Genomic DNA, 55,865 nt, shown 5'->3' with positions numbered 1-55,865 from the left:
CAAATAAACACCGTATCCATACGGCATAATAAAACCGCCCTCATGCTCTCCCTGTTTCTGGCGAAGCAGGGGATCTTTTTTCAGGCTATTGATGATATGAAAGGTATATTGTCGAACTTGTTCGAGTGGGTTCTTCAACGGCTCTATGCCGTTTTTGGTTTCATAATTAATATGGGTTTTATTAGCCGATTTTATTTTTGTGATATACCAGTCTTTCACTTCTATAAACAGCAGCCCTTTATCGGGGGCCAGAATCACAAAATCAGTATGATCGTCTTTGTCTCCCATTCGGGTATCATACCAGCAGGTACATTGTTCGCTGAGCCCACCCTCCAGAAGCCTTGCCAGTCTTTTTTCTCCTGCCGTAATTTTCTCGCTACAGCTGCTAACCGTGGGAATAATGATTGCCATATTACGCCTACCAATTCATGAAAATTATATAAATCCAATTAATTAATATTGTAACCAATATTAATCAAAGCATGATTTCATTCATGATAAGAACATTAACAGACAATATTGCAAACAGAAAGGGCGAAACCCGCATTTTGCCTTAATGAAATACGCCCCCTTTACTGTTTAAAAGGGAGCGACGATTTACTTTTTCAGTCCCGCAAACGCTGCCCGAATTTCCTCTTCCGGCAGCTGTATTCCAATAAACACCATCACGCTGTGCGGCGGTTCATCGCCCCACGGACGATCCCAGTCGGCGCTGTACAGGCGCTGCACGCCCTGGAACAGCAGGCGGTTCGGCTCGCCGTCGATCCACAGCATTCCTTTATAGCGCAGCAGATTGTCGGCAAACGACAGCAGCAGGTTCTCCATCACGCGCGAGACCTCGCTGATGTCCACCGGGTAGTCCAGCTCCACCACAATCGACGCTACGTCGTTTTGCTTGTCTGCCATAAAGTGGAAGCGCGGTTTCGCGGTGACGTTCTCCTCCAGCATAAAGCCGTTGGTGTTGAACAGCTGAGACAGGTCGATATCGCCGTGCGTCACGGTATAAATGGGTGCGCGCGAGTTGATGCGCGTCAGGCGCTCACGCAGTTTTTCGCTTTCACCCGCCACGTCGGTTTTGGTCAGCAGAATGCGGTCGGCGTAGCCAATCTGAGACTGGGCGATGGTGAACTGGTTCATCTGCTCGTCGGCATGGACCGCGTCGACCAGGGCGACGACGCCGTCCAGCAGGTAGCGCTGGCACAGAATGTCGTGGGAGAAAAAGGTCTGAATAATCGGGCCGGGGTCGGCCATGCCGGTGCACTCGATCACCAGACGGTCGAAGACGATGTCACCGCGATCGCGGCTGTCGAGCAGGTCCAGCAGGGCGTCTTCTAATTCACTGGAGCGGGTGCAGCAGATGCAGCCGTTGGTCAGGGTTTTGATCTGCGTGGCGCGGTCGCCAATCAGCTGATCGTCAACGGAGACTTCGCCAAATTCGTTTTCAATGACGGCGATTTTGAAGCCGTGCTGTTCATTCAGGATGTGGCGCAGCAGGGTGGTTTTACCGGCGCCGAGAAAACCGGTCAGCAGGGTAACGGCAATCGGGGTCATGGTTTCTCCTTTAGCAGCAGCGGACGCCGCCTTCTCCACTTCCGCCGTAGCGCGCTTCCTGACGCTCGCGGAAGAATTCAGTGTAGGTCATGTACGGCTTATCCGGATGGTTGGTCTTCATATGCTCAACGTAGTTGTCATAGTCCGGAATGCCAATCAGCATTTTCGCCGCCTGACCGAGGTATTTTTTTGCTTCGCCTAAGTTACCAAACATAACGTGTCCTGATAAGAAAAAGCCCGGTGGCGCTACGCTTACCGGGCCTACAGTAACGTTGTAGGGCGGGTCAGCGCAGCGCCACCCGCCATTTTATTAATGGTGTGAAGACGTCTTCACGCCGCCTTCCGGCACCGGCACGTACGGGGTTTCTTTGTCCGTACGGCCATCGGCATTACGCACTTTCATCCAGGTTTTAATGCCGTAGAAGATAATGCTGTACACCACCACCAGGAACAGAATGCTCAGACCCGCGTTGGTGTAGTTGTTCACCACGATATGGTTCATGTTGGCAATCTGCTGCGCGGTCAGATCCGCGCCGCCTGCGGCAATCTTCTCTTTGTACTGGTTAGCCATGAAGAAGAAGCCTTCCAGCTGCGGGTTGGTGCTGAACAGTTTCAGACCCAGCGCCCAGGTAGTGCAGAGCAGCAGCCACAGCGCAGGCACCACGGTTACCCAGATGTATTTGGTGCGTTTCATCTTCACCAGGACAACGGTGCCCAGCACCAGGGCCACAGCCGCCAGCATCTGGTTAGAGATGCCGAACAGCGGCCACAGGCTCTTCACGCCGCCCAGCGGGTCTACAACGCCCTGATACAGCAGGTAACCCCACAGACCTACGCAGCCCGCAGTACCCAGAACACCTGCTACCAGAGAGTCGGTTTTCTTCAGGAACGGCACGAAGTTACCCAGCAGATCCTGCAACATGAAGCGGCCTGCACGCGTACCGGCATCCAGCGCGGTGAGGATGAACAGCGCTTCAAACAGGATACCGAAGTGGTACCAGAAGCCCATGTCCGCCCACGGCAGCACTTTGTGGAACACGTGTGCGATACCCACCGCCAGCGTCGGTGCGCCACCTGCGCGGTTCAGCACGGATGGTTCGCCGATGTCTTTCGCGGTCTGCATAATCTGCTCAGGCGAAATCACGAAGCCCCAGGAGCTGACGGTCGCCGCCGCGTGTGCGCTGGCATCTTTCAGCTGCGCCATAATCAGCGCGGTATTTTCGCCGCCCATCTCATGCAGGTTTGGCATGGTGATGCCGAGACCCGCTGGTGGGGTGTTCATCGCGAAGTACAGCCCAGGCTCGATAATCGACGCCGCAACCAGCGCCATGATCGCCACGAAGGATTCCATCAGCATCGCGCCGTAACCGATGAAGCGCGCGTCGGTTTCGTTGGCCATCAGCTTCGGCGTGGTGCCGGAGGCGATCAGCGCGTGGAAGCCAGACACGGCACCGCAGGCAATGGTGATAAACAGGAACGGGAACAGGGCACCTTTCCACAGCGGACCGGTACCGTCAATGTACTGCGTCACCGCCGGCATTTTCAGTTCAGGGTTGATGATCACAATCCCGATTGCCAGCCCGACGATCACGCCGATTTTCAGGAAGGTCGCCAGGTAGTCACGCGGAGCCAGAATCAGCCACACCGGCAGCAGCGCTGAGATGAACGCGTAACCGATCAGCGCGAAGGTGATGGTGGTGTCTTTAAAGGTCAGCGCCGGGCCCCAGTACGGGTCGTGGGCAATCACACCGCCGAAGTAGATGGAGGCGACCAGCAGCACGATACCGATGACCGACACCTCGCCAACGCGGCCAGGGCGCAGGAAGCGCATGTAGATGCCCATGAACAGCGCAATCGGCACGGTAGAGCAGACGGTGAAGACGCCCCACGGACTTTCGGCCAGCGCTTTCACCACGATCAGGGCCAGCACTGCCAGGATGATGATCATGATCAGGAAGCAGCCGAAGAGGGCGATCGTGCCCGGCACGCGGCCCATCTCCTCTTTGATCATCTCGCCCAGCGACGAACCATTACGGCGCGAGGAGATAAACAGCACCATAAAGTCCTGCACCGCTCCCGCCAGCACTACGCCCGCGAGCAGCCAGAGCGTACCCGGCAGGTAGCCCATCTGTGCAGCCAGCACCGGACCGACCAGCGGACCCGCGCCTGCAATGGCGGCGAAGTGGTGACCAAACAGCACGTAACGGTTGGTTGGCACATAGTTCAGGCCGTCATTGTTAATGACCGCCGGGGTGGCGCGCGTCGGGTCGAGCTTCATGACCTTCTGCGCGATGTACAAGCTGTAGTAGCGATAAGCCACAAGATAGACGGAAACCGACGCGACCACGATCCACAGGGCGCTGACGTGCTCGCCCCGGCGTAATGCGACAACCGCCAGACAGAAAGCGCCGATGATCCCGAGGATGGCCCAGGGCACGTGCTTAAGTAGTTTTTTAGTATCCATAGTAAGACCTGGTTTTTTATGTAAAGAAAAAAGGGTCAGGGTTCGTTGTGAGGAGGTATTGATTAATGCTGGAGCGATCGTGCCAGATCCTCGCGCGTGTAAAGCACGGTAAATGGGTGAGTGGTTGAAAGCGATGCGTGAGCGGTCAAAAGCGAGGGTGAGTGGTTAATGCTCACCCCCGGCGGGAGAAAATATGTGATTGAGATCACTGAGAATAATCTAGCCCTGCGGGGTTTCGTCGTTCGCATCAGGGCATTGCGTGCAGCGGCAGGGCTGATATGCGGGCAGCAGCTGATAGCGTCCTTTGCCGTCGTGTTCGATAATCGGGGAAAGGGCCTGTAGATCGCGGTACACCGTACGTTCGGTAATGCCAAATTTTTGCATCAGATCGCGGCGATTAACGCTTCCGTTGCGGTGCAGAGCAATAATGATGTCAACCAGACGTTCAGCCGAGCGGCTTCGGGGTGAAGAGGCCATAAGACTTTCCAGCGTTAAGGGGGCGGCTGACGACGTCGTCAGCCGCCCCGGAAAATTTATCTTATGGATAGTTAACGGCGCACCTTTGCGGAAACCTTAGCGTTTTTTTGTGCAACGGGATCAAACCGCGGCTTCCATCTCCATCATCACCGGGTGGAAACGGCGTTTGAAGTAGATCAGGCCGTGCCCCTCGCTGCTGAGGATGATGTTCTTAATCTCCACCAGGTAGACCAGATGGGTGCCGATGGTTTGCACCTGGGTTATCTCACCTTCCAGGCTTGCCAGGGCGCCTTTCAGCACCGGCTGCGCCAGCGGTCCTTTCTGCCAGCAGGAGAGAGCAAAGCGCTCCTCCATGGCCATGCCGGTCATCCCGGCAAAGTGGCGGGCCATGATCTCCTGCTCGTGGTTCAGCACGTTGACGCACAGTTTGCCGTTGCCCTGGAAGACCGGGTTCATGGCGCTGTTGGCGTTGATGCAGACCATGACCGAGGGCGGGGTGTCCGTGACCGAACAGACGGCGGTGGCGGTAATGCCGCAGCGGCCCGCATCGCCCTCGGTGGTGACCACATTCACCGCCGCCGACAGGCTGGCCATCGCGTCGCGAAAACGCAGGCGTTCTTCAGATTGCATTGAAACCTCCCGCTGCGTTATTTCAGCAGCTTATCCAGCATGTTGATATCAGTGTTGTTGTGCAGGTGCGGTACGGTCCAGCCGTGCTGGTCGTACTCGGACATGCAGCGGTCAACCATCGCCATCATCTTGTCCATGTTGCCGGAGCTTTGCGCCTGACGCAGGCATTGCAGGCGGATCTCATCCTGGCTACCGGAGTAGTTGATTTCGTACAGCTCGTGACGTCCGCCAAACTCGCTACCGATGGCATCCCACATCAGTTTCAGAATCTTGATGCGTTCGACGTGATCCATCCCGTTGGAGCCGCGTACGTACTTCGCCAGATACTGGTCGATCTGCGGGTTGTTCAGGTCCCGCGCGCTGGACGGCAGGTAGATCAGCCCGGAGGTCACGTTGCGTTCGATGATGTTCTTGATTTTCGCGTAGGCCATTGGCGCCATCACGCGGTAGGTCTGTAACGCCGCGTGGTCAGGCAAGTACGCGCCGTTTACCCACGGCGTGGCTTCGGAGCACATGGAGTCGCTCAGCGCCCAGAACATGTTGCGCCACGCCACCACTTCGCCGAGATCCGCCTGCACGCCGCGGAACTCGAGGGTGCCGGTACACTCCAGCGATTTCTTCAGCAGAGCGGTGATGAAGTCGAGCTTCACCGCCAGACGCACGCAGGCCTGAAGCGGGTACATGCGGGCGAAGCCACCTTCCATCGTCCAGCGACGGCAGCGGTCGAAATCGCGGTAGATCAGCACGTTTTCCCACGGGATCAGCACATGATCCATCACCAGAATGGCGTCGTTCTCGTCAAAGCGGCTGGAGAGCGGGTAGTCGTACGGGGAGCCGGTCGCCCCTGCCACCATCTCGTAAGAGGCGCGGGAGATCAGCTTCACCCCTTCGGCATCCATCGGCGCGACGAACATTAGCGCGAAGTCCGGGTTTTCGCCCATCACCTGCGCAGAGCCAAAACCAATCATGTTGTAGTGGGTCAGCGCAGAGTTGGTGGCCACCACTTTCGCGCCGCTGACGATGATCCCGGCGTCGGTCTCTTTCTCCAGCTTGATGTAAACGTCTTTCACCTCGTCCGCCGGTTTATGGCGGTCGATAGGCGGGTTGACGATGGCGTGGTTAAAGTACAGGCCGGTTTCCTGAATACGGGTGTACCAGTTGCGGGCGTTCTGCTCGAACTGACCGTAGAAGGCAGGGTTCGCCCCCAGCGCGCAGCCGAACGCGGCTTTGTAGTCTGGCGTGCGGCCCATCCAGCCGTAGCTCAGGCGCGACCACTCGGCGATGGCGTCGCGCTGCTGGCGCAGATCGTCGGCGCTTTTCGCCACACGGAAGAATTTATGGGTGTAGCCGCCGCTGCCGGTGTCGGTGCCCCAGCAGAGGGTATCCTGCATGTCTGGCTTGTGCAGGGCATCGTACATCTGGGCGATGGACGCCGCCGCATTGCGAAATGCCGGGTGGGTAGTGACGTCCTTAACGCGCTCGCCGTAGATATAAATCTCACGGCCATCTTGCAGGCTTTTTAAATACTCTTCACCGGTTAACGGACGTTTGGCATCAGCGCGGAAATCTTCAGGCTTCATAGGGACCTCGTATCGGAAGATGGTTGTTAAATTTATGTTTTGTTTTTGTTGTTTAATTGAAGCGTGAGAGGGGCGGAACGTGAAGGGACGATTGGGACAACGGCAGGTACTTTTCGGGTGGGATGTTGTTTTGTGATCTGTGCGGCTTTTCGGCGGGTGGCGCTGCGCTTACCCGCCCTACGAACCGTGATGCGTTCAGGAAACCGGTACTTTCTGCGCCCGGTATGCGCTGGGTGAGCACCCCGTCAGTCGGTTAAAAAAACGGGCGAAATAGGCCGGATCTTTAAACCCCAGTTGCCAGGCAATTTCGCTCACTGTGCTGTCGGAAAACAGCAGCAAGCGCCTGGCTTCCCGCAGCTGGCGGTCGAAGATCAGCCGTTTCGGCGAGCGGTTGGCAAAGCGGCGGCAGATATCGGTCAGGCGGGATTCGGTAAGATGCAGTTCGCTGGCGTATTCCGGCACCGTCCAGTGCTCGTGGTAATGCGCATCTGTCAGCTGGTTAAAGCGCTGAAACAGCTTCAGCTCGCCGCGCATGCCGCCTGAAGCGTGGTCGTCGAGCTTCGCGTTGCGCAGCAGCAGGGTAAATACGGCCTGCGCCAGCAGGACCAGCGTATGCTCACGGCCCGGCAGCTGTTCCGTGGATTCCCGGGCAATGAGCTGCCAGTAATGCTTCAGCGCCGCCAGCTCGTCAGGCCTGTCGGCAAGCGACAGGCAGATCCCCGGCAGGCCGAACGCCTCCCGCGTGCCGGGGTAGAGCACTTCTAACAACGGCCAGATAAGATCCTCGCGCACCGTCAGCACGTGGCCGTCGCTGTCGGATTCAGTGATAAACGCGTGCGGCACCGACGGCGGCGTCAGAACGAACAGCGGCGCCTGCACCGAGTAGCGGTGGTCGTCGAGCTGCAGCTCAATCTGCCCGGTGTCGAGAAAATGCATCTGAAAATACTGGTCGTGGCGGTGCGCCTGCATGTCGCGGCCAAAAAAGGCCGCCATGCGGGCGAACGACTGGTAGTGCACATCGTCGGTGCCCAGACTTTCGTCGTACTCCTTGCTGATATCAATGTTGGCGATAGGGCTCTGGCACATGATCGTTCCTCTTTTGAACCCGCTGCGTCATCGGAATGCGCGTCAGCACCAGCGCGCCCACTACCAGCAGACCCGCCACGAACCACAGCCCCGAGCTGAAGCTGCCGGTCGCGTCGCGAAGAATACCAATCAGCAATGGGCTGACGGCAGACCCGACGTTGCCGATGGCGTTGATCACCGCCAGCGCCACCGCGCGGGATTGCAGGCTAATCACCTGGTCCGGCGTGGTCCAGAATATCGCCATGGCGGTAAACGATCCGGTTGAGGCCATGATGATGCCAAGCAGCTGGATCAGGCTGTGATCGGTCGCCGAGGCCAGCATCCATCCCGCCGCCGCAAACAGATACGGCAGGATGGTGTGCTTTTTTCGCTCTTTCAGCCTGTCGGAGCGGCGGCTCCACCAGATCATCCCGAGGATGGTGCAAAACTGCGGGATCGCCGCCAGCAGGCCAATCACGATATTGCTGCTGCCGGTGTTGAAGCTTTGCAGGATCTGCGGCGTCCAGATGTTGATCGCGCTCAGCGTATTCGTCAGGCAGAAGTAGGCCAGCGTGTAGAGCAGTACGGCGGGCGTCAGCACCTCGCGCAGCGTCGATCGCGGCGTGGCGACGTGCGCAATGGCCAGTTCCTGCTCGCGGGCGATCATCGTTTTGAGTGCCTGCTTTTCATCATCATCCAGCCAGGTGGCCTGATCCGGGGTGTCGTTAAGGTAGAACCAGGTCACCACGCCGAGCACCACCGACGGTAGCCCCTCCAGCAGGAACAGCCACTGCCAGCCCTTCAGGTTCCACAGCCCGTCCATCGCCAGAATGTAACCGGAGAGGATCGAGCCGAGCATCATGGTCACCGGCATGGCGATCATAAACAACGCGTTGGCGCGGGCGCGGTGATAGGCCGGGAACCACCAGGTGAGATAGACCAGGATCCCCGGCAGGAAACCGGCTTCGGCAATGCCCACCAGCATGCGCAGGACGTAGAGCGTTTCGGGGCTGGTGGCGAACATGGTGCAGGTAGAGGCGATGCCCCACACCACCATGATCCCGGCGATCCAGCGCCGCGCGCCGATTTTCGCCAGCATGATGTTGCTGGGGATCCCGCACAGCACGTAGGTGACGTAAAACAGGGTCGCGGCCAGGCCAAACATGGTCGACGTGAGGCCCAGATCTTTGCCCATCGTTAGCCCGGCAAAGCCGATGTTGATGCGATCGAGAAACGAAAAGACAAACAGGATAAAGAGAAACACGATCAAACGACGGAACAGCTTGTTGATAACGCGATGTTCTATAGCTTTCTTATCTTGCAGGGTAGAGGTCGTCATGCTGCGCTCCAGATCTTACGTTTAGTAGACGGATTTATTGTTATTAACTGACGTAACCGGTTGTTCGATAAAGCGTGCCGCCAGCGCTTCCGCGCCGCGGGCGAGCAGGGTGGTGTCGACGCCGACGGCGACAAACAGCGCGCCGAGTGCAAGGTAACGTTTCGCCAGCTGCTCGTTCGCCATCAGGATGCCGGGCGCTTTACCGGCGGCGCGTATCTGCGCGATCGCCTGCTCAATGGCGGCCTGCACCTCCGGGTGCTGCGGATTACCGGCAAAGCCCATGTCGGCACTCAGATCCGCCGGGCCGATAAACACGCCGTCGACGCCGTCCACGTCCAGGATCTGCGGCAGGTTTTTTAACGCTCTTAGGGTTTCGATTTGCACCAGCACGCACATGGCGTCGTTAGCCTGATGCAGATAGTCCGGGATACGGTTCCAGCGCGACGCCCGCGCCAGCGCGCTGCCGACGCCGCGAATGCCCGCGGGCGGATAGCGGGTGGCGCTGACCGCCAGCCGCGCTTCGTCGGCGTTTTGCACCATCGGCACCAGCAGGGTTTGCACCCCCACGTCCAACAGTTGCTTGATCTGCACCGGATCGTTCCACGACGGGCGCACCACCGGCTGGCTGGGATAAGGGGCGATGGCCTGTAGCTGAGTCAGAATGGTCTGCACGCTGTTCGGCGCGTGCTCCCCGTCGATCAGCAGCCAGTCAAAACCGGCCCCGGCCAGTAGCTCAGCGCTGTAGCTGCTGGTTAGCCCCAGCCATAACCCGATTTGCGGTCGGCCCGCTTTCAGCGCCGCTTTGAATGCGTTTTGCATGATCATCTCCTTACACAAAGCGGCAGCTGATGGAGCCCATGTTGCCGTAGTCGACGTGGAAGGTGTCGCCTCTGCTGGCGGGCACCGGGCGGGTAAACGAGCCGCCGAGGATGATCTGGCCTGGCTCAAGCTGCACGTCGTATGGCGCGAGTTTGTTCGCCAGCCACGCCACGCCGTTCGCCGGATGATTAAGGACGCCTGCGGCCACGCCGGTCTCTTCGATCACGCCGTTGCGGTAGAGCAGGGCGGAGATCCAGCGCAGATCCAGCTCGTCGGGTTTAATCGGGCGGCCGCCGAGGATCACGCCCGCGTTGGCGGCGTTATCGGAGATAGTGTCGAATACCTTGCGCGGGCGCTGGGTTTCCGGGTCAACGTTGTGGCAGCGGGCGTCGATCAGCTCCAGGGCAGGGATGACGTAATCCGTGGCGTTGTAAACGTCGAAGATCGTGCAGTTCGGGCCGCGCAGCGGTTTTGCCAGCACGAAGGCCAGCTCCACTTCGATGCGCGGGACGATAAAGCGATCCACGGGAATGTCGCTGCCGTCGTGGAAGAACATATCGTCCAGCAGCGCGCCGTAGTCTGGCTCGCTGATCTGCGAGCTGGCCTGCATCGCTTTGGAGGTGAGGCCGATCTTGTGGCCTTTCAGCACGCGGCCTTCGGCAATTTTCAGGCTCACCCATTCGCGCTGGACGGCGTAGGCGTCTTCAATGGTGATCTCCGGATACTCAAGCGAGATCGCGCGGATCTGCTCCCGGGATTGTTCCGCCTGATGCAGGCGGTGGGCGATCAGGGTATGGGTGTGTTTGTCGAGCATGGCGATATCCTGTTGTTGCCGGGTGGCGCGTAGCGATCCCGGCCTACGTTCGAGCCGTTGTAGGCCCGGTAAGCGAAGCGCCACCGGGCGAAAAAGATGTCTACTTAAACAACGCGTGCACGTTGTTTTGTTTGTAGTTCAGCGTCGGATCGAGTTCTTCCATGGCGAAAGAGAGCGCCAGATAACGGCCCGCCATTAGCTCTGCAAAATGCGTTTTGATCAGCGCAAACAGCATTTCACCGACCTCTTCCCGGCTCTCCAGACTGCGCCCGACGCCGATTTTGAGCGTCATATGTACAAAGGCGTAATCGTGCTTGCCGTCGGCCATCTGCCAGGTGTCCAGCCAGTGGGCGCGGCTGCGGATACCGCCGAGCGGGAAAATACCCGTGGCGGCGAGCGCCTCGTTCACTTTGGCAAACAGCCCCGGCAGGTCGGCCTGCTCGCGGATGTTGTCGGTACATTCAGCAATAAAGTGCGGCATGGTGGCTCCTTACGCGGGCAGCGGGAAAACGGCGTTGACCTGGCCGGTGCCGGAGCTGGCGAACAGCTCGGTGAGAAACTCCACCTTACCGTCGTAGTTGTCCCAGCCGAGCACCCCCAGCAGCATCACCGTGTCGTGCATGTTGCCCTCGCCGTAGCAGTAGTCGGCGTACTCCGGCAGCATGCTGCAAAACTCTTTGAACTGCCCCTCGCGCCATAGCTTCACTACCCGCTCATCCATCTGGCGGTCAAACTCGCGGGTATAGCTGTTCATCCCTTCCTCCGCGCGCTGGTCGTCGATAAAGCGGTGCGACAGCGAGCCGCTGGCGAGCACCGCCACGGTGCCGTCGTATTTTTCGATGGCGCTGACGATGGCCTCGCCCAGCCTGCGGCTGTCGGCGAAGTCGTGAACCGTGCAGAACGCCGAGATGGAGACCACTTTGAAGTGCTTATCCGCGTTCATGTAGCGCATCGGCACCAGCGTGCCGTACTCCAGCTTGAGGCTCGGGATGTTGTGCGCCTTGGCGCGCACGCCAAGCTTCACCGCTTCGTCGGCGATCAGCTGGCCGAGTTCCGGGTTGCCGTCGTAGTCGTAGGTCATGTCGCGAATAAAATGCGGCAGCTCGTTGCTGGTGTAGACGCCTGAAAAATGGTCCGCACAGTTGATGTGATACGCGCTGTTCACCAGCCAGTGGGTGTCGAAGACGATAATGGTATCGACGCCCAGCTCGCGGCAGCGCTTGCTGATCTCTTTATGCCCGTCGATGGCAGACTGGCGGCAGCCGTGATTTTTGCCCGGCAGTTCAGAGAGATACATTGACGGCACGTGGGTGATTTTTGCCGCTAACGCTAATTTTCCCATGATCAGATCCCCCATTTTGGAATCGGATGGTCGCCCATGGAGATACAGACGTTTTTCATCTCCGCGAAGACCTCGAAGCTGTACTCGCCGCCCTCACGCCCGGTGCCGGAGGCCTTCACGCCGCCAAACGGCTGGCGCAGGTCGCGCACGTTCTGGGTGTTGACGAACACCATTCCCGCTTCAATGTTGCGCGCCAGACGCAGCACTTTGCTGACGTCCTGCGTCCAGATGTACGACGCCAGGCCATACTCCACGTCGTTTGCCAGGCGCAGGCCTTCCGCTTCGTCCTTAAACGGCAGCAGGCAGGCCACCGGCCCGAAGATCTCTTCCTGCGCCACGCGCATGCGGTTATCGACATCCGCCAGCACGGTCGGGCGCAGGAAATTGCCGCCTTTCAGGTGCGCAGGAAGATCGGTCGGTTTGTCCGGGCCGCCCGCCAGCAGGGTTGCCCCCTCTTCAATGCCGAGGCGGATGTAGCCGGAGACCTTCTCCCAGTGCTGCTTGCTGATCAGCGCGCCAATCTGGGTGTTCGGATCGGTCGGGTCGCCCACGCGCAGGCGGCTGGCGCGCTCGGCAAAGCGTTTGACGAACTCCGGGTAGATGCTCTGCTGGATGAAGATGCGCGAGCCGGCGGTGCAGCGTTCGCCGTTGATGGAGAAGATGGTGAACAGGGCGGCGTCCAGCGCTCGCTCGATGTCCGCGTCTTCAAATATCAGCACCGGAGATTTGCCGCCCAGCTCCATGGAATACTTCTTCAGCCCGGCGTTTTTCATGATGTTACGCCCGGTGGCGGTGCCGCCGGTGAAGGAGACGGCGCGCACGTCATGATGACGCACCAGCGCGTCGCCCGCCGTGGCGCCATAGCCCTGCACTACGTTCAGCACGCCCGCCGGAATGCCCGCCTCCAGCGCCAGCTCGCCCAGACGGTCGGCGGTCAGCGGGGAGAGCTCGGACATCTTCAGCACCGCGGTGTTACCCAGCGCCAGGCACGGCGCGACCTTCCAGGTGGCGGTCATAAACGGCACGTTCCACGGCGACACCAGCGCACAAACGCCTACCGGCTGCACGAGGGTGTAGTTGAGCATCTTGTCATCGACCGGGTAGGTTTTGCCGTTCATCTGCTGGCACACCTCGGCGAAGAACTCAAAGTTGTGCGAGGCGCGTGGAATGAGCACGTTTTTGGTCTGGTGGATCGGCAGGCCGGTGTCGGCGGTCTCCATCGCGGCAATGTCCGGCACGTTCTGGTCAATCAGATCCCCCAGGCGACGCATCAGGCGCGCACGCTCCTTCATCGGCAGGTTGGCCCATTTCGGGAACGCCTCTTTGGCGGCGGCAACGGCCTGATGGATTTCGGCTTCGCCGCCAGAGGCCACTTCTGCCAGCACCTCGCCGGAGGCCGGATTAGTGGTTTGGAAGTACTCACTTCCGGCGACGTTTTTCCCGTTGATCCAGTGGTTAATCTTTTTCATTTTGCAGTATCCTCACTGACAATTCGGTTTACCAGGCGGCCTACGCCTTCCACTTCCACTACCACCTCATCGCCCGGCACCACGTCGGACAGCCCCTTCGGCGTGCCGGTGGCAATCATGTCGCCCGGTTGCAGGGTCATGAAATCGCTCAGATACGCAATCAGGAATGGGATGCTGAAAATGAGATCGGCGGTGGTGCCTTCCAGACGCAGTTCACCGTTGACGTAGGTGCGAAGACGAAGGTTGTGCGGGTCAGGGATGGCTTCTTTTGGCACTACGTTCGGGCTGATGGGGGTCAGCCCGTCGCGGCTTTTCACCCGCAGGTTCGGGCGATAGTAGTTTTCGAGATAATCGCGGATGGCGTAGTCGTTGCACACCGTGTAGCCCGCAACATAGTCCATCGCCTCGGCTTCGCTGACCTTACGCGTGGTTTTACCGATGACCACCACCAGCTCGGCTTCGTAATGCATGTATTCAATGTTGTTTGGGCGCACCGAGGTCTGGTTGTCGCCATTAAAGGTGTTTGGCGCTTTGATAAACACCAGCGGCTCGGTGGGGGGCTTGAAGTCCAGCTCGCTGGCGTGATCGGCGTAGTTCAGGCCGAGGGCGAACAGCGTGGCGTGCGGCGGCGTGCGCGAAGCGATGGCAACGTCGCGTTCCTCCACCACCGGGTTTTCCAGCGGCGGAAATCCCTCTGCCAGAATGCGTACCCGATCGCCCGGGCGAATTTCGACGCGGCTTTGCGGGGTACCGAGCAATATCGCATCGCCGGGGTTCAGGGTGGCAAATTCGCTCAGGGCGCTCAGCAGTTTGGCGGCGTTGCGGTGCAGATCGGCCGTGTTCCAGTGGTCCGCTTCGCGACCGTTGATCTCGGTGATGATGGTCAGGTTGTCCACGTTATCAACGGCGACAGGTTCGCCGAGCGGGCAAAATCCATCCCGGCATTTGGCTTTAATAGCCGGGCGGTAGAAGCTCTCTTCCGGCAGGCTGATTTCGTTGGCCAGCGCGTAGCCAGCGATGTACGCCGCCGCCTCTTCAACGCGTACTTTGCTGGCGGTTTTGCCCACCACCAGCGCCACCGTTGCGCCGCTTAACACGGTTTCTCCCTGCGGGAAGGGAATCGGCTCGCCTGCGCGAATAACGGTGTTATGTGGCTTGATAAACCACACCGCCGTTTTTGGCGGCGCGTTATAGGGGGCTTTTTCAAACGCCTCAGCCCAGGCCGCACGCTGGCTTTGGTGGTTTAGCGCTACGGCAAAAACAGTACCTTTCATTCCCATACTCCTCAAACCGGCTGTCCGGTTTTGATTTCATTAATATGTTAATGATCTGGTTTTATGCTTTTGCTGTTCGTTTCGCAATCAGAAGTGAATAATTTGTGATATGAATAACAATAAATTTACACCAATGGGTTAATTATCATTTAAATCAATGCATTAAAAAAATGACGTTGTTTCTGTTAGACTTTTTGGGTTACAACGTGTTGTCTATAAAAGCATCTGTTTTAAATTGTTTACTTGTTAATGATGTAAGGGGAAGGTGATGCATGACTCATTAACCATCGCGCTGTTGCAGGCGCGTGAAGCGGCGATGGGCTACTTCCGCCCGATAGTGAAACGGCATAATCTGACCGAACAGCAGTGGCGTATCGTCCGCGTGCTGGCCGAGCATCCCTCCATGGATTTTCACGATCTGGCGTTCCGCACCTGCATTTTGCGCCCAAGCCTGACCGGCATTCTGACGCGGATGGAGCGCGACGGTCTGGTGCTGCGCTTAAAGCCGGTGAATGACCAGCGCAAGCTGTACGTATCGCTGACGAAAGAAGGCAACGCGCTGTACCAGCGTGCTCAGGCTCAGGTGGAAGAGGCGTACCAGCAGATTGAGGCGGAATATACCCCGGAGAAGATGAAGCAGCTCACGGCGCTGCTGGAAGAGTTTATTGAACTCGGAAACCGACATATTGCCGCGCGGGACGAAGAGTAAAAACCCTAAAATCCAGGATGATTTTCGTAAAGTTTTCCCTTTCCAGGCCGAAAATTCTGTATCTGTCTGAGGAAAGAGAAAACATGTTAAATCGTATCAAGATTGTCACCAGCTTACTGCTGGTTTTAGCGATATTTGGCCTTTTACAACTCACATCCGGTGGTCTTTTCTTCAATGCCCTGAAGCATGACAAAGAGAATTTCACCATTCTGCAAACCATTCGCCAGCAACAATCCACCCTGAACGGTAGCTGGGTGGCGCTGCTGCAAACCCGTAACACCCTGAACCGCGCGGGTATCCGCTACATGATGGATCAGAACAATATCGGCAGCGGCTCAACCGTCGCCGAGCTGATGCAGATTGCCTCTGCGTCTCTGAAACAGGCGGAAAAAAACTGGGCGGATTACGAAGCACTTCCGCGTGACCCGCGTCAGAGCGACGCTGCGGCACTGGAAATCAAACGTAATTACGATATCTACCACGGCGCGCTGGCCGAGCTGATCCAGCTGCTGGGGGCGGGCAAGATCAACGAGTTCTTCGACCAGCCGACCCAGAGCTATCAGGATGGCTTTGAGAAGCAGTACGTCAGCTATCTGCAACAAAACGACGCGCTCTATCAGACCGCGGTTGAAGACAGCAACAGCTCTTACCGCCAGGCTATCTGGGTGCTGATTAGCGTGCTGGCTGCGGTGCTGGTGGTGATTGTTGCCGTCTGGCTGGGTATTCGTCAGGCACTGATTTCCCCGCTGAACCGTCTGATTGACAGCATTCGTCATATCGCCAGCGGCGACCTGGTGAAGCGCATCGACGTGGAAGGCTCCAACGAGATGGGTGAACTGGCTGACTCCCTGCGCCATATGCAGGGCGAGCTGGTGCGTACCGTGGGTGACGTGCGTAACGGCGCAAACGCCATTTACAGCGGTGCGAGCGAAATCTCGATGGGCAATAACGATCTCTCATCCCGTACCGAGCAGCAGGCTGCCTCTCTGGAAGAGACCGCCGCCAGCATGGAACAGCTGACCGCCACCGTGAAGCAGAACGCCGAGAATGCCCGTCAGGCGAGCAACCTGGCCCTGAGCGCATCCGAAACCGCGCAGAAAGGCGGGAAAGTGGTGGATAACGTGGTGCAGACCATGCGCGACATCGCCGGCAGTTCGCAGAAAATCGCCGATATTATCAGCGTGATCGACGGGATTGCTTTCCAGACTAATATTCTGGCGCTGAACGCGGCGGTAGAAGCGGCACGTGCGGGCGAGCAGGGCCGCGGCTTTGCGGTGGTTGCAGGTGAAGTACGAAACCTGGCGCAGCGCAGCGCCCAGGCGGCTCGCGAGATCAAGAGCCTGATTGAAGACTCCGTGGGGCGCGTGGAGTTGGGTTCAACGCTGGTAGAAAGCGCCGGTGAAACCATGGGTGAGATCGTGAATGCGGTAACGCGCGTGACGGACATCATGGGCGAAATCGCGTCTGCGTCTGATGAGCAGAGCCGCGGTATCGACCAGGTGGGGCTGGCGGTGGCGGAGATGGATCGCGTGACCCAGCAGAACGCCTCGCTGGTGGAAGAGTCTGCGGCGGCCGCGGCGGCACTGGAAGAGCAGGCGAGCCGTCTGACGCAGGCCGTTGCGGTGTTCCGTATTCAGCAGGAACAGATGAAGGCGCGCGAGTTCGCCTCCGCGAAAAGCGTTGCCGCACCGGTAGTGGCGCGTAAACCGGCGACCGCAGATGCGGGCGATAACTGGGAAACGTTCTGACGTTGTGCGTTTCGCCGGGTGGCGGCTACGCCTTACCCGGCCTACGGATTGTGGGTTTTGCCGGGTGGCGGCTACGCCTTACCCGGCCTACGGGATGTGTGTTTCGCCGGGTGGCGGCTACGCCTTACCCGGCCTACGGGATGTGCGTTTTGCCGGGTGGCGGCTGCGCCTTACCCGGCCTACGGATTGTGGGTTTTGCCGGGTGGCGGCTGCGCCTTACCCGGCCTACGGGATGTGCGTTTCGCCGGGTGGCGGCTACGCCTTACCCGGCCTACGGATTGTGCAATTTGCCGGGTGGCTTCGCTTTACCCGGCCTGCGGAATTGGGTTTTGTAGGCCCGGTAAGCGCAGCGCCACCGGGCGATCTTACAGAGGCAGGCGCATGGCGCAGCGGGAACCATACGCTAAACCGTGCGCCGTCTCTTCTTCACGTTTCTGGCGCATTTCCGGCGTCAGCGTCGTCATCATTTCAAACCCTAATCGCCTGTAGTAGGGCGCGTTCCACGGGACATCACGAAACGTCGTTAACGTCAGCGAGGTTAGCCCCAGCGTGCGGGCATGCTCTGCGACACGGTTAATCAACCGGCGTCCGAGACCTCGTCCCTGCCAGTCCAGATGAACCGAAAGTTCCACAATAAACAGCGAAGATGGCTGGGCTTCGGCGAGAATAAAGCCCACGGGCCTGTCGTCAGCCAGCGCCAGCCAGCTTAATCCGCGTCCGGCGTAACCGAGGTGATCTTCAACGGAAATAACCTCGCTGTCTGCCAGCCAGGCCAGCTCAGGAACATCGCGAAATCGCTGCCCCGCCGCGCGTTCAATGGCGGGCAGGGCAGCGACGTCGTCGATGCGCGTCGGGCGAAGGGTGAATGCCGTCATCAGCCAGCGCTGCTCACAATTTTAATCTCCACCATGCCGATTCCCAGCTTGCGCGGAGCGTGACCGAGAATATTCCCTTCGTTAGTGGACTGCGGCTCGGGCGGCACAATGACCAGCGTATTGCTGCGCGTGGGGTTATCGAAATGCAGCGTGCTGGTGGTGACATCATTGCTCAGCGTCAGCATCTGTTCTTTATCGCCGACGCGCACCGGCACAGGACGGTTTGCGTTGGGACCAAATGCCCTGGCGGTGATCACCAGATCGAATTTCTCCGGCAGCGGATGGGTATACTCAATTTTCACCTCATCACCTAACTGCGCGTTAGACCAGCGCCCCCACGATTCGGGACGTGAAATACCGCTGAACTGCTTCACCTCTTCAGGCGCGCCGGCAACGTTAAAAATAAAGCTGTCAGCTTTATAACGAATGTCGTTGTCGACGATTTTCAGCAGGTCAACGTTGCGCTGATAGCGTGCGGTATCAATGACCGTATCTTTAAACGCGGTTTTCCCCTGCCACTGTGGTTTATCAACGTGTTGCACGGTCTGCTCGCCACCGAGTTGCCCCTGTGAGACGCACCAGTCGGTGGACAGTGACAGCTCTTGTGACCAGAGCTGGCCCATTTTGTAGCATTTATCGACCCAGACGAAATTATCGCGCGGGGCGAATTCCGCCAGCTGGAAGCGCAGTGGCGCGGAGTATTCGCTTTCCGGCAGCGGCTCGACGCGGTTATCCGACACGCGCAGCAGCAGAGGCAGGCGGAAATGGCTGCCGGAGAACGCGATCATTTTTTTATCCTGATCGATGGTGAAGTCGTTTATCTCTTTCGGGAAGTTCCACAGGCGAATGATATCCGGCTTCCAGGCGAGGATTTTTTCCTTCATGTTGAGGAAGATTTCCGACAGGGACTGGCCCGACAACGTACTGCGGCCCAGGCCAATGAAGTTATCGCCACCCATAATATCCAGCACGGTAGCGCCGTTATCCATCGAGTTACGTTTAGCGGCAATGATCTCCTGCTGCGGTTTATCGCCGCGCAGCACAAAGAACAGGTTGCTGCGATCCAGCTTATTCAGCTCATCCCAGGCGCTGTTTTTCATCGCCAGATGGTCAGATGAAACGACGATGACCGTATTTTTGAAATACGGCGACGCTTTGATTTTCTCGATTAACGCCGCGATATGTTCCTGGCTACAGGTCACAGCGCTGAACGACTTGTTGTTTTTACCGTCAATGTCGTAGCCCTGACGTTTACAGGTGCGTGAGACGAAACCATCCGGATGATGCGTGTCGACGGTCAACGCAAACAGCGAGAAGCGTTTACCGGCGCGGGAAAGCTCCTCGAATTTCTTCCAGGTTTCATCCAGAACGGTATCGTCGTAAAAGCCCCAGTCGTTGCGGTAGGCCGGATCGGCGACCGTGGTTTTCAGCTCTTCGGAACCATATAAGTGATCGAAACCGTGGGATCTCAGGAACACATCTTTCCCGGCAAAACGCAGGTTAGCGCCCTGCATAAAGTAGTTTTCATAGCCCGAGTTTTTCAGGATATCGCCGAGGCAAATGTTCTGCGGGAAGAAGCTCGACATCGAGGCAGAGGCGTTGCCTTCAAACGGGGCGAACAGGGGAATGCCGCACTGGGAGGCCACCATCCCGGCGATGGTGTAATCCGTGCCAGGCAACTGCATGGTGTGGCTGAAGTCGAGGCCCTGGTTTTTCAGCGCGCCGAGCTCTGGCGTCAGGTTCGGGAAAGCATCGTTGTCAAACCAGGTGCGTTCCAGACTTTCGCCGTAGATATAGACCAGGTTGAGTTTAGGGTTATCGATTTTCTTCGAGGGTTCTTTGTAATAGGCCGCAAAGTCCGGATCGCCATCGCGCGACTGGGATTTTACCAGCTCGGTAATTTGATGGAATGCCGGGCTGGCATCCACGGAGGCCAGCGCCAGGCACAGCGCCAGCAGGCTGTAGCCATGATGATGCGGACGGTGACGGCGACGGCGCAGAACCCAGGCCAGCGCGGCGAAGATGGCCACCAGGGCGACCACCAGCCCCAGACCCGGAAGGATGTACTTACCCACACCTGCGCCGGTCAGACTGTTGGTCAATGTGTAGAGCACCGCGTCGTTAATACCGTCGCCGGTAAAGTAATCGCTGGCATATAACGTAATGTTTAAAACAATAAAAATACCGAGCACCACCAGGGTGGCCACAAACCACCAGGTGTGACGACCGGCTTTCCAGGCATAAACGCCGATGGAAGCCAGGAAAAGGATAAGGGACATTAACTCTGACAACAGCAGATCCTCATCATGCCGGACGCTTAGCCGGCTAATTGCTTATTTTTTGGGTAATACAATGTAATTGCGATGTCGCTTAGCTGCAATTTTAGTGTCACGAAAGTGTGCTGTTGTTAGGATTTGGTTTATAAAATCGGATTTTTGAATACAGTCGCATCGTGGCATACGGAGGCTGAGGTGGTGGCAGGGGGTAAAAAAACGCACTTCACGCCGCGGTATAAGACTAATGTAATAAACGCGGCGTGTTGTGGCAGAAAAAGGGGGACGATCAGGAGAGGAAATTAACGCCTTGTTTCAGCACCAGATCGCAGGCTTTCGTTTTCACCTGTTTCGCCAGAGATGAATTTCCAAGGGTGCTGAGGTTCAGCTGCTGACCATTTTGCGCGTTCAGCAGGCCCTGTATACCGTCCATATAGTTGGTGTCCGCTTTCTGCTCCTGGGTGTCCAGTCCCAGTTTACCCAACACCTGGTTTTTGATGTTTTCGGTATCGGTGACGGAAGCCAGTTTCTGCTTCGCGCAGTATTCCAGAATACCCGCGGCGTTGTTCATCGTTCCGGCACTCAGGCTTTGGGAGCTGTTGCCCAGCAGGCCGGTGAGGGACGAGGCTGACAGTCCGCCCTGGGACGTGCCGCTCTCTTTGGTTAACTCACTTGCTGCGCTGGAGAGCGACTCCTGCCATGATGCGGCCTGCGCTGCGCCAGTCACCAGCAGGGCGCCAGTAAGGATGCTGATAAGAAATTGTTTTTTCATAATGATTTACTCAACAAGGTCCGTTTTGGGCCAGAAGTGGGTTCAGTATATACCTCTGCTCTTCCGGCGCTCCCTGGAAATATCTTAATACTCTTTGCCGGTGACGCGGCTGCGGTAGCTGTCCCAGTCGAAGATGACGTACAGGCTGTTACCCAGCTTCATGCGATCCATCACCCGCTCGCCAAGAAGTCGGGTCATCTCGTCGATATTGTGGTTCGTCAACATACCGGTTGGGCGTTTTGACGACGAACGGCGATCGACAATCTGGTTGATGATCACTTTTTCGTAGCGGGACTCCGTCTGGACACCGATCTCGTCGATGACCAGCAAATCCACGTTACTTAAATCATTCAGCAACTGTTCTTCGCTGGTTTCGCGATTACTGAAGGTGTCTTTCATGGCGGACATAATATCGGCCACGGTGATAATCAGCACTGACTTCCCGCGCAGCAGCAGCTCGTTGCAGATAGCGGCGGCGAGGTGATTTTTCCCGGTGCCGGGTTTTCCGCTAAAGATGAAGCTGGCGATGTTGCCGTCAAATTCATCCACGTACTGGCGCGCCTGGTTAAGGGCGTTCATCTGCCCCTGAGACTCGACCTTATAATTCTCGAAGGAGCAGTTCTGGTGCAGAGGGCGAATGCCCGAGCGGTTAAAGGTGCGCTGCATTTTCATCGCGCGGTTTTCGCGGGCGAGGGCTGCCGCGCGAATTTTACCCTGCTCTTTTTGCCATGCCAGCAGCTCTTCACCGGTGGTGAAGGCGGGCTTCACGTTGGCAGGCATCATCTTCTGCAAACGTTTCATCAGGTCGCCGACGTTTTTCATTTCGCACCTCGGAATCCATCAGGGATTTTTTTGTCCGGTTCTGAAAAAGCATTGATATCACGTTTTGGCTGGCCGTTGTTGCTGGCGCGGTTGATTTGCAGACTGCGCGCGAATTTTTGCTGCCACTGAACATGGTGGAAGACTTTTCCTTCAGCTTGCCAGTATGCGGTAAAGGCTGCCAGCTCTTCCGGTGTTGCGGGCTGCGAGAGGGCTATTCCCCATAAGGCCGCCTGCCGCTGAAAATCGGCGTCCGGCTGCCAACCGGCGTACATGGGAAATTTCCCCATTGGAACGGCCACCGGGGCGCTGGCGGGTTCGTCAAAAAACTGATTATCCAGCATGACATCGCTCGCCGGGCGCGACAGCTTCTCTTCAATTTCCAGAAGTTGCGCCAGACGCTCCGGCGTGACCGCATAAAACGCCGGGGCGTTGTCGGCAAATACCGCGAGCGTGCCGCCTTCGGCGTGCGTCAACACACCGCGAGGATCGCGCATAAAGGCATCAATGCCAGCAATGCTGGTGGTCAGAATTCTGGAGGACATAACACTTTCTCAACTGATTACTACGGGCGTGATTGAGGGTTATGGTAGCACAGAGAGAGGGGAGGAAAGGAGAGGATTTCCCCGGTGGCGTTACGCTTACCGGGGCTAAAATCACAGGGGCTGGTTACGCGATGATGTTCAGCGTCACGTCGATATTGCCGCGCGTCGCGTTAGAGTACGGACAGACGATGTGCGCCGCATCCACCAGTTTTTTGGCTTCCGCTGCGTCCATCCCTTCAACGTGGATGTTCAGCTTCGCTTCGATACCAAAACCGGTTGGCAGCGGGCCGATCCCTACTTCGCCTTCAATAAAGGCGTCTTTTGGCAGAGCGAATTTATCGCGTGCCGCAACGAACTTCATTGCGCCCAGGAAGCAGGCGGAGTAGCCCGCAGCGAACAGCTGTTCAGGGTTGGTTACTTCACCCCCCATGCCGCCCATCTCTTTTGGCACACCCAGTTTGACATCCAGAACGCCATCGGAAGACGTGGCGCGGCCATCACGGCCTCCGGTTGCTTTGGCTTTGGCAGTGTAGACAACTTTTTCTAAAGACATGGCAGGTTCCTCATCTTACGTTTATATGCGCTATTAAATAGCGCGCGATGTTTTAAGTTAAAATTAGACGCGTAAAGTACAGCCTTACGCGCGATGCAGCTGTTGGCGCAAACTTTCGAGCTGTTGCTTGAGTTCCAGCATGGTGTCGGTATCACACTGCGCTGCACAGCCCACGGCGTGGGGGATCGTCACGGCCTGCTGTTGCAGCGCCCGACCCGCGTCGCTCAGGGTGACGGCGACCTGACGCTCATCCTGACGGGAACGCTGGCGGAGGATCAATCCTGCGCTTTCCAGGCGTTTCAGCAGGGGAGTCAGCGTGGCGGAATCCAGGAACAGCCGCTCGCCAATGTCTGACACCGTAATATCATCCTGTTCCCAGAGCACCAGCATCACCAGGTATTGCGGGTAGGTCAGGTTAAGCGGTGCCAGCAGTTGCCGGTACAGCTTGTTAAGCGCCAGATTTGCCGAATAGAGGGCAAAACAGAGCTGGTTATCCAGCAGAAGCGCGTTGGTGGTGTCGTTCGTTTTTGCGTCCATGAAATGAATATAGATAGTGCGCGATACAATTGCAAGCGATTTTATTATACGCGTGGACGTTTGCGGTAAAGCCATAAGCCGGGGATCGACAGGCCGATGGAGAGCGCACCCACGATCGACGAGGCTTTAAGGAAGTTGCTCAGGAGCAGGATCATCTGGGGTTCGCTGTAGCCAAAATGGCTGATTTTGACGGCGGAGATCATCGCCGTATAGGCTGAAATGCCCGGGAACATAGGAATCACTGCCGCCACGGTGAATACCTTCGGGTGCGCCAGATACCAGCGGGACCACTGAATACCGATGCTGCCAACCAGCATGGAGGCGATAAACGTCGACCATTCAATATTAAAGCCCGCTGTCATCATGATCATACGAGAGCCGTGGCCAATGGCACCCAGCAGCGCACACCAGGGTAATGCACGCTGTGGGACGTTAAACACCATCGCAAAACCAACGGCGGGAAGGGCAGACAAGAGCATGTCCTGTGCCAGTGCGAGCATAAAATCCATCACGCCCATCCGCGTAACCCCCAGAGTGTCATGGCCATTACCACCCCGATACAGGTCGCCAGCGTCAGCAGGCTGGCTATCGCCCAGCGCGCCAGACCGGTGTTGATATGGCCTTTGAACATATCAGCGACGGCATTAATTAAGGGAAAACCTGGCACCAGCAGCAATACGCTGGCGGCCATCGCAACAGTAGGCGTGCTGGCGAAGTAGGGCTGGCGCAAAAGCAGGCCGGATACGGTTGTCGCCACAAATGCCGTGATGCAGAAGTTAATTTGCGGATGTAGCTGTCTGTGCGTCAACAGCTGGCGGACATACATTGCGATGCTGCTGGCAAAGAAGGTCACGACAGCGCCGTCCCAGCCGCCCGCGTTGAGCTTGCAGAAGCAGGCGCAGGACAGTCCCACCATCAGCACAACCAGCCAGCGCGGATACCGGAGGGGTTTGATTTGATTGAAACGTTTTTCTATCTCCCGGAGATCGAGCAGCTTGTGTTCAGCAAGGATCACGATGTGCTGCACTTCCGTCACGACGTGCATGTTAATGCCGCGGTCATGATTTTTACGGGTGGAGGTCAGGCACTGTCCGTCTTTAATGGTGGTCAGCACAATGGCATTTGACGAGATGGAACTCTCAACGCTGTCCATCCCCAGCGCCAGCCCAAGGCGTGTGGAGAGCTCTTCGACGAGGGCGCTTTCTGCGCCGTGCTGTAAGAGAAAAAGCCCGCACTGAATACATAGCCGCGTGGTGGCACGTTGCGTAGACCGATCTGCCTGCATGAAACGCCCTGAAGAGAAGAGAGATTGCTTACTTTTAACACAAAGTGCAGGGCCCTTTGCGCTGGGCCAGATCAACATTTGTGCGATCAGTGGCGCGATGGGGGCGGAGGAAAGACAGCATTGTTATTTATTTAATGAATGTGAAATTAGGATTTATAAAAACAATATATTAAGTATTTCTAATTTCATATTTTCGATCTTTTCACGCAATTTGAATTAAATTTAAATGGTCTTTATGCGATATTAGGCCTGTATTGGGCGTTTCTTAACCCATGTGATATTTGTTCTATTTTGCGAGTATTAACCCGTTTGTACTTCGGAATGCAAACGTGTTTAACCTTGCAGGGTTAGTTCGTTCTTAAATAAAGAATTCATGACAGGGAGGGTCTATGTTGCCATTGAATGGTAAACACGGAGTGGTGATCAGCAGAGTACCGGTTATGCAAAATGGGTTAGGTGGCGTCATGTCGCGTCATTTTCCCGATTTTGAGATAACGTACTGCCGTTCGATGCAGGAGTTGACGTTATTACAATTGCGTCGCGCTGGGGTCGTTATTGCCGATATTTCGGGTGAGTATCGTAATCCACGCGGCACGCTTGAGCAATATTATGGGTTAATGAATCAGTACCGGGATATTCACTGGATATTCCTCGTTTCGCGCCCCCTTTATCCACTTGCAGTAGAGCTTCTTATGCGTCCGGAAAGCACGCTGCTTTCGGATATGGAACCCATTGAAGGCGTAATTAACGCTATTCGCGCGGGGAGTGAACGTGCCGAGCGAATAAGCCAGACGTTATTGATACCGGAAAATCCTGATATTGAAGAGGAGAGTGAGCAAATGATTGCGCTTACCCACTCTGAACGCAAGGTGTTGCGTTTGTTAGGTAAAGGTTGGGGAATCAACCAAATAGCCACGCTACTTAATAAAAGTAATAAAACGATCAGTGCACAGAAAAACAGTGCAATGCGTCGCTTATCACTTCGCAGTAATGCCGATATGTACGCGTGGATAAGCAGTACCCAGGGAATGCGAGAACTCAGTTTAATGTCGGCTTATGGAGAGTTTGAGGAATGGAAAAGACCACTGCAACAAAACATATCGCCGTCATCGAAAGCTGCTCAATGAGCGCTATGGGGCTGAAGCATCTTTTTGCGATGCCCGCCCTGAGCCATTACCAGGTGCACCTGTTTGCCAGATTTGACAACTTCAAAGCGGCGCTCTCGGAAATCTCATTCTTTGCCGTAATTTATTCATTGTCCGATGAGCGTGAGGAGCGGCGAAACTGTCTGGCCTGTTTGCGGGATCTCACCTTCACCCACAGCGACGTCAAGCGTATCGTGCTGGCCTCTGATGAAATGGAGGCGAGACTGGTCAGCCATCTTTCGCCTTCTCGCTTACATGGAATTATCAGTAAATCGGTTCCGCTGAAGCAGTTAATGGAGGGGCTGGAGACATTACTCAGCGAAACGCATCACGTGAACGACAACGTGTACAATCACTGGTGTGTGAGCCAGCATCGTATGCTAAGCCCAACTGAAAGGGCGATTCTGCGATATATGTCATCGGGTTTTTCGATCCCTGAAATTGCGGCACAGCTTGAACGCAATATCAAAACCATCCGGGCGCATAAGTTTAACGCAATGGTAAAGCTGGGCGTCAATTCTGATGTGGGATTACTGGATGCGGCAGATATCCTGGCGCATCTCCCGGTCAGGGAAATTCGCCGTTCCGCTCTCACCGTTCCTTCTTTCTCGTAGTGTTAAGTGATGCGCCAGAATTTTTCTGGCGCAACGTTCAAATACAGACATCAACCCATTTTGCTGCGGTCAGTTCCGCCATTCTGTCGGGCGATATACGCACCGCACTGTGGATGGCGCCCGCTGCGGGTAACACTTCGGCGTACTGTTTTAAAGTGATGTCACAGTAAACAGAGAGCGGATTTTCCAGTCCAAAAGGGCAGACGCCGCCAACAGGATGACCCGTCAGGGTTACTACCTCATCGCAGCTGAGCATGCGGGCTTTTGCGCCGAATGTCTCTTTGAGCTTTTTGTTATCCAGACGCGCATCGCCTTTTGCCACCACCAGAATCACATCATTTTTAATTTTCAGTGACAGCGTTTTGGCAATTTGGCCGGGTTCAACGTTGTGCGCGGCAGCAGCAAGGGCAACAGTCGCTGTGCTTTGGTTAAGCTCGATGATTTCTATATCCGGAGCGTGTTCGGCGAAAAACTGCTGTACAGACTGCAAACTCATTGATTCCTCCTGACAAATATCTTCCGTAATCTGTCATAAGAATTTAGTTGCTGTAAATATCCCTTAAGTAACAAATATCCGTCAGGGGCGATTTCTGGATCGCCTTCACATTCACAGAAACCGGTTACAGTAACCGGTTGCAGAGCGTGATGCAGAGATTAATACTGAGTGTGTAACTTCCCCTGTATCTAATAATAAGAGCTAATTATGAAACCATTCCGTTTGAGCAGTACCGCAGGTACACGATCCGGCAAGGTTGTGACGCTGATGTATGGAACAACGTGTGACGTGAGAACGTCCGAAACGAACGTCTGACAGGAGATCTGCTATGTCTGCCAACCATGCTGCATTTAATCTGATTTTCCGCTTCGTTGAAAATTATGTCAGCCCTATTGCCGGGCGCATCTCTTCCCAGCGTCACGTTATGGCGATTCGTGACGGGTTCATCTCGGCAATGCCGTTTATGATTGTCGGGTCGTTTTTATTAGTGTTCGCTTACCCACCTTTTTCGCCAGATACCACCTGGGGCTTTGCTCGCGCCTGGCTGGATATGGCGAAGCAGTTTGAAGGTCAAATTCTGACGCCGTTTGATATGACGATGGGGGTGATGTCCCTCTATATCTGTGCGGCTATCGCCTACAACCTGGGCAAACATTACGTTAAAACCCATCAGTTGGATCCGTTCATGTGCGCGATGCTGTCGCTGATGGCGTTCCTGCTGGTCGCCGCCCCTAAAACCAAAGGCGCCTTACCGGTTGATAGCCTTGGAGGCACCGGGATTTTCACCGCGATCCTGGTGGCGATTTACTGCGTTGAGATGATGCGTTTCCTGAAAGCACACAATATCGGGATCCGCCTGCCAGACCAGGTTCCGCCGATGATCAAAAACTCATTTGACCTGCTGATCCCGGTGCTGGTGGTGGTGCTGACGCTCTATCCGCTGAGTCTGTTGATCCAGTCGCAGTTCGGTATGCTGATCCCGCAGGCCATCATGTCGATATTCAAACCGCTGGTCTCTGCGGCGGACTCGCTGCCAGCGATCCTGCTGGCGGTGCTGATTGGCCACCTGCTGTGGTTTGCCGGGATCCACGGTGCAGCGATTGTCTCGGGTATGCTGCAAATGTTCTGGCTGACGAACCTGGGGGCGAACCAGACCGCGCTGGCGGCGAGCCTGCCTTTACCACACATCTTTATGGAAGCCTTCTGGACGTTCTTTATTGTGATCGGTGGGTCAGGAGCGACGATGGGGCTGGTGTTCTGTTACCTGCGTAGCCGCTCCGCGCACCTGCGCTCCATTGGACGTCTGAGCGTGGTGCCAAGCATTTTCAATATCAATGAACCGGTGATTTTTGGTACGCCGATTGTGATGAACCCGGTGTTCTTTATTCCTTTCCTGCTGGCGCCGATGGTCAATGCCGTGCTGGCATGGGCAGCGATGAAGTTTGATCTGATTGGCCGCGTGATTTCCGTTGTGCCGTGGACGGCACCGGCTCCGGTTGGTGCCGCCTGGGCGCTGGGCTGGGATTTCCGTGCAGCCATTCTGGTGCTGGTTTTGGCCTGCGTTTCCGCCATTATCTATTTCCCGTTCTTCAAGGTGTACGAGAAACAGTTGCTTCAGCAGGAAGCGGAAGAAGCACAGCGTAATGGGGAAGAGGAAAATCAGCAGGTCGCTTAGGTAAAAGCAAAACGGCAACGCAGGTTGCCGTTTTTAGTGTTTGTTCCCTCTCTCTGCGGGTTTCAGGCAGGGCCAGACTACTTAAGCGTGCAATCGCCGCACTGCTGGACATCCGGCAGACGGTAGCGCTGACAGCAGGTACGACGCACCAGAAGTCCCTCACGCGGAACCACGGTGCGGTAAAGAGGGTTATCCCGCCCATCCAACAGCTGTCTGGCAAAGAAACAGCTCTGACGCAGCGCATCCACTTTCTCGTCGCCGAGCAGCGGCTTCATCTCCGTTAAATACCAGTGGATAAGATACCCGGTATTACTCCAGATCAGTTTGCCGTTGATCTCCCCCGTCGCTTCCAGCGCATCAATGACCGGAACCAGCGCTCTTGTAATCAACCGTTCCATACGCGCCTGCACTGACAGGTGACTCGCGCTCGGATCTTCGTGTACATCAATCCAGAAACAGGCGGCGCGTCCGGTCTCATGGAATTCGACGTGGAAATGTTCCGACGAGAGATCGAGCATCGTTTCCTGGGTCAACAGGGCCAGCATGACAGGCGGCACCATCAGCCCGATATACCATTGTGCCCAGAGGGAAAGCAGCGGTTTATTTTCCCGCGCCAGCGTCGGTTGGTTACGATAAATATGGTCGGAATAGGTTGCCAGCAGTGACCGCAGCTCGGCAGGTCGTTGCCACTGAGTCAGCGTCAGAGCATGATGCGGCGGTGCTTCATCCAGTTTGATGAAATCCAGCAGATGGGCGCGTGTTACGGCGATTTTTTCCCGAATGGCATCCGCAAGCGTCGTTTCTCCGGCGGAGAGTGGAGCTCGCCAGAGCAGTGGCTCAACGATGTGTGCGGTACGAGTCGCCATAGTGTGGATTACAAATCTAAATGATAATGATTGCCAATCCTAACTATAGATAAAACCGAGCGCAAGCGTTTTATCCTGGCGCTGTGAAGGCGGTTTCAGGCGATATGAAGCTCGTCGCTCAGCAGAATGCTGTTGCGTCCCATATGCTTGGCTTCATAGAGGGCTTTATCGGCTTTCGCCAGTGCGCCATCAACGTCTTCACCTTCGAACATAGCTATGCCAATGCTGATGGTCACGTTAGTGGCGACGCTTTCGTTAAACATGTGGGGGATTTTGAGATCGTAAACCTTCTGACGTATGCGTTCAGCTGTCTGGCGCGCTTGCTCCAGTGGGATGTTACTTAACAGCACCATAAATTCTTCCCCGCCAAACCGGGCGACAACATCGCGTGAGCGCACGGCGTCGCGGATCGCAGCCGAGACCCTGATCAAGGCCTGATCGCCCATCATATGGCCGTAATGATCGTTGTAGGCTTTGAAATGGTCGATATCCATCAGCAGCACAAAGTGCTCGCCAGCGTCAGGCCTGGGGAGGTTCTCAAGCCGGCTTTGCAGCCCGCGACGGTTATATAGGCCGGTGAGCGGGTCCATCATGCTGAGATCGGTCAGGGTTTCACGCTCTTCCAGCAGTTCGGAAAGCAGCTCCTGGGCGAAACGGTCATTACGCCGCTGAAGAACATGATGGATACCAATGGCGACCACCGGCAGCGCGAAAAAATAGGCCATTCTCAGCCAGTTTTCGGACGGGCTAAGCCACAGGCAGGATATAAAAGCGGGAAATGAATGTAACGTAAAGGCTTTAATATTACTGGCGAAAGCCAGAGACCCTATAAAAAGCACTGTTAATAGCGCCATCATTAAATAGGTTGCGTGATCGTGCGTTATTAACAGAAATTTTGAGACGATCTGCCATGCCCATAAAAACCCAAAAATAGCTGAAACAGCAGGGATATTTATTTTTCGCGTGCTATTTTTCCAGTGCCAGATAAGTAAGCCAGTGCTGGCAGTCAATACGGCAAACAGGGGGACTGATAACACACGAACGGAATAGAGAGGGTTTGTTACCGAGAACAATGCTGATGCAGCGTTCAGAAATAAAAATAAACGTAAAGAAAGCTGATATTTCTTGTTGACTAAGGACAGCCAGGATTGTGATGTCATATGCGTGCGTTTTTATTAAAACTCAATTAAAACAATGAGCAAGGTGTTGTTATGTATTATTGGTCGCTACAAAATTGAATTTTTATTATCAGAAAAACGTTATCGGAAGTTAACAGGTGGGCAATTTATCACCTTACACATTCTCTGTCATTATGGGAAAGCAATTGCTGGCGCAATTTCTTACGTCGCATGCTGACAAGTGATAATTACTATCATATGATACTGGTTATCATTATCAGTGCGAGAGGTGAAACCATGTTGAGCAAAGCGCTGGGAAGTGGGTGGGGAATATTGCTGCCTGGTTCCATTATCGGTGGGCTGATGTTTGCCGATCTTCCCATTGATGTCTGGAAAGCAATGATTGTTTCGGGCTTGCTGGTGACATCCGCGATGATCTGGCACAAACAGTTACGGCATTACGTGCTGTTGCCATCATGCGTTGCGCTAATCAGTGGACTGCTGGTGATTCTGATGAGTTTGAAATAAAAGGGAAAAAAAAGAGGTACTGCTGAAGGGATGTAAGATAATTGGTGCGAGGGGGGGGACTTGAACCCCCACGTCCGTAAGGACACTAACACCTGAAGCTAGCGCGTCTACCAATTCCGCCACCTTCGCACAGTCATCTTACTGGTTTGATATCGCCTCGTTGGTGCGAGGGGGGGGACTCGAACCCCCACATCCTAAGGACACTAACACCTGAAGCTAGCGCGTCTACCAATTCCGCCACCTTCGCCCAGTGCGAGCAATATCAACGTGATTTATGGTGCGAGGGGGGGGACTTGAACCCCCACGTCCGTAAGGACACTAACACCTGAAGCTAGCGCGTCTACCAATTCCGCCACCTTCGCATACCATCGACACTGTAAAAGTATCGTAACCACGGAGGCGCATTCTAGATGTTTTCAGCTTTACGTCAACAGAAAATTGCGCACGTTGTTTTGATTGCTGCAAAAATGGGCGATGGCAGCGTCAGCCATCGCCGGGCAGGGGAATTACTTTTTCGCCTGGCGCGTCATCACGGTGCGATACACCTTAAAGCGGCCTGTCTGGGCGATTACTTCGTGGAAGCCGAAGGTTTCATCCAGCACTTTCGGATACGCCAGGAAGGCATTCGCCACAATACGTAGCTCACCGCCGCTGTTAAGGTGACGGGTTGCGCCACGGATCAGCGTTTGCGCCGCTTCAAGGCTGGTCTCCATCCCGTCGTGGAACGGCGGGTTAGAGATGATCATGTCAAAGCGACCGGTCACGTCGGAGAAGACGTTACTGGCAATCACTTCGCCTTCAATGCCGTTCGCAGCAAGCGTGGCGCGGCTGGCTTCTACCGCCGGGGCGCTCACGTCACACAGGGTTAAACGCACTTTTGGTGAGTGGCTGGCGAGAACCGTTGACAGCACGCCCGCGCCACAGCCGACATCCAGCACCTTGCCCTTGGTGTGCGGCGTCAGGGTGGACAGCAGCAGCTTGCTGCCCGTATCAAGCGCGTCACGGCTAAACACACCCGGCAGGGTTTTAATGGTCAGGCCGTCAAGCTGGTACTCGTCCCAGAAGGTGTTGGCATCAAAAGTGGTCTGTTTTTCCAGACGGCCATGATACAGGCCGCAGCGTCGGGCGCTGTCGATTTTCGTCAACGGCGCGTAGCCTTCGAGCATCTGCTCTGCGCTTCGCACCCCGCTGCGGTTCTCACCGACGACAAAAATATCGCAGCCGACCGGCAGCAGAGAAAGCAGGTTCATCAGCTGGAACTGGGCTTCCGGTTTGTTCTTCGGCCAGTAGTAAATGAGCGTATCGCAGTCAGCAATATCGCTCTGCTCCGCCACCAGGCTAAAGCGTGCGCGTTCGCCCATCTGGCGGCTCAGCACCTGCCAGTGGTGGTAGTATTGGGTGTGGGCACGGCTTTCAGCACAGTCGAAACGTGCGGGCAGGTCATCCTGCATATCTCCGGCAAACAGAATACGGCTTTCTTCGAAATCATCACTGTGACGCAGCAAGACTTCACTTGCCGGGGTAAATGCAGACATGAATTGTTCCTCAATAAACTCAGGCGGGGATTATAGTAGGTAGATGGCGCAGTTTCGACACATTTGCTATATTTGCGCGCCTGAGAGACAGGAGTTTTCGCTATGACATCCCGACGAGACTGGCAGTTGCAGCAGCTGGGCATCACCCAGTGGGCTTTGCGTCGCCCGACGGCGTTGCGGGGCGAAATAGCCATCTCCATCCCTGCGCATGTCCGCCTGGTGATGGTGGCAGAAGCGCCGCCTGCCCTGAACGAACCCCTGATTGAGGATGTCCTTCGCACCCTGAAGGTGACAAACGATCAGGTATTACAGCTGGCGCCCGAAAGCGTCGCGATGCTTCCCCCTGACAGCCGCTGTAACAGCTGGCGAATCGGGGCGGTGGATGAGCTACCTCTTGAAGGAAGCCAGATCAGCTCGCCAGCGCTGGACGAACTGAAAGCCAACCCAAAAGCGCGTAGCGCGCTATGGCAACAAATTTGCGAATATGAACACGATTTCTTCCCTCACGACGGCTGACCTGGCCACCGCGTTCGCGATTGAAACACGCGCCCATGCCTTTCCGTGGAGCGAAAAGACGTTTGCCAGCAATCAGGGCGAACGCTATTTAAATCTCCGCCTGGACGTTGACGGTGCGATGGCCGCGTTCGCCATCACGCAGGTCGTTCTGGACGAGGCGACGCTGTTTAATATCGCGGTCGATCCCGCTTACCAGCGCCGCGGGCTGGGCAGGGATCTGCTTGAGCACCTCATTCGTGAGCTGGAAACCCGTGACGTTTTCACCCTGTGGCTGGAGGTGCGCGCGTCCAATGTCGCCGCCATCGCGCTCTATGAAAGCTTAGGCTTCAACGAGGCGACTATCCGCCGTAACTACTACCCCACCGCAGAGGGACGTGAAGACGCCATTATCATGGCTCTGCCGATTGGATAACGAAAATAAGGTTGTAACGATGAAATGGGACTGGATTTTCTTTGATGCCGACGAAACGCTGTTTACGTTTGACTCGTTCGGCGGCCTACAGCGGATGTTTCTCGACTATAGCGTGACGTTCACCGCGGAAGATTTTCAGGACTATCAGGCGGTGAACAAGCCGCTGTGGGTGGATTACCAGAACGGAGCCATCACCGCGTTACAGCTTCAGCATCAGCGTTTTGACGTCTGGGCTGAACGGTTAAACATCAGTCCTGGGGTGCTGAACGAGGCCTTCCTGAATGCGATGGCGGATATCTGCGCGCCGCTGCCCGGCGCCGTTTCTCTGCTGGATTCGCTGAAAGGGAAGGTGAAGCTTGGGATCATCACCAACGGCTTTACCGCGCTTCAGCAGATCCGCCTTGAACGCACTGGCTTGCGCGATCATTTCGACGCGCTGGTGATCTCCGAAGAGGTAGGCGTGCCGAAGCCGGATCCGCGTATTTTCGATTATGCGCTGGCGCAAGCGGGCAATCCTGACCGCGATCGCGTGCTGATGGTGGGGGATACGGCAGAATCTGATATTCTGGGAGGTATGAGATCGGGCCTGTCGACCGTCTGGCTGAATGCGCATGGCCGCACGCTGCCGGAAGGCATCGAGCCGACCTGGACCGTTACGTCATTGAACGAACTGGAGCAGCTCCTGTGTAAACAATGATTGCCTGCCCCCTGTTGATGGGTAAAATAGCCGCATTTTTCGTATTCCATGATGCGCGGCCTGCTGCCGCGCTTACCTAAGAAGAATTGATTATGACGTTGTCTCCTTATCTGCAAGAGGTGGCCAAACGCCGCACTTTTGCCATTATCTCGCACCCGGATGCCGGTAAAACGACCATCACCGAGAAGGTGTTGCTGTTCGGACAGGCGATCCAGACCGCGGGTACCGTTAAAGGCCGTGGCTCCAGCCAGCATGCTAAATCCGACTGGATGGAGATGGAAAAGCAGCGTGGTATTTCGATTACCACCTCCGTGATGCAGTTCCCGTATCATGACTGCCTGGTGAACCTGCTGGACACCCCGGGGCACGAAGACTTCTCCGAAGATACCTACCGTACCCTGACGGCGGTGGACTGCTGCCTGATGGTGATCGACGCCGCGAAAGGTGTTGAAGATCGTACCCGCAAGCTGATGGAAGTCACTCGTCTGCGCGATACGCCGATCCTTACCTTTATGAACAAACTCGACCGTGACATCCGTGATCCGATGGAGCTGATGGATGAAGTGGAAAACGAGCTGAAAATCGCCTGCGCGCCAATCACCTGGCCGATTGGCTGCGGCAAGCTGTTCAAAGGGGTTTACCACCTCTATAAAGACGAAACCTACCTGTATCAGACCGGTAAGGGCCACACTATTCAGGAAGTCCGCATCGTGAAAGGGCTGGACAACCCGGAGCTGGACGCCGCTGTCGGTGAAGAGCTGGCCGCGCAACTACGCGATGAGCTTGAGCTGGTCAAAGGCGCCTCTCACGAGTTCGACAGAGAGCTGTTCCTGAGCGGTGACATTACCCCGGTCTTCTTCGGTACTGCACTCGGCAACTTCGGCGTTGACCATATGCTCGACGGTCTGGTTGAGTGGGCCCCGCAGCCGATGCCGCGTAAAACCGACACCCGCGAAGTAGAAGCGAAGGAAGAGAAGTTCTCCGGCTTCGTCTTTAAAATTCAGGCCAACATGGACCCGAAACACCGCGACCGCGTCGCCTTTATGCGCGTGGTTTCCGGTAAGTACGAAAAGGGCATGAAGCTGCGTCAGGTGCGTATTGGTAAAGACGTAGTGATTTCCGACGCGCTGACCTTCATGGCGGGCGACCGTTCGCACGTGGAAGAAGCCTATCCGGGTGACATCATTGGTTTACACAACCACGGTACCATTCAGATCGGCGATACCTTCACGCAGGGCGAGATGATGAAGTTCACCGGTATCCCGAACTTCGCGCCGGAACTGTTCCGCCGCATTCGCCTGCGCGATCCGCTTAAGCAGAAGCAGCTGCTGAAAGGCCTGGTCCAGCTTTCGGAAGAGGGGGCTGTACAGGTGTTCCGCCCTATCGCCAACAACGATCTGATCGTGGGCGCGGTGGGTGTGCTCCAGTTTGACGTGGTAGTTGCCCGTCTTAAGAGCGAGTACAACGTGGAAGCGATTTACGAATCGGTGAACGTGGCGACCGCGCGCTGGGTTGAATGTTCAGACGTGAAGAAATTCGAAGAGTTTAAGCGTAAGAACGAAGTTCAGCTGGCGCTGGACGGTGGCGATAATCTGACCTATATCGCCCCGACTATGGTTAACCTGAACCTGACGCAGGAACGTTATCCCGACGTTCAGTTCCGCAAAACGCGCGAGCATTAATTCCCTCACAGAGCACGGCAGCCGCCGTGCTCTTCTTTAATTCCAGTGTTATTAAACCCTTGCGGAATGTTCTTAATTCAACGTAATTTTTCGCTATTCGTTCGTTTTTTCCCCAATTCTGAATGCACCCCTCTGATTGTGATCTATATTTAACTCAGTGTTTAGCACCGGGCGTGGATGAATTAACTGTTCAATGCATGTCCATTGGTTCTCCATTTCGCCCGTGTGTTAATTCGCAATATATAAAACCAAGATTTAGGGAAGTATGTCGCCCAAACAACGGGCAAAACACAGGAATAAATCGATGAATATGACAAGACTGAAGATTTCTAAAACTCTGCTGGCTGTAACGTTGGGTAGTGTCCTGGTAAGCGGTTCTGCTCTGGCGGAATCCAGCACCATGGATAAAGCGCAAAATACCGCTAATACCGCAGGGGAAAAAATCGATAGCTCTATGAATAAAGTCGGTAATTTCATGGATGACAGCTCTATCACAGCAAAAGTGAAAGCCGCACTGGTGGATCATGAATCCATTAAGAGCACCGATATTTCTGTTAAAACCGACAACAAGGTTGTCACTCTGAGCGGTTTCGTTGAAAGCCAGACTCAGGCTGAAGAGGCCGTTAAAGTAGCGAAAGGCGTTGAGGGCGTAAGCTCTGTAAGCGACAAACTGCACGTACGTGACAGCAAAGAATCGTCGGTGAAGGGCTATGCCGGAGATGCAGCAACTACCAGCGAAATCAAAGCTAAACTGTTAGCTGACGACATCGTGCCATCCCGTATGGTGAAAGTTGAAACCACTGATGGTGTGGTCCAGCTGTCCGGTACGGTTGAGAATCAGGCACAAAGCGATCGTGCCGAGTCAATTGCGAAAGCTATTGATGGTGTGAAAAGCGTCAAAAACGATCTGAAAACGAAGTAAAGCAGTACCACTCGCCCGTCTGGCTGAAAACCGCGGGCGAAATAAAAACGACTCTGGAAAAGCCGGTGAGTGACCTGAGCGCTCACGTTTAGCGGCCGACATTAACTATGGTAAAGGAGAGGCTTATGTTTCGTTGGGGCATTATATTTCTGGTTATCGCGTTAATTGCCGCCGCATTGGGCTTTGGTGGACTGGCGGGTACCGCGGCATGGGCAGCGAAAATTGTTTTCGTCGTCGGTATTATTCTGTTCCTGGTCAGCCTGTTTACGGGTCGACGTCGCCCGTAGCAAACGCAATAGTTATTAAACAAACTCAAGCCAGTCCTCGTGACTGGCTTTTTCTCGTTTGAGAACCATCGGGAATGTGCGTTACTGTGTCTCATCAAAATAATGAAAACAGGAAGGCAGAGGTGGGGCAACGAATTCCCGTGACGCTCGGCAATATTGCGCCGCTGACGTTAAAACCGTTTCATGCAGGCCAGCTTGCGCTGGTCTGTGAAGGGGGTGGGCAGCGCGGTATTTTCACCGCCGGCGTACTCGACGAATTTATGCGCGCGCAATTCAACCCGTTCGATCTCTATTTCGGTACCTCTGCCGGGGCGCAGAACCTCTCCGCCTATGTCTGCAACCAGCCCGGCTATGCGCGCAAAGTGATTATGCGCTACACCACCTCCAAAGAATTCTTCAATCCGGTACGCTTCGTGCGCGGCGGGAACCTGATCGATCTCGACTGGTTACTGGATGCCACCTCCAGCCAGATGCCGCTGGCCATGGATACCGCGTCACGACTGTTCGATACCGGCAAAGCGTTCTGGATGTGCGCCAGCCGTGGCGATGACTATTCACCGGGTTACTTTTCGCCGCAGAAAGAGAACTGGCTGGATATCATTCGCGCTTCCAGCGCGATCCCGGGTTTCTACCGTACCGGCGCGCTGCTGGAGGGGATAAACTATCTTGACGGCGGTATCAGCGACGCGGTGCCGGTACAGGAGGCCGCGCGGCGCGGGGCGAAAACCATTGTGGTGATCCGCACGGTGCCTTCGCAGATGTATTACACCCCACAGTGGTTTAAGCGGATGGAACGCTGGCTGGGCGACAGCAGCCTGCAACCGCTGGTGAATATCGCGAAGCAGCATGAAACCACCTACGGCGCGATGCAGCGTTTTATTGAAAAACCACCGGGCAAGCTGCGCATCTTTGAAATTTATCCGCCGAAGCCGCTGCTGAGCATGGCGCTGGGCAGTCGGCTGCCTGCGTTGCGTATGGATTACAAAACGGGGCGGCTATGCGGGCGATACTTCCTGGCGACCGTCGGGAAAATGCTGGCCGAGCAACCGCCTCTTCATCGGCATAAAAGCATAATATTGCCACCCGCTAGTGTGGCCAATGACGCGGTGGCGATGCCGCTGGTGGACGCGCCGCAGGCCAACGACGGCATACTCGATAACGAGGACCTGGCGTGACGCACTCTTTTATCGATACCCATTGCCACTTTGATTTCCCGCCGTTTAGCGGGGAGGAAACATCAAGTATTGCGCGTGCGGCTGAGGCCGGTGTGAGAGCCATTATTGTGCCCGCTATTGAAGCGGCGAGATTCGAGAAAGTCCTGGCGCTTGCCCGGGGTCACGATGCGCTGTATGCCGCGCTGGGTCTGCATCCGATCGTGATTGAGCACCATCTTGATGACCATCTCGACAGGCTGGATGCCACGCTGCAAAACGCGGATACGAAGCTGGTTGCCATCGGTGAGATCGGCCTCGATCTCTATCGTGAAGATCCGCAGTTTGAGCGCCAGCAGACGATCCTGGATGCGCAGCTCCGGCTGGCAAAGCGCCACGATCTGCCGGTGATCCTCCACTCCAGGCGTACCCATGACAAACTGGCGATGCACCTGAAGCGCATCGACGTGCCGCGCAGGGGCGTGGTCCATGGTTTCGCTGGAAGCCTTCAGCAGGCGCAGCGTTTTATCGAGCTGGGCTATAAAATTGGCGTCGGCGGCACCATCACCTATCCGCGAGCCAGCAAAACCCGGGATGTGATGGCGCAGCTCCCCCTGTCTTCGCTCCTGCTGGAAACGGATGCCCCTGACATGCCGCTGAATGGTTTTCAGGGCCAGCCCAACCGTCCGGAGCAGGCGGCGCGCGTTTTTGATGTGCTGTGCGAGCTGCGTCAGGAGCCTGAAGATGTGATTGCCAGCGCGCTGCTGGAAAATACCCGCGCGGTCTTCGGCATCACGCTATAGATAAAGGGCCGGGCGGATCACCGTGATCTGCTGCCGTTCCAGGGCCTGCGCCAGCGGCTCGATGTCCTCCGGCGCGGCGCTCCGCCATCGCGCCGCCTCCCCGTAAACCCCATGGGCATGAAACGCGTTGATCCGCACCGGAACGTTCCCCAACGCGTGGATAAAAGCGGTCAGCGATGACAGATGTTGCAGATAATCACACCGATCGGGGATCACCAGCAGGCGCAGCTCCGTCAGGCGATGACGATCGGCCAGCCAGCGGATGCTCTGCTTGATCAGCGTGTTTTCGCGCCCGGTCAGAAAACGGTGATGTTCATTGCCCCAGGCTTTCAGATCCACCATCGCGCCGTCAAACACCGGTAACAGCTTTTGCCAGCCGGTTTCGCTTAACAGGCCGTTGCTGTCCACCAGGCACGTCAGATGGCGCAGGGACGGATCGGCTTTGATCGCGGTGAACAGCGCAACCACAAACGGCAGCTGCGTCGTGGCCTCACCCCCGCTGACGGTCACGCCCTCAATAAACGGCGCGGACGTGCGGATCCGTGAGAGGATCTCCTCGACGCTGTATCGCTGCGCCATCGGCGTCGCCTGCTGCTGACACAGGTGCAGGCAGGTGTCGCACTGCTGACAGTGACTCTCCTGCCACCAGACGCGCCCGGCCTGAATCGTCAGCGCATCATGAGGACAGTGGGGAACACAGTCGCCGCAGTCGTTGCAGCGCCCGATGGTCCACGGGTTGTGGCAGGTTTTGCAGCGCAGGTTACAGCCCTGGAGGAACAGCGCCAGGCGGCTGCCCGGCCCGTCCACGCAGGAGAAGGGAATAACCTGACTAACTAAAGCGCATCTGCTGTTCATGGCTTATCACGCGTGGCTGACGTTCCAGAATACGGGTATTGCGCGCGGCCTCCTCGCCGAGCCAGGTGGTGTTGGTGCGCGAGCCGGCCTCCCGATATTTCTCCAGGTCGGAGAGCCGCACCATATACCCGGTGACGCGCACCAGGTCGTTTCCGGCCACATTCGCGGTGAACTCACGCATACCGGCGTTGAACGCTCCCAGGCACAGCTGCACCACCGCCTGAGGATTGCGTTTAACCGTCTCATCCAGGGTGAGAATATCGCTGATCCCCGAATGATAGTGTTTATGATGCGGGGCTATGGCCAGCAGGTGGCTGATGGGATCTGGCTCGTCACCGTACGGCAGACGCGCCCCCGGCGTGGTGCCTGAATCAGAACTGATCCCTGACTGCGCGTGCAGCATCGCGCGGTGCTGCCAGCCGTGTTTCACCGGCGTGTTTTCAACGAACGCCGCCAGCTGTTCACTGATGCGGTAACCCAGCGCATTGGCCTGCTCGTTTTTACCGTACCGTCCCGTAATGCCTGCTTTCTCGCACAGCACGTTTACCGCTTCGGCCAGACCGTACATGCCAAACATCGGTACAAAACGATCGGCATCAATCAGCCCCTCTTTCACCAGGAAGCTATTCTCAAAGAAGCCGGATTGTTCATATAAAAAATCGCAGCGCGCATTGATGATCGCGATTTGTTGCTGGCAGTAGTGGGGAAGGGTACGGGTGAAAAAGTCTTCCGGTGAGCGGCTGTGCTCCGCAATCGCTTTCAGGTTAAGGCGCACCAGCGTGCTGCCGCCGCCCGCCAGCGGCAGGGAGTTGTAACAGCTCACCACGCCATAGCGACCTTTTGTGAAAATTTTATCATTTACCGGGCCATTGGAAATATGCGGCTTACTACACTCACAAATGTTTTTCGCCACGCTCATCAGCAGATCGTCAGGGGTGACGTCCGGGTCGTAAATAAAGGTCAGGTTCGGCGCGACCTGCTTCAGCTCTGCGTCCGCTCGCAAAATGGCACGCGTGACGGGCGTATCCGCCGGGCCGATATTGGCATGCATAAAGGCATCGGGCAGGGTTCTGTCCAGGTAACGCCAGAAACGTTTTATTCGGCTATCGATTTCATCCTGTGTTAGAATTTTAACATATGGGTTGAGTATCTCATCGAGCTGACCCAGATAGACTGGCATCGATGTGACGGACGGAACATGGTGATAAAGGATAGTGAGCAGTGAGAGGGCATCATCCAGATCTTTCGCCCCTTCCAGCTCCAGCCATTCTGAGCCGTTAGCCAGAAATTTAGCGTAGTCCGGCAGCACGTAGCGCGGTTTGTAAGGCGCATGACCTTCGAACATGTCGCAGATGTATCCCTCGTCCAGCGCGGCGCGGGCCGCCTCTGGCAGAGCGGGATAGAGCAGATTGTTCTCCGCTTCCAGCGCCAGAAAATGACGTTTTTGTTCCGGGGTTAACACCGGGCTGGTCACAATGTGCTGGCATCGTTGTTGCAGGGCGTCGGGCATGTTCAACTTCCTTGAGGGTTCTGCGGATGGTGAACGAATTGTAAGAAGCCAGCCTGCCGGGGCTTTTGATCCGACAGGGGGTATCGCTGCTTTTGTCGGCGGTTGACGCATGAAAGTTTGAAGAAGATCTCATTACAGTAATGCAAATTTGCACACAGTTTTCATTAACTGTGATGAATGTCGAAGTGTGGATGCGGGTGAATGTTAGAATACTCACAGACCCGCAAGGTAAAATTTATACGGCACTGCCGTTGGAGAATGTTATGACCGATTTAACTGCAAGCAGCCTGCGCGCGTTGAAACTGATGGACCTGACCACCCTGAATGATGACGACACCAATGAAAAAGTCATCGCCCTGTGCCATCAGGCAAAAACGCCAGTGGGTAATACCGCCGCCGTCTGTATCTACCCGCGCTTTATCCCGATTGCCCGCAAAACGCTGAAAGAACAGGGCACGCCGGACGTGCGCATTGCGACCGTGACTAACTTCCCGCACGGTAATGACGACATCGAGATCGCGCTGGCGGAAACCCGCGCGGCGATTGCGTACGGCGCAGACGAAGTTGACGTGGTTTTCCCGTACCGCGCGCTGATCGCCGGCAACGAGCAGGTCGGTTTTGACTTGGTGAAAGCCTGTAAAGACGCATGTGCGGCGGCAAACGTGCTGCTTAAAGTGATCATCGAAACCGGCGAGCTGAAAGAAGAGGCGCTGATTCGTAAAGCGTCTGAAATCTCTATCAAAGCGGGCGCGGATTTCATTAAAACCTCTACCGGTAAAGTGCCGGTCAACGCGACTCCGGAAAGCGCGCGCATCATGATGGAAGTTATCCGTGATATGGGCGTGTCCAAAACCGTTGGCTTCAAACCGGCAGGCGGCGTGCGTACCGCAGAAGACGCGCAGCAGTTCCTGGCGATTGCCGACGAGCTGTTCGGCGCCGACTGGGCGGACTCCCGCCACTACCGCTTCGGCGCGTCCAGCCTGCTGGCCAGCCTGCTGAAAGCGCTGGGTCACGGTGACGGTAAGAGCGCAAGCAGCTACTAAGTTTGAATTGCCGGGTGGCCTACGCTAACCCGGCCTACAGGATCGTAGGGCGGGTCAACATACCCGCCGCCATTCACCCGATTCCGCATGGAGGTTACCGTGTTTCTCGCACAAGAAATTATTCGTAAAAAACGTGATGGTCATGCATTAAGCGACGAAGAGATCCGCTTCTTTATCAACGGCATTCGTGATAACACCATCTCTGAAGGGCAGATTGCGGCTCTGGCGATGACCATTTTCTTCCACGATATGTCGATGCCTGAGCGCGTGTCACTGACCATGGCGATGCGAGATTCAGGAACCGTTCTGGACTGGAAAAGCCTCAACCTCAACGGCCCGATTGTGGACAAACACTCCACCGGCGGCGTGGGCGACGTGACCTCCCTGATGCTTGGCCCGATGGTGGCAGCCTGCGGCGGTTACATTCCGATGATTTCCGGGCGCGGCCTGGGTCATACCGGCGGTACGCTCGACAAACTGGAAGCCATTCCGGGCTTCGATATCTTCCCGGATGACAACCGCTTCCGCGACATTATTAAAGACGTTGGCGTGGCGATTATTGGCCAGACCAGCTCTCTTGCGCCAGCAGACAAGCGTTTCTACGCGACGCGTGACATTACCGCGACCGTAGACTCCATCCCGCTGATCACCGCCTCTATCCTCGCCAAAAAGCTGGCGGAAGGGCTGGACGCGCTGGTGATGGATGTGAAAGTGGGCAGCGGCGCGTTTATGCCGACCTATGAACTCTCTGAGGCGCTGGCTGAAGCGATCGTTGGCGTTTCCAACGGCGCGGGCGTGCGCACCACCGCACTGCTGACGGACATGAACCAGGTGCTGGCGTCCAGCGCCGGTAACGCCGTTGAAGTCCGCGAGGCCGTGCAGTTCCTGACAGGCGAATACCGTAACCCGCGTCTGTTCGATGTCACCATGGCACTGTGCGTTGAGATGTTAATCTCCGGCAAGCTGGCCAAAGACGACGCTGACGCCCGCGCGAAGCTTCAGGCGGTGCTGGACAACGGCAAAGCGGCGGAGATCTTTGGTCGGATGGTGGCGGCGCAGAAAGGCCCGACCGACTTCGTGGAAAACTACGCGAAATACCTGCCCACCGCGATGCTCAGCAAAGCGGTCTATGCGGACAGTGAAGGCTTTGTCTCGGCTATGGATACCCGCGCGCTCGGCATGGCGGTCGTGTCTATGGGCGGCGGTCGTCGTCAGGCATCGGACACCATTGATTACAGCGTCGGCTTTACCGATATGGCCCGTCTGGGCGACAGCGTTGACGGCCAACGTCCGCTGGCGGTGATCCACGCGAAAGACGAAGCCAGCTGGCAGGACGCGGCGAAAGCGGTGAAGGCGGCAATAACTCTTGACGATAAAGCACCGGAAACCACACCGACGGTCTATCGTCGTATCACTGAATAGCGGTATACTGATCTGATCGCATTTTTATGAAGCACTAAGTACGGAGAACAATTATGAAACGTGCATTTATTATGGTGCTGGACTCATTCGGCATCGGCGCAACCGAAGATGCAGAACGTTTTGGTGACGTGGGTTCCGATACCCTGGGTCACATCGCGGAAGCCTGTGCAAAAGGCGAAGCGGACAACGGTCGTAAAGGCCCTCTGAACCTGCCAAACCTGACCCGCCTCGGGCTGGTAAAAGCGCATGAAGGTTCTACCGGTAAAATCGCAGCCGGTATGGACGGAAACGCGGAAGTGGTGGGCGCCTACGCGTGGGCGCACGAGCTCTCTTCCGGTAAAGATACGCCGTCCGGTCACTGGGAAATCGCTGGCGTGCCGGTGCTGTTTGACTGGGGTTACTTCTCCGATCACGAGAACAGCTTCCCGCAGGAGCTGCTTGATAAGCTGGTGAAGCGCGCCAACCTGCCGGGCTACCTCGGCAACTGCCACTCTTCCGGTACCGTGATTCTGGATCAGCTCGGCGAAGAGCACATGAAAACCGGCAAACCGATTTTCTATACCTCTGCTGACTCTGTGTTCCAGATCGCCTGCCACGAAGAGACGTTTGGCCTGGATAAACTGTACGAGCTGTGCGAGATCGCCCGTGAAGAGCTGACCGAAGGCGGCTACAACATTGGTCGTGTTATCGCGCGTCCGTTTATCGGCGACAAAGCGGGTAACTTCCAGCGTACCGGCAACCGTCACGATCTGGCCGTGGAGCCACCGGCGCCGACCGTGCTGCAAAAACTCGTCGACGAGAAAGACGGCCAGGTCGTTTCCGTAGGTAAAATCGCGGACATCTACGCTAACTGCGGCATCACCAAAAAGGTCAAAGCGACCGGTCTGGATGCGCTGTTCGACGCCACCATCAAAGAGATGAAAGAAGCGGGCGACAAGACCATTGTCTTCACCAACTTCGTGGACTTCGACTCCTCCTGGGGTCACCGTCGCGACGTCGCCGGGTATGCTGCGGGTCTGGAGCTGTTTGACCGCCGTCTGCCAGAGCTGATGGAGCTGGTGGGGGAAGATGACATTCTGATCCTGACCGCTGACCATGGCTGTGACCCGACCTGGACCGGTACCGACCACACCCGTGAGCACATCCCGGTGCTGGTGTACGGCCCGAAAGTCAAACCGGGCTCGCTGGGTCATCGTGAAACCTTCGCGGACATCGGCCAGACGATTGCGAAATACTTTGGTACGTCTGACATGGAATATGGCAAGGCTATGTTCTAAACGGATTGGGTGAGGCCTGATGCCCTCACCCCGACCCTCTCCCACAGGGAGAGGGAGAACAGAATGTAGGCCGGGTAAGGCGCAGCCGCCACCCGGCAAAAACAACAATGTAAAAGGAACTGAAGATGGCAACTCCTCACATTAATGCAGAAATGGGTGATTTCGCTGACGTCGTATTGATGCCGGGCGACCCGCTGCGCGCGAAACACATTGCAGAAACCTTCCTCGAAGACGTGCGTGAAGTGAACAACGTGCGTGGCATGCTGGGCTTCACCGGTACCTATAAAGGCCGCAAAATCTCCGTGATGGGTCACGGCATGGGTATCCCATCCTGCTCCATCTACACCAAAGAGCTGATCACCGATTTCGGCGTGAAGAAAATCATCCGTGTCGGCTCCTGCGGCGCGGTGCGCATGGACGTTAAGCTGCGTGACGTGGTGATCGGCATGGGCGCGTGCACCGACTCTAAAGTCAACCGCATTCGCTTTAAAGATCATGACTTTGCGGCCATCGCTGACTTTGACATGGTGCGTAACGCGGTTGACGCAGCAAAAGCGCTGGGCGTTGACGCGCGCGTGGGCAACCTGTTCTCTGCCGATCTGTTCTACTCGCCAGAAGGCGACATGTTCGACGTGATGGAAAAATACGGCATTCTGGGCGTGGAAATGGAAGCGGCCGGTATCTACGGCGTGGCGGCTGAATTCGGTGCAAAAGCGCTGACCATCTGCACCGTGTCTGACCATATCCGTACTCACGAGCAGACCACCGCTGCCGAGCGTCAGACCACCTTCAACGACATGATCAAAATCGCGCTGGAATCCGTTCTGCTGGGCGATAAAGAGTAAGAGCTGTTGTGCCGGGTGGCGGCCTCGCCTGACCCGGCCTACGGTTTTGTAGGCCCGCTAAGCGCAGCGCCAGCGGGCTTTTTTACTAGCGCACGGCCTGAGCAATCCACGCCGATACATCCCGCAGCTCTTTTTCCTGCTCAGGAAAATCCCCAATTAATGCATCACACTCCTGCTGCAACATATCCGCCCGATACAGACAGCCCTGTAAACGTGCGGCCAGCGCCTCCAGCGGTGCAGGATTGAGACTATCCGTAAAGACCTGCGTGCGGGTAATATGGCCCTTCTCCACGTCAAAGTGCAGCTCAACGCCGCCCCATGTAAATCGCTCATCCAGCAGGTGTGAAAACGCCGGTGCCTGACCGAAGTTCCACTCCCAGCTGCTCTGGCGCGCAAAGGTTTCCGCGAAGTTGGGCAGGTCCGGGGTTTTATCCGGAGAAATCACCTCGGCTTCTACGCGTTCACCGTAATGCCTGAAAAAGGCTTCACGGATCGCGTCGCAAATCTGCTCATGAGTAATCCCCGGCAGCAGATCCACCAGATTCGCCACGCGACCGCGCACGGAGGTAATGCCTTTCGCCTGGAGCTTTTTCTTGTCCGGGTTCAGATAGTTTGCCAGACGGCTCAGATCGGCATTCAGCAATAATGTGCCGTGGTGGAATCCGCGATCCATCGTTTCGCGGTAGGCTGAGCCTGACACTTTCCGGTCGCCTTCAGGTGTTTTCACTACCAGATCGTTACGACCCGAGGCTTCAGCCGTCACGCCGAGCGAATTGAGCGCATTGAGCACAATGGAGGTCGAGATGGTTTTGTCGTATTCCGGCTTGCCCGCCATAAAGGTAAAGCAGGTGTTGCCGAGATCGTGGAACACCGCACCGCCGCCGCTGCTGCGGCGCGCCAGGCGGACGTTGTCCTCTTCCATACGGCGGGTGTTACACTCTTTCCACGGATTTTGCGCGCGGCCAATAACGACCGTATCAGCGTTGCGCCAGAGAAACAGGACGCGCTGGGTGGCGGGCATCTGGCGGAAGATGCACTCTTCCACCGCGAGATTAAACCAGGGATCGTAAGAGTCAGAGATAAGCAGGCGTAACGTCGACATGGCAGAGTTCCTTTTCCGAATCATCCGCCTACTTTATCACTATTCTTTCTTCTCGCTCTCTTCCTCTTCGGGAACTGACTTGCTGGCGGTTAACAGGAACGGCGACTGCTGCCAGCGGGTGCGCTTGCCTTGCAGCAGCGTGCGCGCCAGTACCACGCCAATCGCCAGCGAGAGCAGCAGCATCAGGCGCAAAATATTGGTGGTGTTATCCACCTGTTTGGCTTCGGTTGGCAGGGTGTGGGTGTCGAGTGTCAGACGTAAATAGCCGAGTGGGCCATTCTTGCCCTGAATGGGTTCAACGATTTGTTGATTGAAATAACCGCCAGCTTTTTTGCCGTCCAGCGCCAGCCTGTCGCGCACGTCGACATGCTCACCCGCGCGGGCAATCAGGTCGCCCTGTTCATCGTACACGCCCGCATCCAGAATGCGGCTGTTTTCCGTAAGCTGGCGCAATACCTGGGCTATCCGCTTGTCATCCGGCGTTTCGGTGCGCATAGACGGCGCAACGTTGAGCGTCACCTGGCGCGCCAGCGTACGGGCCAGTTCTTCAAACTGCGGGTTACGCTGTCGTTGGTGATTCTGGCTAAACCAGGATGCCCCCTGCATAAGCGCCACTAATAGTGCGAGACAGATCAGGACAATCACGGCGCGATGAAGCCGGAATTTCAGTTTTGCGCGAGCCATATTCCACCTGCTTAAAATTTACGGCTTAATGTTGCCAGAAGTGATGGTTACAGGGTAGCCTCATGCGTTATTTTCCCTCTGGAACCTTCCGGCGCGAACGAAATTACAGGAGCTTCAATGCCGAACATTACCTGGTGCGACCTGCCAACGGATGTCTCTTTATGGCCAGGATTGCCGCTCTCTTTAAGTGGCGATGAGGTGATGCCTCTCGATTACCACGCTGGCCGTAGCGGCTGGCTGCTGTACGGACGCGGCCTGGATAAGCAACGCCTCACCCAGTATCAAACTAAACTGGGCGCAGCGATGGTCATCGTTGCGGCCTGGTGCGTGGAAGATTATCAGGTTATTCGCCTGGCGGGTTCCCTGACGCAGCGCGCCACGCGTCTTGCGCACGATGCCGGGCTGGACGTAGCCCCGCTCGGCAAAATTCCGCACCTGAAAACGCCTGGCCTGCTGGTGATGGACATGGACTCCACCGCCATTCAGATCGAGTGTATTGACGAGATTGCTAAACTGGCGGGCAGCGGCGAGCTGGTGGCGGAAGTCACCGAGCGCGCGATGCGCGGCGAGCTGGATTTCACCGCCAGCCTGAGACAGCGCGTGGCGACCCTGAAGGGGGCCGATGCTAACATTTTGCGTCAGGTGCGCGATGAACTGCCCCTGATGCCAGGGCTGACGCAGCTGGTGCTCAAGCTGGAGACGCTCGGCTGGAAAGTGGCGATTGCCTCCGGTGGGTTCACCTTCTTTGCCGATTACCTGCGTGACAAGCTGCGTCTGACCACCGTGGTGGCAAACGAGCTGGAGATCATGGACGGCAAACTCACCGGACAAGTGATTGGCGACATCGTGGATGCGCAGTACAAAGCCAATACGCTGACGCGTCTGGCGGAGAAATACGCCATTCCGGTCGAACAGACCGTCGCCATCGGCGATGGCGCGAACGATCTGCCGATGATCAAAGTTGCCGGACTGGGTATTGCCTACCACGCCAAGCCGAAAGTGAATGAAAAGACGGAAGTCACTATCCGTCATGCTGACCTGATGGGCGTGTTCTGCATTCTCTCCGGCAGCATTAATCAAAAATAGCGGCCTGCTTTTGTAGGCCGGGTAAGCGTCAGCGCTATCCGGCGCGCAGACCGCACAGAAATAACGAGGTAAACCGTGGCGAAAGCTCCAAAACGCGCATTTGTCTGTAATGAATGTGGTGCGGATTATCCGCGCTGGCAGGGGCAATGCAGCGCCTGTCATGCCTGGAACACCATCACCGAAGTGCGTGGTGTGGCGGCTTCGCCGAGCGTGGCCCGCAATGAACGCCTGAGCGGCTATGCGGGCAATGCAGGCGTGTCGAAGGTACAAAAACTTTCGGATATCAGCCTTGAGGCGCTGCCGCGCTTCTCAACCGGATTCAAAGAATTTGACCGCGTGCTCGGCGGTGGCGTAGTGCCGGGCAGCGCTATTCTCATCGGCGGTAACCCGGGCGCGGGTAAATCCACCCTGCTGCTGCAAACGCTCTGCAAGCTCGCCGAACAGATGAAAACCCTGTACGTCACGGGCGAAGAGTCACTCCAGCAGGTGGCGATGCGCGCGCACCGCCTCGGTCTGCCGACCGGCAATCTGAATATGCTCTCGGAAACCAGCATCGAGCAGATCTGCATGATTGCCGAAGAAGAGCAGCCGAAGCTCATGGTGATCGACTCCATCCAGGTGATGCACATGGCGGACATTCAGTCGTCACCGGGGAGCGTGGCGCAGGTGCGTGAAACGGCTGCGTACTTAACGCGCTTTGCCAAAACGCGCGGCGTAGCGATAGTGATGGTGGGCCACGTCACCAAAGACGGCTCGCTGGCCGGCCCGAAAGTGCTTGAGCACTGTATCGACTGCTCGGTGATGCTCGACGGCGATGCGGATTCCCGTTTTCGTACCCTGCGCAGCCATAAAAACCGCTTCGGCGCGGTGAATGAACTGGGCGTGTTTGCCATGACCGAGCAGGGGCTGCGCGAAGTCAGCAACCCGTCGGCCATCTTCCTGAGCCGTGGCGACGAGATTACGTCCGGTAGTTCGGTGATGGTGCTGTGGGAGGGGACGCGTCCGCTGCTGGTTGAAATTCAGGCGCTGGTGGATCACTCGATGATGGGTAATCCGCGGCGCGTGGCGGTCGGTCTGGAACAGAACCGCCTGGCGATCCTGCTGGCGGTGTTGCACCGTCACGGTGGCCTGCAAATGGCGGATCAGGACGTGTTCGTCAACGTGGTTGGTGGGGTGAAGGTTACGGAAACCAGCGCGGATCTGGCGCTGTTGCTGGCGATGGTCTCCAGCCTGCGTGACAGACCGTTGCCGCAGGATCTGGTGGTATTTGGCGAAGTAGGGCTGGCGGGCGAAATTCGCCCGGTGCCGAGCGGTCAGGAGCGTATCTCCGAAGCGGCAAAACATGGCTTCCGCCGCGCAATTGTTCCGGCCGCCAACGTGCCGAAAAAAATCCCGGAAGGGATGCAGGTTTTTGGCGTTAAAAAACTCGCAGATGCGTTAAATGTCTTTGACGACTTATAATTACGTATTCGATTTTGCAGGAGGCACCGTAATTTATGTCATCATTTGACTACATCAAGACCGCTATCCGCCAGAAGGGTTGCACATTACAGCAGGTAGCGGACGCCAGCGGCATGACCAAGGGCTACCTGAGCCAACTGCTGAACGCCAAAATCAAAAGCCCCAGCGCGCAGAAGCTGGAAGCGCTGCACCGTTTTCTGGGGCTTGAATTTCCGCGGATGCAAAAGAACATTGGCGTGGTGTTCGGTAAGTTCTACCCTCTGCATACCGGGCATATCTATCTGATCCAGCGCGCCTGTAGCCAGGTCGACGAGCTGCATATCATCATGGGTTATGATGAAACCCGCGATCGCCAGCTGTTTGAAGACAGCGCCATGTCGCAGCAGCCCACCGTGCCGGACCGCCTGCGCTGGCTACTTCAGACCTTTAAGTATCAGAAAAATATTCGTATTCATGCCTTTAACGAAGAGGGCATGGAGCCGTACCCGCACGGCTGGGACGTGTGGAGCAACGGCATCAAAGCGTTTATGGAAGAGAAGGGCATTGCGCCTAACTGGATCTACACCTCTGAAGAGTCCGACGCGCCGCAGTTCCGCGAGCATCTGGGCATCGAAACCGTGCTGATCGATCCTAAACGCACCTTTATGAACATCAGCGGGGCGCAGATCCGCGAGAACCCGTTCCGCTACTGGGACTACATTCCGACCGAGGTGAAGCCGTTCTTCGTACGTACGGTGGCGATCCTCGGCGGCGAGTCGAGCGGGAAATCGACGCTGGTGAATAAGCTGGCGAATATCTTCAATACCACCAGTGCGTGGGAGTATGGCCGCGATTACGTCTTCTCACACCTCGGTGGTGACGAGATGGCATTACAGTATTCCGACTACGATAAAATCGCGCTCGGTCATGCCCAGTACATTGATTTCGCGGTGAAATACGCCAATAAAGTCGCCTTTATTGATACCGATTTCGTCACCACGCAGGCGTTCTGCAAAAAGTACGAGGGGCGCGAGCACCCGTTTGTGCAGGCGCTGATTGATGAATACCGCTTTGATCTGGTTATCCTGCTGGAAAACAACACCCCATGGGTAGCCGACGGTATGCGCAGCCTGGGCAGCTCGGTAGACAGGCGTGAGTTCCAGACCATGCTGGTGGAGATGCTTAACGAGAACAACGTTGAGTTTGTGCATGTGGAAGAGTCGGATTACGACACCCGTTTCCTGCGCTGCGTCGAGCTGGTGAAAGAGATGATGGGTGAGCAGGGGTAAAAAACTTACCCCTCACCCTAACCCTCTCCCCAAAGGGGAGAGGGGATCGCACGGAGCTGTCTTTACCCTCTCCCCCGTGGGGAGAGGGCAGGGTGAGGGGGAACAAACCACTCAATACTCAACCACCACTTTCCCACGCATATGCCCCTCCAGCACCATGCGGTGCGCTTCGGTAATGCTTTCCACGCTCAGCCCGTGCAGCGTTTCGCTGAGCGAGCTTTCCACCACGCCGTTATCCACCAGCTTCGCCACCTCATTTAAAATCTCGCCCTGGCGCGCCATATCCGCGGTCTGGTACATGCTGCGGGTGTACATAAATTCCCAGTGCAGGGCGGCAGATTTGGACTTCAGCTTGTCCTGGTTTAGCGGATGCGCATTTTCAACGATGGAACAAATGTGTCCCTGAGGGGCAATCAGATCGCTGACCGCATCCCAGTGCCCGTCGGTGTCGTTGAGGATAAAAATGTAATCCACAAAGGTGAGCCCCTGTTTCGCCAGTTCACCCTTCAGGTCGCGGTAATCTACGACAACGTCAGCCCCGCGATCGCGACACCATCGGGCGGAATCTTCTCGTGAGGCGGTTGCGACGATCTTCACCTTGCTGTTGTGCTTCGCAAACGGGATCGCCAGCGATCCGACTCCACCCGCGCCGCCAATTATCAGCAGCGTTTTATCTGCGTCGGCATCCTGAATCTTCAGCCGTTCAAACAGGCCTTCCCACGCGGTGAGCGCCGTCAGCGGCAGTGCTGCCGCAGAGGCCCAGCCAAGGTTTGCAGGCTTGTGCCCGACAATGCGCGCATCGATAAGCTGGTGCGTGGTATTGCTGCCCGGTCGGGTGATATCCCCCGCGTACCATACTTCGTCACCCGGTTTGAATCCGGTGACGCCAGCCCCGACGGCTTTGACGATCCCGCTGGCATCCCACCCGAGAATGCGCGGCTCCTTCAGTCCGCTTTTGGCAATGCCTGCATGTACCTTGGTGTCCACCGGGTTTACGGAGACGGCTTTCACCTCCACCAGCAGATCGTACTCGCCGGGCTGCGGCATCGGCGGGGTGATTTCAACGAAGGTGGAGGGATTTTCTGGGTTAACGGCAATGGCTTTAACAGACATGGTGTTCTCCTCAATGAATGCGTTGTGTTGAGGCTAGTCTATTAAGTGGTCAGCTGCATGATAAGATGGACAATCAAGAACTCAGCGTTCGTACAGGGTGAACAATCATGTTTAAACAGCTACAGGATATGGCGCTGTTTGCGCTGGTGGCTGAGATGGGCAGCTTTACTGCGGCGGCGCAGAAGGCTGAACTGCCGAAATCCAGCGTCAGCCAGCGCATTAGCCAGCTGGAGCAGCAGGTGGGGATCCGCCTGCTTAACCGCACGACGCGCAGAATAAGCCTGACGTTTGCGGGCGAGCACTATCTGGTGCACTGCCGCGAGATGCTGGCGGCCAGCGAGCGCGCGGAGTATGCCATTCAGCGGCTGCGAGAAAACCCCAGCGGACGGCTGAGGATCACCTGTCCGGCAGGGATTGGCGCGACGCTGCTGGCGCATATGAATGCCGAGTTCCAGCTTCGCTACCCTGACGTGTCGCTGGATGTATCAATTTCAGACGATGTGGTGGATCTGGTCGAGTCGGGCTTTGACGTGGCGCTGCGCACCGGCAAACCGCAGGATTCTTCCCTGATTGGCCGCATGATTGGGCACTGTCCGCGCTACATGCTGGCCTCGCCTGACTATCTGGCACGTCGGGCGCCGTTAATCCATCCACGACAGCTGGTGGATCACCGCTGCATTACGCACCGGGCATGGTCGGAGTGGCTTCTGCGAAGCGAGAGTGAGGATTACCGCTACCTGCCGGATAACGCCCACATGACGGATAACCTGGTGTACGCCCGAGAATGCGCCATTGCCGGGGCGGGGATCACGCTGTTACCCGCATTCCTGCTGGAAGATAAAATTGAAAAGGGCGCGCTGGTAAAGGTGCTACCGGAGTGGCGCGTTGAGGGGAACGATCTCTGGCTGGCCTATCCGAGCCGTAAGCTCAATTCGCCTGCGCTGATGAGCTATATCGACTTTGCGATGCAGTTTGATGAGGTGAAGCGGTATTACGTGGGCAAATAAAAAAGCCGGGTGGCGGCTTCGCCTTACCCGGCCTACACACTGTGCGGCCTGATGCCCTCACCCAGGCCCTCTCCCACGCGGAGAGGGAACAAACATAAAAAACGGCAACCGAAGTTGCCGTTTTGCTTTTATTTCGCAATACGCTTGTACTTAATACGCTTCGGCTCCAGCGCGTCTGCGCCCAGCGTGCGTTTCTTGTACTCTTCGTATTCGGTGAAGTTACCTTCGAAGAACTCCACTTTACCTTCGTCCTGGTAGTCCAGAATGTGGGTCGCGATACGGTCAAGGAACCAGCGGTCGTGCGAGATAACCATGGCGCAGCCCGGGAATTCCAGCAGGGCGTTTTCCAGCGCGCGCAGGGTTTCGATGTCCAGGTCGTTGGTAGGTTCATCGAGCAGCAGAACGTTGCCGCCAACCTGAAGCAGCTTCGCCAGGTGCAGACGACCACGCTCACCGCCAGACAGCTCGCCCACGCGTTTGCCCTGGTCGGTGCCCTTGAAGTTAAAGCGGCCAACATAGGCGCGGCTTGGCATCTCGGTGTTGCCGATACGCATGATATCCAGACCGCCGGAGACTTCTTCCCACACGGTTTTGCTGTTGTCCATCGCGTCACGGAACTGGTCAACGGAGGCCAGCTTCACGGTCTCACCCAGGGTGATAGAGCCGCTGTCAGGTTGTTCCTGACCGGACATCATGCGGAACAGGGTGGATTTACCCGCGCCGTTCGGACCGATAATGCCGACGATAGCGCCTTTCGGTACGGAGAAGGTCAGATCGTCGATCAGCAGGCGGTCGCCGTATGACTTACGCAGGTTGGTCACTTCAACCACTTTATCCCCCAGACGTGCTCCAGGCGGGATAAACAGTTCGTTGGTTTCGTTACGCTTCTGGTATTCGGTGTTGTTCAGCTCTTCGAAGCGTGCCAGACGGGCTTTGCCCTTGGACTGACGGCCTTTCGCGCCCTGACGAACCCACTCCAGCTCTTTCTCAATAGACTTACGGCGCGCCGCTTCCTGAGACGCTTCCTGCGCCAGACGCTGATCTTTCTGCTCCAGCCAGGAAGAGTAGTTGCCTTCCCACGGAATGCCTTCGCCGCGGTCCAGCTCCAGGATCCAGCCCGCCACGTTGTCGAGGAAGTAGCGGTCGTGGGTAATTGCCACCACGGTGCCTTCGAAGTCGTGCAGGAAGCGTTCCAGCCACGCCACGGATTCCGCATCCAGGTGGTTGGTCGGTTCGTCGAGCAGCAGCATGTCTGGTTTTTCCAGCAGCAGGCGGCACAGCGCCACGCGGCGGCGTTCACCACCGGAGAGATTCGCGATTTTCGCATCCCAGTCCGGCAGACGCAGGGCATCTGCCGCGCGCTCTAGCTGCACGTTCAGGTTGTGACCGTCGTGCGCCTGGATAATCTCTTCAAATTTGCCTTGCTGAGCGGCCAGTTTGTCGAAGTCCGCATCCGGCTCGGCGTATTTGGCATACACTTCATCCAGACCTTTCAGGGCGTTAACCACTTCGGATACCGCTTCTTCAACGGATTCACGCACGGTGTGTTCCGGGTTCAGCTGAGGTTCCTGCGGCAGGTAGCCGATCTTGATGCCAGGCTGCGGACGGGCTTCACCTTCGATGTCTGTATCGATGCCGGCCATGATGCGCAGCAGGGTGGACTTACCGGCACCGTTGAGACCCAGAACACCGATTTTTGCGCCCGGGAAAAAGCTCAGCGAGATATTTTTAAGAATATGACGTTTCGGCGGGACAACTTTGCCGACACGATGCATGGTATAAACGAATTGAGCCACGTTGGACTT

General features: G+C 56.4%; 56 protein-coding genes and 3 tRNA genes (1 of these 59 running past the window's edge). 22 read left to right on the top strand and 37 right to left on the bottom strand.

Features of this window, described 5'->3' with window-relative positions:
* From HP459_RS01320 to hpaG, 15 genes are all read right to left on the bottom strand, one after another.
* Positions 1–411: the 5' portion of a 3'-5' exonuclease gene (locus HP459_RS01320; protein WP_171935834.1), read on the bottom strand. Its footprint begins 1,437 nt before the window's first position; only the first 411 of its 1,848 coding nucleotides appear in the window; its start codon is at positions 409–411; the stop codon falls past the left edge of the window.
* 186 nt (positions 412–597) lie between these two features.
* The gene (gene yjiA / locus HP459_RS01315; protein ID WP_171935833.1) at positions 598–1,551 is read right to left on the bottom strand and encodes a GTPase; all 954 of its coding nucleotides are present in this window, start codon (positions 1,549–1,551) and stop codon (positions 598–600) included.
* A gap of 10 nt (positions 1,552–1,561) precedes the next feature.
* Positions 1,562–1,765, bottom strand: a complete 204-nt coding sequence (locus tag HP459_RS01310; protein WP_003856610.1) for a YbdD/YjiX family protein — start codon at positions 1,763–1,765, stop codon at positions 1,562–1,564.
* Between the two features lie 96 nt (positions 1,766–1,861).
* Entirely contained in the window at positions 1,862–4,015 is a 2,154-nt protein-coding gene (locus HP459_RS01305) for a carbon starvation CstA family protein (RefSeq protein ID WP_022646950.1), read from the bottom strand.
* 219 nt (positions 4,016–4,234) lie between these two features.
* On the bottom strand, positions 4,235–4,492 hold the full coding sequence (locus tag HP459_RS01300; RefSeq protein WP_023305395.1) for an HTH domain-containing protein: 258 nt from the start codon (positions 4,490–4,492) through the stop codon (positions 4,235–4,237).
* 120 nt (positions 4,493–4,612) lie between these two features.
* Complete coding sequence (locus tag HP459_RS01295) at positions 4,613–5,122, bottom strand: 4-hydroxyphenylacetate 3-monooxygenase reductase subunit (RefSeq protein ID WP_003856606.1); 510 nt, start codon at positions 5,120–5,122, stop codon at positions 4,613–4,615.
* A 17-nt stretch (positions 5,123–5,139) separates the two neighbouring features.
* Positions 5,140–6,702, bottom strand: a complete 1,563-nt coding sequence (gene hpaB, locus HP459_RS01290; protein WP_010427196.1) for a 4-hydroxyphenylacetate 3-monooxygenase, oxygenase component — start codon at positions 6,700–6,702, stop codon at positions 5,140–5,142.
* A gap of 195 nt (positions 6,703–6,897) precedes the next feature.
* Positions 6,898–7,788 (bottom strand): 4-hydroxyphenylacetate catabolism regulatory protein HpaA, encoded by an 891-nt coding sequence (gene hpaA / locus HP459_RS01285; RefSeq protein ID WP_022646953.1) that lies wholly within the window; start codon positions 7,786–7,788, stop codon positions 6,898–6,900.
* Complete coding sequence (gene hpaX / locus HP459_RS01280) at positions 7,760–9,106, bottom strand: 4-hydroxyphenylacetate permease (protein ID WP_032625355.1); 1,347 nt, start codon at positions 9,104–9,106, stop codon at positions 7,760–7,762. The genes hpaA and hpaX overlap by 29 nt, the downstream gene beginning before the upstream one ends.
* A gap of 21 nt (positions 9,107–9,127) precedes the next feature.
* Positions 9,128–9,925 carry a 4-hydroxy-2-oxoheptanedioate aldolase gene (hpaI, locus tag HP459_RS01275; RefSeq protein WP_023299257.1) on the bottom strand — a complete coding sequence of 266 codons (798 nt, stop codon included), beginning with the start codon at positions 9,923–9,925 and terminating at the stop codon, positions 9,128–9,130.
* Between the two features lie 10 nt (positions 9,926–9,935).
* The gene (hpaH, locus tag HP459_RS01270) at positions 9,936–10,739 is read right to left on the bottom strand and encodes a 2-oxo-hept-4-ene-1,7-dioate hydratase (RefSeq protein WP_023305397.1); all 804 of its coding nucleotides are present in this window, start codon (positions 10,737–10,739) and stop codon (positions 9,936–9,938) included.
* Positions 10,740–10,839: 100 nt separating this feature from the next.
* Positions 10,840–11,220 (bottom strand): 5-carboxymethyl-2-hydroxymuconate Delta-isomerase, encoded by a 381-nt coding sequence (locus HP459_RS01265; RefSeq protein WP_058645757.1) that lies wholly within the window; start codon positions 11,218–11,220, stop codon positions 10,840–10,842.
* A gap of 9 nt (positions 11,221–11,229) precedes the next feature.
* On the bottom strand, positions 11,230–12,081 hold the full coding sequence (hpaD, locus tag HP459_RS01260; RefSeq protein WP_058645759.1) for a 3,4-dihydroxyphenylacetate 2,3-dioxygenase: 852 nt from the start codon (positions 12,079–12,081) through the stop codon (positions 11,230–11,232).
* Positions 12,082–12,083: 2 nt separating this feature from the next.
* Positions 12,084–13,550 carry a 5-carboxymethyl-2-hydroxymuconate semialdehyde dehydrogenase gene (gene hpaE / locus HP459_RS01255; protein ID WP_022646959.1) on the bottom strand — a complete coding sequence of 489 codons (1,467 nt, stop codon included), beginning with the start codon at positions 13,548–13,550 and terminating at the stop codon, positions 12,084–12,086.
* Positions 13,547–14,824 carry a 4-hydroxyphenylacetate degradation bifunctional isomerase/decarboxylase gene (gene hpaG / locus HP459_RS01250; protein ID WP_171935832.1) on the bottom strand — a complete coding sequence of 426 codons (1,278 nt, stop codon included), beginning with the start codon at positions 14,822–14,824 and terminating at the stop codon, positions 13,547–13,549. The genes hpaE and hpaG overlap by 4 nt, the downstream gene beginning before the upstream one ends.
* Positions 14,825–15,092: 268 nt before the next feature.
* Here hpaG and hpaR point away from each other — a divergent pair, with 268 nt between their 5' ends.
* Together hpaR and tsr are read left to right on the top strand one after the other, a co-directional pair.
* Complete coding sequence (hpaR, locus tag HP459_RS01245) at positions 15,093–15,533, top strand: homoprotocatechuate degradation operon regulator HpaR (RefSeq protein ID WP_006810239.1); 441 nt, start codon at positions 15,093–15,095, stop codon at positions 15,531–15,533.
* 83 nt (positions 15,534–15,616) lie between these two features.
* Complete coding sequence (tsr, locus tag HP459_RS01240) at positions 15,617–17,281, top strand: methyl-accepting chemotaxis protein (RefSeq protein WP_023305399.1); 1,665 nt, start codon at positions 15,617–15,619, stop codon at positions 17,279–17,281.
* Between the two features lie 365 nt (positions 17,282–17,646).
* Here tsr and HP459_RS01235 read toward each other — a convergent pair whose 3' ends face one another.
* From HP459_RS01235 to HP459_RS01195, 9 genes are all read right to left on the bottom strand, one after another.
* Positions 17,647–18,156 (bottom strand): GNAT family N-acetyltransferase, encoded by a 510-nt coding sequence (locus HP459_RS01235; RefSeq protein ID WP_023305400.1) that lies wholly within the window; start codon positions 18,154–18,156, stop codon positions 17,647–17,649.
* Positions 18,156–20,447, bottom strand: a complete 2,292-nt coding sequence (gene opgB / locus HP459_RS01230) for a phosphatidylglycerol--membrane-oligosaccharide glycerophosphotransferase (protein ID WP_171935831.1) — start codon at positions 20,445–20,447, stop codon at positions 18,156–18,158. The genes HP459_RS01235 and opgB overlap by 1 nt, the downstream gene beginning before the upstream one ends.
* A 271-nt stretch (positions 20,448–20,718) precedes the next feature.
* Positions 20,719–21,201 (bottom strand): DUF2501 domain-containing protein, encoded by a 483-nt coding sequence (locus HP459_RS01225; RefSeq protein ID WP_022646964.1) that lies wholly within the window; start codon positions 21,199–21,201, stop codon positions 20,719–20,721.
* A gap of 84 nt (positions 21,202–21,285) precedes the next feature.
* On the bottom strand, positions 21,286–22,023 hold the full coding sequence (gene dnaC / locus HP459_RS01220) for a DNA replication protein DnaC (protein ID WP_003856580.1): 738 nt from the start codon (positions 22,021–22,023) through the stop codon (positions 21,286–21,288).
* Complete coding sequence (dnaT, locus tag HP459_RS01215) at positions 22,020–22,565, bottom strand: primosomal protein DnaT (protein WP_023299265.1); 546 nt, start codon at positions 22,563–22,565, stop codon at positions 22,020–22,022. Before dnaT ends, dnaC begins: the two co-directional genes overlap by 4 nt.
* 124 nt (positions 22,566–22,689) lie before the next feature.
* The gene (locus tag HP459_RS01210) at positions 22,690–23,118 is read right to left on the bottom strand and encodes an organic hydroperoxide resistance protein (RefSeq protein ID WP_003856578.1); all 429 of its coding nucleotides are present in this window, start codon (positions 23,116–23,118) and stop codon (positions 22,690–22,692) included.
* An 84-nt stretch (positions 23,119–23,202) separates the two neighbouring features.
* Positions 23,203–23,655: a MarR family winged helix-turn-helix transcriptional regulator gene (locus tag HP459_RS01205; RefSeq protein WP_063148733.1), complete on the bottom strand. Its 453-nt coding sequence runs from the start codon at positions 23,653–23,655 to the stop codon at positions 23,203–23,205.
* A gap of 44 nt (positions 23,656–23,699) precedes the next feature.
* The gene (locus tag HP459_RS01200) at positions 23,700–24,173 is read right to left on the bottom strand and encodes a threonine/serine exporter (protein WP_032621429.1); all 474 of its coding nucleotides are present in this window, start codon (positions 24,171–24,173) and stop codon (positions 23,700–23,702) included.
* Entirely contained in the window at positions 24,164–24,940 is a 777-nt protein-coding gene (locus tag HP459_RS01195; protein ID WP_017383842.1) for a threonine/serine exporter ThrE family protein, read from the bottom strand. The genes HP459_RS01200 and HP459_RS01195 overlap by 10 nt, the downstream gene beginning before the upstream one ends.
* Positions 24,941–25,329: 389 nt before the next feature.
* Here HP459_RS01195 and HP459_RS01190 point away from each other — a divergent pair, with 389 nt between their 5' ends.
* Both HP459_RS01190 and bglJ read left to right on the top strand, forming a co-directional pair.
* On the top strand, positions 25,330–26,067 hold the full coding sequence (locus HP459_RS01190; RefSeq protein ID WP_022646969.1) for a response regulator transcription factor: 738 nt from the start codon (positions 25,330–25,332) through the stop codon (positions 26,065–26,067).
* On the top strand, positions 26,064–26,699 hold the full coding sequence (gene bglJ, locus HP459_RS01185) for a DNA-binding transcriptional activator BglJ (RefSeq protein ID WP_032625381.1): 636 nt from the start codon (positions 26,064–26,066) through the stop codon (positions 26,697–26,699). The genes HP459_RS01190 and bglJ overlap by 4 nt, the downstream gene beginning before the upstream one ends.
* Before the next feature lie 37 nt (positions 26,700–26,736).
* Here bglJ and HP459_RS01180 read toward each other — a convergent pair whose 3' ends face one another.
* Positions 26,737–27,195 carry a YbaK/EbsC family protein gene (locus HP459_RS01180; RefSeq protein ID WP_022646971.1) on the bottom strand — a complete coding sequence of 153 codons (459 nt, stop codon included), beginning with the start codon at positions 27,193–27,195 and terminating at the stop codon, positions 26,737–26,739.
* Between the two features lie 328 nt (positions 27,196–27,523).
* Between HP459_RS01180 and HP459_RS01175 the strand changes: the two genes are divergently transcribed.
* Positions 27,524–28,870, top strand: a complete 1,347-nt coding sequence (locus HP459_RS01175; RefSeq protein ID WP_006810218.1) for a PTS cellobiose transporter subunit IIC — start codon at positions 27,524–27,526, stop codon at positions 28,868–28,870.
* A 77-nt stretch (positions 28,871–28,947) separates the two neighbouring features.
* Here HP459_RS01175 and fhuF read toward each other — a convergent pair whose 3' ends face one another.
* Positions 28,948–29,736, bottom strand: a complete 789-nt coding sequence (gene fhuF, locus HP459_RS01170) for a siderophore-iron reductase FhuF (RefSeq protein WP_171935830.1) — start codon at positions 29,734–29,736, stop codon at positions 28,948–28,950.
* Positions 29,737–29,831: 95 nt separating this feature from the next.
* Positions 29,832–30,896, bottom strand: coding sequence for a GGDEF domain-containing protein (locus tag HP459_RS01165; RefSeq protein ID WP_023305406.1), 1,065 nt, complete (start codon positions 30,894–30,896; stop codon positions 29,832–29,834).
* Positions 30,897–31,112: 216 nt separating this feature from the next.
* On the opposite strand from HP459_RS01165, the gene HP459_RS01160 reads away from it, so the two are divergent.
* On the top strand, positions 31,113–31,382 hold the full coding sequence (locus HP459_RS01160) for a DUF1435 domain-containing protein (protein ID WP_026080652.1): 270 nt from the start codon (positions 31,113–31,115) through the stop codon (positions 31,380–31,382).
* A gap of 42 nt (positions 31,383–31,424) precedes the next feature.
* On the opposite strand, the gene HP459_RS01155 is transcribed toward HP459_RS01160, so the two are convergent.
* The 4 genes from HP459_RS01155 to rsmC all read right to left on the bottom strand — a co-directional run bounded on the left by HP459_RS01155 (position 31,425) and on the right by rsmC (position 32,917).
* A tRNA-Leu gene (locus HP459_RS01155) sits at positions 31,425–31,511 on the bottom strand.
* A gap of 32 nt (positions 31,512–31,543) precedes the next feature.
* Positions 31,544–31,629, bottom strand: a tRNA-Leu gene (locus tag HP459_RS01150).
* 28 nt (positions 31,630–31,657) lie between these two features.
* Positions 31,658–31,744 (bottom strand) — tRNA-Leu (locus HP459_RS01145).
* 144 nt (positions 31,745–31,888) lie between these two features.
* Positions 31,889–32,917, bottom strand: a complete 1,029-nt coding sequence (gene rsmC / locus HP459_RS01140) for a 16S rRNA (guanine(1207)-N(2))-methyltransferase RsmC (RefSeq protein WP_032625390.1) — start codon at positions 32,915–32,917, stop codon at positions 31,889–31,891.
* Between the two features lie 102 nt (positions 32,918–33,019).
* Here rsmC and HP459_RS01135 point away from each other — a divergent pair, with 102 nt between their 5' ends.
* From HP459_RS01135 to HP459_RS01100, 8 genes are all read left to right on the top strand, one after another.
* Positions 33,020–33,433, top strand: a complete 414-nt coding sequence (locus HP459_RS01135) for a DNA polymerase III subunit psi (protein ID WP_022646978.1) — start codon at positions 33,020–33,022, stop codon at positions 33,431–33,433.
* Positions 33,402–33,845, top strand: a complete 444-nt coding sequence (gene rimI, locus HP459_RS01130; RefSeq protein ID WP_022646979.1) for a ribosomal protein S18-alanine N-acetyltransferase — start codon at positions 33,402–33,404, stop codon at positions 33,843–33,845. Before HP459_RS01135 ends, rimI begins: the two co-directional genes overlap by 32 nt.
* A gap of 19 nt (positions 33,846–33,864) precedes the next feature.
* Positions 33,865–34,542 carry a pyrimidine 5'-nucleotidase gene (yjjG, locus tag HP459_RS01125; protein ID WP_022646980.1) on the top strand — a complete coding sequence of 226 codons (678 nt, stop codon included), beginning with the start codon at positions 33,865–33,867 and terminating at the stop codon, positions 34,540–34,542.
* 92 nt (positions 34,543–34,634) lie between these two features.
* Entirely contained in the window at positions 34,635–36,224 is a 1,590-nt protein-coding gene (gene prfC, locus HP459_RS01120) for a peptide chain release factor 3 (RefSeq protein ID WP_022646981.1), read from the top strand.
* A gap of 304 nt (positions 36,225–36,528) precedes the next feature.
* Positions 36,529–37,146 (top strand): molecular chaperone OsmY, encoded by a 618-nt coding sequence (gene osmY / locus HP459_RS01115; RefSeq protein ID WP_022646982.1) that lies wholly within the window; start codon positions 36,529–36,531, stop codon positions 37,144–37,146.
* 125 nt (positions 37,147–37,271) lie between these two features.
* Complete coding sequence (locus tag HP459_RS01110) at positions 37,272–37,433, top strand: DUF1328 domain-containing protein (RefSeq protein ID WP_003856556.1); 162 nt, start codon at positions 37,272–37,274, stop codon at positions 37,431–37,433.
* A 122-nt stretch (positions 37,434–37,555) separates the two neighbouring features.
* Positions 37,556–38,608: a patatin family protein gene (locus HP459_RS01105; protein ID WP_023299272.1), complete on the top strand. Its 1,053-nt coding sequence runs from the start codon at positions 37,556–37,558 to the stop codon at positions 38,606–38,608.
* Positions 38,605–39,387 (top strand): TatD family hydrolase, encoded by a 783-nt coding sequence (locus HP459_RS01100; protein WP_063148735.1) that lies wholly within the window; start codon positions 38,605–38,607, stop codon positions 39,385–39,387. The genes HP459_RS01105 and HP459_RS01100 overlap by 4 nt, the downstream gene beginning before the upstream one ends.
* On the opposite strand, the gene HP459_RS01095 is transcribed toward HP459_RS01100, so the two are convergent.
* Together HP459_RS01095 and HP459_RS01090 are read right to left on the bottom strand one after the other, a co-directional pair.
* The gene (locus HP459_RS01095; RefSeq protein WP_023299274.1) at positions 39,382–40,242 is read right to left on the bottom strand and encodes a YjjW family glycine radical enzyme activase; all 861 of its coding nucleotides are present in this window, start codon (positions 40,240–40,242) and stop codon (positions 39,382–39,384) included. The genes HP459_RS01100 and HP459_RS01095 overlap by 6 nt on opposite strands.
* Positions 40,217–41,752, bottom strand: coding sequence for a YjjI family glycine radical enzyme (locus tag HP459_RS01090; protein WP_063150302.1), 1,536 nt, complete (start codon positions 41,750–41,752; stop codon positions 40,217–40,219). Before HP459_RS01090 ends, HP459_RS01095 begins: the two co-directional genes overlap by 26 nt.
* A gap of 263 nt (positions 41,753–42,015) precedes the next feature.
* Here HP459_RS01090 and deoC point away from each other — a divergent pair, with 263 nt between their 5' ends.
* From deoC to deoD, 4 genes are all read left to right on the top strand, one after another.
* Entirely contained in the window at positions 42,016–42,795 is a 780-nt protein-coding gene (gene deoC / locus HP459_RS01085; RefSeq protein WP_003856543.1) for a deoxyribose-phosphate aldolase, read from the top strand.
* A gap of 99 nt (positions 42,796–42,894) precedes the next feature.
* Positions 42,895–44,217, top strand: coding sequence for a thymidine phosphorylase (gene deoA, locus HP459_RS01080; protein WP_023299277.1), 1,323 nt, complete (start codon positions 42,895–42,897; stop codon positions 44,215–44,217).
* A 53-nt stretch (positions 44,218–44,270) separates the two neighbouring features.
* On the top strand, positions 44,271–45,494 hold the full coding sequence (gene deoB, locus HP459_RS01075) for a phosphopentomutase (RefSeq protein ID WP_022646989.1): 1,224 nt from the start codon (positions 44,271–44,273) through the stop codon (positions 45,492–45,494).
* Between the two features lie 125 nt (positions 45,495–45,619).
* Positions 45,620–46,339, top strand: a complete 720-nt coding sequence (gene deoD / locus HP459_RS01070; RefSeq protein ID WP_003856538.1) for a purine-nucleoside phosphorylase — start codon at positions 45,620–45,622, stop codon at positions 46,337–46,339.
* A gap of 85 nt (positions 46,340–46,424) precedes the next feature.
* Here the strand turns inward: deoD and lplA are convergent, their stop codons facing one another.
* Positions 46,425–47,441, bottom strand: coding sequence for a lipoate--protein ligase LplA (lplA, locus tag HP459_RS01065; protein ID WP_038415276.1), 1,017 nt, complete (start codon positions 47,439–47,441; stop codon positions 46,425–46,427).
* Positions 47,442–47,480: 39 nt separating this feature from the next.
* Positions 47,481–48,125 (bottom strand): YtjB family periplasmic protein, encoded by a 645-nt coding sequence (locus HP459_RS01060; RefSeq protein ID WP_015572615.1) that lies wholly within the window; start codon positions 48,123–48,125, stop codon positions 47,481–47,483.
* Between the two features lie 117 nt (positions 48,126–48,242).
* Between HP459_RS01060 and serB the strand changes: the two genes are divergently transcribed.
* The 3 genes from serB (at position 48,243) to nadR (ending at position 51,940) form a co-directional block, all read left to right on the top strand.
* Entirely contained in the window at positions 48,243–49,211 is a 969-nt protein-coding gene (gene serB, locus HP459_RS01055; protein ID WP_003856524.1) for a phosphoserine phosphatase, read from the top strand.
* 75 nt (positions 49,212–49,286) lie between these two features.
* On the top strand, positions 49,287–50,672 hold the full coding sequence (gene radA, locus HP459_RS01050; RefSeq protein WP_003856523.1) for a DNA repair protein RadA: 1,386 nt from the start codon (positions 49,287–49,289) through the stop codon (positions 50,670–50,672).
* A 35-nt stretch (positions 50,673–50,707) separates the two neighbouring features.
* A complete protein-coding gene (gene nadR / locus HP459_RS01045) occupies positions 50,708–51,940 on the top strand; it encodes a multifunctional transcriptional regulator/nicotinamide-nucleotide adenylyltransferase/ribosylnicotinamide kinase NadR (protein ID WP_003856522.1) in 1,233 nt (410 codons plus the stop codon).
* A gap of 111 nt (positions 51,941–52,051) precedes the next feature.
* On the opposite strand, the gene HP459_RS01040 is transcribed toward nadR, so the two are convergent.
* Positions 52,052–53,053: a zinc-binding alcohol dehydrogenase family protein gene (locus HP459_RS01040; RefSeq protein ID WP_045308048.1), complete on the bottom strand. Its 1,002-nt coding sequence runs from the start codon at positions 53,051–53,053 to the stop codon at positions 52,052–52,054.
* A gap of 107 nt (positions 53,054–53,160) precedes the next feature.
* On the opposite strand from HP459_RS01040, the gene HP459_RS01035 reads away from it, so the two are divergent.
* On the top strand, positions 53,161–54,060 hold the full coding sequence (locus HP459_RS01035; RefSeq protein ID WP_022646992.1) for a LysR family transcriptional regulator: 900 nt from the start codon (positions 53,161–53,163) through the stop codon (positions 54,058–54,060).
* A gap of 128 nt (positions 54,061–54,188) precedes the next feature.
* Here HP459_RS01035 and ettA read toward each other — a convergent pair whose 3' ends face one another.
* Positions 54,189–55,856, bottom strand: coding sequence for an energy-dependent translational throttle protein EttA (gene ettA / locus HP459_RS01030; RefSeq protein ID WP_014882470.1), 1,668 nt, complete (start codon positions 55,854–55,856; stop codon positions 54,189–54,191).
* Positions 55,857–55,865 lie beyond the last annotated feature (9 nt).

Source organism: Enterobacter sp. CM29, from assembly GCF_013179605.1.
Lineage (GTDB): Bacteria > Pseudomonadota > Gammaproteobacteria > Enterobacterales > Enterobacteriaceae > Enterobacter > Enterobacter intestinihominis.
This window is presented reverse-complemented; position numbering and strand designations above follow the sequence as displayed.

What these genes read in the sequence shown, in the direction of transcription:
- HP459_RS01165 (WP_023305406.1), bottom strand. Translation starts at nt 30,896, where the DNA reads ATGACATCACAATCCTGGCTGTCCTTAGTCAACAAGAAATATCAGCTT.
- HP459_RS01175 (WP_006810218.1), top strand. Translation starts at nt 27,524, where the DNA reads ATGTCTGCCAACCATGCTGCATTTAATCTGATTTTCCGCTTCGTTGAA.
- yjiA (WP_171935833.1), bottom strand. Translation starts at nt 1,551, where the DNA reads ATGACCCCGATTGCCGTTACCCTGCTGACCGGTTTTCTCGGCGCCGGT.
- HP459_RS01060 (WP_015572615.1), bottom strand. Translation starts at nt 48,125, where the DNA reads ATGGCTCGCGCAAAACTGAAATTCCGGCTTCATCGCGCCGTGATTGTC.
- HP459_RS01090 (WP_063150302.1), bottom strand. Translation starts at nt 41,752, where the DNA reads ATGCCCGACGCCCTGCAACAACGATGCCAGCACATTGTGACCAGCCCG.
- HP459_RS01195 (WP_017383842.1), bottom strand. Translation starts at nt 24,940, where the DNA reads ATGCAGGCAGATCGGTCTACGCAACGTGCCACCACGCGGCTATGTATT.
- hpaA (WP_022646953.1), bottom strand. Translation starts at nt 7,788, where the DNA reads ATGTGCCAGAGCCCTATCGCCAACATTGATATCAGCAAGGAGTACGAC.
- deoB (WP_022646989.1), top strand. Translation starts at nt 44,271, where the DNA reads ATGAAACGTGCATTTATTATGGTGCTGGACTCATTCGGCATCGGCGCA.
- osmY (WP_022646982.1), top strand. Translation starts at nt 36,529, where the DNA reads ATGAATATGACAAGACTGAAGATTTCTAAAACTCTGCTGGCTGTAACG.
- HP459_RS01190 (WP_022646969.1), top strand. Translation starts at nt 25,330, where the DNA reads ATGTTGCCATTGAATGGTAAACACGGAGTGGTGATCAGCAGAGTACCG.
- fhuF (WP_171935830.1), bottom strand. Translation starts at nt 29,736, where the DNA reads ATGGCGACTCGTACCGCACACATCGTTGAGCCACTGCTCTGGCGAGCT.
- dnaC (WP_003856580.1), bottom strand. Translation starts at nt 22,023, where the DNA reads ATGAAAAACGTCGGCGACCTGATGAAACGTTTGCAGAAGATGATGCCT.
- hpaB (WP_010427196.1), bottom strand. Translation starts at nt 6,702, where the DNA reads ATGAAGCCTGAAGATTTCCGCGCTGATGCCAAACGTCCGTTAACCGGT.
- HP459_RS01035 (WP_022646992.1), top strand. Translation starts at nt 53,161, where the DNA reads ATGTTTAAACAGCTACAGGATATGGCGCTGTTTGCGCTGGTGGCTGAG.
- dnaT (WP_023299265.1), bottom strand. Translation starts at nt 22,565, where the DNA reads ATGTCCTCCAGAATTCTGACCACCAGCATTGCTGGCATTGATGCCTTT.
- HP459_RS01205 (WP_063148733.1), bottom strand. Translation starts at nt 23,655, where the DNA reads ATGGACGCAAAAACGAACGACACCACCAACGCGCTTCTGCTGGATAAC.
- hpaX (WP_032625355.1), bottom strand. Translation starts at nt 9,106, where the DNA reads ATGACGACCTCTACCCTGCAAGATAAGAAAGCTATAGAACATCGCGTT.
- hpaH (WP_023305397.1), bottom strand. Translation starts at nt 10,739, where the DNA reads ATGCTCGACAAACACACCCATACCCTGATCGCCCACCGCCTGCATCAG.
- HP459_RS01040 (WP_045308048.1), bottom strand. Translation starts at nt 53,053, where the DNA reads ATGTCTGTTAAAGCCATTGCCGTTAACCCAGAAAATCCCTCCACCTTC.
- HP459_RS01310 (WP_003856610.1), bottom strand. Translation starts at nt 1,765, where the DNA reads ATGTTTGGTAACTTAGGCGAAGCAAAAAAATACCTCGGTCAGGCGGCG.
- HP459_RS01305 (WP_022646950.1), bottom strand. Translation starts at nt 4,015, where the DNA reads ATGGATACTAAAAAACTACTTAAGCACGTGCCCTGGGCCATCCTCGGG.
- hpaE (WP_022646959.1), bottom strand. Translation starts at nt 13,550, where the DNA reads ATGAAAAAGATTAACCACTGGATCAACGGGAAAAACGTCGCCGGAAGT.
- hpaG (WP_171935832.1), bottom strand. Translation starts at nt 14,824, where the DNA reads ATGAAAGGTACTGTTTTTGCCGTAGCGCTAAACCACCAAAGCCAGCGT.
- HP459_RS01180 (WP_022646971.1), bottom strand. Translation starts at nt 27,195, where the DNA reads ATGAGTTTGCAGTCTGTACAGCAGTTTTTCGCCGAACACGCTCCGGAT.
- HP459_RS01265 (WP_058645757.1), bottom strand. Translation starts at nt 11,220, where the DNA reads ATGCCGCACTTTATTGCTGAATGTACCGACAACATCCGCGAGCAGGCC.
- HP459_RS01200 (WP_032621429.1), bottom strand. Translation starts at nt 24,173, where the DNA reads ATGGGCGTGATGGATTTTATGCTCGCACTGGCACAGGACATGCTCTTG.
- HP459_RS01235 (WP_023305400.1), bottom strand. Translation starts at nt 18,156, where the DNA reads ATGACGGCATTCACCCTTCGCCCGACGCGCATCGACGACGTCGCTGCC.
- deoD (WP_003856538.1), top strand. Translation starts at nt 45,620, where the DNA reads ATGGCAACTCCTCACATTAATGCAGAAATGGGTGATTTCGCTGACGTC.
- serB (WP_003856524.1), top strand. Translation starts at nt 48,243, where the DNA reads ATGCCGAACATTACCTGGTGCGACCTGCCAACGGATGTCTCTTTATGG.
- HP459_RS01225 (WP_022646964.1), bottom strand. Translation starts at nt 21,201, where the DNA reads ATGAAAAAACAATTTCTTATCAGCATCCTTACTGGCGCCCTGCTGGTG.
- lplA (WP_038415276.1), bottom strand. Translation starts at nt 47,441, where the DNA reads ATGTCGACGTTACGCCTGCTTATCTCTGACTCTTACGATCCCTGGTTT.
- HP459_RS01095 (WP_023299274.1), bottom strand. Translation starts at nt 40,242, where the DNA reads ATGAACAGCAGATGCGCTTTAGTTAGTCAGGTTATTCCCTTCTCCTGC.
- HP459_RS01110 (WP_003856556.1), top strand. Translation starts at nt 37,272, where the DNA reads ATGTTTCGTTGGGGCATTATATTTCTGGTTATCGCGTTAATTGCCGCC.
- HP459_RS01295 (WP_003856606.1), bottom strand. Translation starts at nt 5,122, where the DNA reads ATGCAATCTGAAGAACGCCTGCGTTTTCGCGACGCGATGGCCAGCCTG.
- hpaR (WP_006810239.1), top strand. Translation starts at nt 15,093, where the DNA reads ATGCATGACTCATTAACCATCGCGCTGTTGCAGGCGCGTGAAGCGGCG.
- HP459_RS01300 (WP_023305395.1), bottom strand. Translation starts at nt 4,492, where the DNA reads ATGGCCTCTTCACCCCGAAGCCGCTCGGCTGAACGTCTGGTTGACATC.
- nadR (WP_003856522.1), top strand. Translation starts at nt 50,708, where the DNA reads ATGTCATCATTTGACTACATCAAGACCGCTATCCGCCAGAAGGGTTGC.
- prfC (WP_022646981.1), top strand. Translation starts at nt 34,635, where the DNA reads ATGACGTTGTCTCCTTATCTGCAAGAGGTGGCCAAACGCCGCACTTTT.
- tsr (WP_023305399.1), top strand. Translation starts at nt 15,617, where the DNA reads ATGTTAAATCGTATCAAGATTGTCACCAGCTTACTGCTGGTTTTAGCG.
- HP459_RS01160 (WP_026080652.1), top strand. Translation starts at nt 31,113, where the DNA reads ATGATACTGGTTATCATTATCAGTGCGAGAGGTGAAACCATGTTGAGC.
- yjjG (WP_022646980.1), top strand. Translation starts at nt 33,865, where the DNA reads ATGAAATGGGACTGGATTTTCTTTGATGCCGACGAAACGCTGTTTACG.
- rsmC (WP_032625390.1), bottom strand. Translation starts at nt 32,917, where the DNA reads ATGTCTGCATTTACCCCGGCAAGTGAAGTCTTGCTGCGTCACAGTGAT.
- bglJ (WP_032625381.1), top strand. Translation starts at nt 26,064, where the DNA reads ATGAGCGCTATGGGGCTGAAGCATCTTTTTGCGATGCCCGCCCTGAGC.
- hpaI (WP_023299257.1), bottom strand. Translation starts at nt 9,925, where the DNA reads ATGCAAAACGCATTCAAAGCGGCGCTGAAAGCGGGCCGACCGCAAATC.
- deoC (WP_003856543.1), top strand. Translation starts at nt 42,016, where the DNA reads ATGACCGATTTAACTGCAAGCAGCCTGCGCGCGTTGAAACTGATGGAC.
- HP459_RS01135 (WP_022646978.1), top strand. Translation starts at nt 33,020, where the DNA reads ATGACATCCCGACGAGACTGGCAGTTGCAGCAGCTGGGCATCACCCAG.
- HP459_RS01210 (WP_003856578.1), bottom strand. Translation starts at nt 23,118, where the DNA reads ATGTCTTTAGAAAAAGTTGTCTACACTGCCAAAGCCAAAGCAACCGGA.
- hpaD (WP_058645759.1), bottom strand. Translation starts at nt 12,081, where the DNA reads ATGGGAAAATTAGCGTTAGCGGCAAAAATCACCCACGTGCCGTCAATG.
- rimI (WP_022646979.1), top strand. Translation starts at nt 33,402, where the DNA reads ATGAACACGATTTCTTCCCTCACGACGGCTGACCTGGCCACCGCGTTC.